At 41.2% G+C, this 57671-nt stretch carries 46 protein-coding genes, 1 pseudogene and 2 other annotated features (2 of these 49 running past the window's edge); of the genes and pseudogenes, 16 read left to right on the forward strand and 31 right to left on the reverse strand.

The window, feature by feature from the left end; translation table 11 throughout:
- Nucleotides 1-1253 carry the 3' portion of a DNA gyrase/topoisomerase IV subunit B gene (locus tag ABVZ64_RS00575; RefSeq protein WP_352399115.1) on the forward strand. The gene continues 724 nt to the left of window position 1, outside the view, so the window shows 1253 of its 1977 coding nt (coding positions 725-1977); its start codon lies beyond the left edge, outside the window; the stop codon is at nt 1251-1253.
- A 17-nt stretch (nt 1254-1270) separates the two neighbouring features.
- Complete coding sequence (locus ABVZ64_RS00580) at nt 1271-3502, forward strand: DNA gyrase subunit A (protein WP_352399116.1); 2232 nt, start codon at nt 1271-1273, stop codon at nt 3500-3502.
- Between the two features lie 145 nt (nt 3503-3647).
- Here ABVZ64_RS00580 and ABVZ64_RS00585 read toward each other — a convergent pair whose 3' ends face one another.
- On the reverse strand, nt 3648-4274 hold the full coding sequence (locus ABVZ64_RS00585; protein ID WP_352399117.1) for a Crp/Fnr family transcriptional regulator: 627 nt from the start codon (nt 4272-4274) through the stop codon (nt 3648-3650).
- Nucleotides 4275-4385: 111 nt separating this feature from the next.
- Here ABVZ64_RS00585 and ABVZ64_RS00590 point away from each other — a divergent pair, with 111 nt between their 5' ends.
- Nucleotides 4386-5339 carry a nucleoside hydrolase gene (locus ABVZ64_RS00590; protein ID WP_352399118.1) on the forward strand — a complete coding sequence of 318 codons (954 nt, stop codon included), beginning with the start codon at nt 4386-4388 and terminating at the stop codon, nt 5337-5339.
- Nucleotides 5340-5614: 275 nt separating this feature from the next.
- Here ABVZ64_RS00590 and ABVZ64_RS00595 read toward each other — a convergent pair whose 3' ends face one another.
- Both ABVZ64_RS00595 and ABVZ64_RS00600 read right to left on the reverse strand, forming a co-directional pair.
- On the reverse strand, nt 5615-6889 hold the full coding sequence (locus ABVZ64_RS00595) for an L-cysteine desulfidase family protein (protein WP_352399119.1): 1275 nt from the start codon (nt 6887-6889) through the stop codon (nt 5615-5617).
- Nucleotides 6890-7181: 292 nt separating this feature from the next.
- On the reverse strand, nt 7182-8717 hold the full coding sequence (locus ABVZ64_RS00600; RefSeq protein WP_352399120.1) for a sigma 54-interacting transcriptional regulator: 1536 nt from the start codon (nt 8715-8717) through the stop codon (nt 7182-7184).
- Between the two features lie 387 nt (nt 8718-9104).
- Here ABVZ64_RS00600 and lplA point away from each other — a divergent pair, with 387 nt between their 5' ends.
- Both lplA and lipA read left to right on the forward strand, forming a co-directional pair.
- On the forward strand, nt 9105-10100 hold the full coding sequence (gene lplA / locus ABVZ64_RS00605) for a lipoate--protein ligase (protein WP_352399121.1): 996 nt from the start codon (nt 9105-9107) through the stop codon (nt 10098-10100).
- Between the two features lie 83 nt (nt 10101-10183).
- Nucleotides 10184-11038 (forward strand): lipoyl synthase, encoded by an 855-nt coding sequence (lipA, locus tag ABVZ64_RS00610; RefSeq protein WP_352399122.1) that lies wholly within the window; start codon nt 10184-10186, stop codon nt 11036-11038.
- A 351-nt stretch (nt 11039-11389) separates the two neighbouring features.
- On the opposite strand, the gene ABVZ64_RS00615 is transcribed toward lipA, so the two are convergent.
- The 6 genes from ABVZ64_RS00615 to ABVZ64_RS00640 all read right to left on the reverse strand — a co-directional run bounded on the left by ABVZ64_RS00615 (nt 11390) and on the right by ABVZ64_RS00640 (nt 19686).
- Entirely contained in the window at nt 11390-12724 is a 1335-nt protein-coding gene (locus ABVZ64_RS00615; protein ID WP_352399123.1) for a TolC family protein, read from the reverse strand.
- Nucleotides 12725-12746: 22 nt separating this feature from the next.
- Nucleotides 12747-13952 (reverse strand): ABC transporter permease, encoded by a 1206-nt coding sequence (locus ABVZ64_RS00620; RefSeq protein ID WP_352399124.1) that lies wholly within the window; start codon nt 13950-13952, stop codon nt 12747-12749.
- Nucleotides 13949-15151: an ABC transporter permease gene (locus tag ABVZ64_RS00625; RefSeq protein WP_352399125.1), complete on the reverse strand. Its 1203-nt coding sequence runs from the start codon at nt 15149-15151 to the stop codon at nt 13949-13951. The genes ABVZ64_RS00620 and ABVZ64_RS00625 overlap by 4 nt, the downstream gene beginning before the upstream one ends.
- Nucleotides 15148-16047: an HlyD family secretion protein gene (locus tag ABVZ64_RS00630; protein ID WP_352399126.1), complete on the reverse strand. Its 900-nt coding sequence runs from the start codon at nt 16045-16047 to the stop codon at nt 15148-15150. The genes ABVZ64_RS00625 and ABVZ64_RS00630 overlap by 4 nt, the downstream gene beginning before the upstream one ends.
- Nucleotides 16048-16089: 42 nt before the next feature.
- Entirely contained in the window at nt 16090-16668 is a 579-nt protein-coding gene (locus tag ABVZ64_RS00635; protein WP_352399127.1) for a TetR/AcrR family transcriptional regulator, read from the reverse strand.
- A 255-nt stretch (nt 16669-16923) separates the two neighbouring features.
- The gene (locus tag ABVZ64_RS00640) at nt 16924-19686 is read right to left on the reverse strand and encodes a transporter substrate-binding domain-containing protein (RefSeq protein ID WP_352399128.1); all 2763 of its coding nucleotides are present in this window, start codon (nt 19684-19686) and stop codon (nt 16924-16926) included.
- 548 nt (nt 19687-20234) lie between these two features.
- On the opposite strand from ABVZ64_RS00640, the gene ABVZ64_RS00645 reads away from it, so the two are divergent.
- A complete protein-coding gene (locus ABVZ64_RS00645; protein ID WP_352399129.1) occupies nt 20235-20792 on the forward strand; it encodes an N-acetylmuramoyl-L-alanine amidase family protein in 558 nt (185 codons plus the stop codon).
- 178 nt (nt 20793-20970) lie between these two features.
- On the forward strand, nt 20971-21996 hold the full coding sequence (locus tag ABVZ64_RS00650) for a hypothetical protein (protein WP_352399130.1): 1026 nt from the start codon (nt 20971-20973) through the stop codon (nt 21994-21996).
- Nucleotides 21997-22066: 70 nt separating this feature from the next.
- On the opposite strand, the gene ABVZ64_RS00655 is transcribed toward ABVZ64_RS00650, so the two are convergent.
- The 4 genes from ABVZ64_RS00655 to ilvD form a co-directional block, all read right to left on the reverse strand.
- On the reverse strand, nt 22067-23329 hold the full coding sequence (locus tag ABVZ64_RS00655) for a TRAP transporter large permease (RefSeq protein ID WP_352399131.1): 1263 nt from the start codon (nt 23327-23329) through the stop codon (nt 22067-22069).
- Nucleotides 23326-23820, reverse strand: a complete 495-nt coding sequence (locus tag ABVZ64_RS00660) for a TRAP transporter small permease (protein ID WP_352399132.1) — start codon at nt 23818-23820, stop codon at nt 23326-23328. The genes ABVZ64_RS00655 and ABVZ64_RS00660 overlap by 4 nt, the downstream gene beginning before the upstream one ends.
- Before the next feature lie 29 nt (nt 23821-23849).
- Entirely contained in the window at nt 23850-24875 is a 1026-nt protein-coding gene (locus ABVZ64_RS00665; RefSeq protein WP_352399133.1) for a TRAP transporter substrate-binding protein, read from the reverse strand.
- 312 nt (nt 24876-25187) lie between these two features.
- Complete coding sequence (gene ilvD / locus ABVZ64_RS00670; RefSeq protein WP_352399134.1) at nt 25188-26849, reverse strand: dihydroxy-acid dehydratase; 1662 nt, start codon at nt 26847-26849, stop codon at nt 25188-25190.
- A gap of 617 nt (nt 26850-27466) precedes the next feature.
- On the opposite strand from ilvD, the gene ABVZ64_RS00675 reads away from it, so the two are divergent.
- From ABVZ64_RS00675 to leuB, 5 genes are all read left to right on the forward strand, one after another.
- Nucleotides 27467-28174 (forward strand): FadR/GntR family transcriptional regulator, encoded by a 708-nt coding sequence (locus tag ABVZ64_RS00675; protein WP_352399135.1) that lies wholly within the window; start codon nt 27467-27469, stop codon nt 28172-28174.
- 116 nt (nt 28175-28290) lie between these two features.
- Nucleotides 28291-28538, forward strand: a binding site (T-box leader).
- Nucleotides 28539-28706: 168 nt separating this feature from the next.
- Nucleotides 28707-30371 carry a 2-isopropylmalate synthase gene (gene leuA, locus ABVZ64_RS00680; protein ID WP_352399136.1) on the forward strand — a complete coding sequence of 555 codons (1665 nt, stop codon included), beginning with the start codon at nt 28707-28709 and terminating at the stop codon, nt 30369-30371.
- Nucleotides 30372-30669: 298 nt separating this feature from the next.
- Entirely contained in the window at nt 30670-31944 is a 1275-nt protein-coding gene (gene leuC / locus ABVZ64_RS00685) for a 3-isopropylmalate dehydratase large subunit (RefSeq protein ID WP_352399137.1), read from the forward strand.
- On the forward strand, nt 31941-32435 hold the full coding sequence (gene leuD, locus ABVZ64_RS00690) for a 3-isopropylmalate dehydratase small subunit (RefSeq protein WP_352399138.1): 495 nt from the start codon (nt 31941-31943) through the stop codon (nt 32433-32435). Before leuC ends, leuD begins: the two co-directional genes overlap by 4 nt.
- A 5-nt stretch (nt 32436-32440) precedes the next feature.
- Nucleotides 32441-33514, forward strand: coding sequence for a 3-isopropylmalate dehydrogenase (gene leuB, locus ABVZ64_RS00695; protein WP_352399139.1), 1074 nt, complete (start codon nt 32441-32443; stop codon nt 33512-33514).
- A 289-nt stretch (nt 33515-33803) separates the two neighbouring features.
- Here the strand turns inward: leuB and ABVZ64_RS00700 are convergent, their stop codons facing one another.
- The 4 genes from ABVZ64_RS00700 to ABVZ64_RS00715 all read right to left on the reverse strand — a co-directional run bounded on the left by ABVZ64_RS00700 (nt 33804) and on the right by ABVZ64_RS00715 (nt 38608).
- The gene (locus ABVZ64_RS00700) at nt 33804-34625 is read right to left on the reverse strand and encodes a hypothetical protein (protein WP_352399140.1); all 822 of its coding nucleotides are present in this window, start codon (nt 34623-34625) and stop codon (nt 33804-33806) included.
- 215 nt (nt 34626-34840) lie between these two features.
- A complete protein-coding gene (locus tag ABVZ64_RS00705; RefSeq protein WP_352399141.1) occupies nt 34841-35797 on the reverse strand; it encodes a cation efflux transmembrane domain-containing protein in 957 nt (318 codons plus the stop codon).
- A 315-nt stretch (nt 35798-36112) separates the two neighbouring features.
- The gene (locus tag ABVZ64_RS00710) at nt 36113-37708 is read right to left on the reverse strand and encodes a potassium/proton antiporter (RefSeq protein ID WP_352399142.1); all 1596 of its coding nucleotides are present in this window, start codon (nt 37706-37708) and stop codon (nt 36113-36115) included.
- A 522-nt stretch (nt 37709-38230) separates the two neighbouring features.
- Nucleotides 38231-38608 (reverse strand): hypothetical protein, encoded by a 378-nt coding sequence (locus ABVZ64_RS00715; protein ID WP_352399143.1) that lies wholly within the window; start codon nt 38606-38608, stop codon nt 38231-38233.
- A 317-nt stretch (nt 38609-38925) separates the two neighbouring features.
- On the opposite strand from ABVZ64_RS00715, the gene ABVZ64_RS00720 reads away from it, so the two are divergent.
- On the forward strand, nt 38926-39204 hold the full coding sequence (locus ABVZ64_RS00720) for an alpha-helical endospore appendage domain-containing protein (RefSeq protein ID WP_502892573.1): 279 nt from the start codon (nt 38926-38928) through the stop codon (nt 39202-39204).
- Between the two features lie 8 nt (nt 39205-39212).
- Here the strand turns inward: ABVZ64_RS00720 and ABVZ64_RS00725 are convergent, their stop codons facing one another.
- The 6 genes and pseudogenes from ABVZ64_RS00725 to ABVZ64_RS00750 form a co-directional block, all read right to left on the reverse strand.
- Nucleotides 39213-39599 carry a hypothetical protein gene (locus tag ABVZ64_RS00725; protein WP_352399145.1) on the reverse strand — a complete coding sequence of 129 codons (387 nt, stop codon included), beginning with the start codon at nt 39597-39599 and terminating at the stop codon, nt 39213-39215.
- Between the two features lie 5 nt (nt 39600-39604).
- Nucleotides 39605-39784, reverse strand: coding sequence for a hypothetical protein (locus ABVZ64_RS00730; protein WP_352399146.1), 180 nt, complete (start codon nt 39782-39784; stop codon nt 39605-39607).
- Between the two features lie 234 nt (nt 39785-40018).
- Complete coding sequence (locus tag ABVZ64_RS00735; RefSeq protein WP_352399147.1) at nt 40019-40783, reverse strand: replicative helicase loader/inhibitor; 765 nt, start codon at nt 40781-40783, stop codon at nt 40019-40021.
- A 478-nt stretch (nt 40784-41261) separates the two neighbouring features.
- Nucleotides 41262-41510 (reverse strand): annotated as a pseudogene (locus ABVZ64_RS00740) (DUF6291 domain-containing protein); the annotation flags it as partial.
- Nucleotides 41511-41707: 197 nt separating this feature from the next.
- Complete coding sequence (locus ABVZ64_RS00745; protein WP_352399148.1) at nt 41708-42082, reverse strand: hypothetical protein; 375 nt, start codon at nt 42080-42082, stop codon at nt 41708-41710.
- 50 nt (nt 42083-42132) lie between these two features.
- Entirely contained in the window at nt 42133-42339 is a 207-nt protein-coding gene (locus ABVZ64_RS00750) for a hypothetical protein (RefSeq protein WP_352399149.1), read from the reverse strand.
- Nucleotides 42340-42524: 185 nt separating this feature from the next.
- Here ABVZ64_RS00750 and ABVZ64_RS00755 point away from each other — a divergent pair, with 185 nt between their 5' ends.
- Nucleotides 42525-42890 (forward strand): helix-turn-helix domain-containing protein, encoded by a 366-nt coding sequence (locus ABVZ64_RS00755; protein WP_352399150.1) that lies wholly within the window; start codon nt 42525-42527, stop codon nt 42888-42890.
- Nucleotides 42891-43843: 953 nt separating this feature from the next.
- Here ABVZ64_RS00755 and ABVZ64_RS00760 read toward each other — a convergent pair.
- Nucleotides 43844-45664, reverse strand: coding sequence for a methyl-accepting chemotaxis protein (locus ABVZ64_RS00760; protein WP_352399356.1), 1821 nt, complete (start codon nt 45662-45664; stop codon nt 43844-43846).
- Between the two features lie 522 nt (nt 45665-46186).
- On the opposite strand from ABVZ64_RS00760, the gene ABVZ64_RS00765 reads away from it, so the two are divergent.
- Nucleotides 46187-46678 carry a hypothetical protein gene (locus ABVZ64_RS00765; protein ID WP_352399151.1) on the forward strand — a complete coding sequence of 164 codons (492 nt, stop codon included), beginning with the start codon at nt 46187-46189 and terminating at the stop codon, nt 46676-46678.
- A gap of 263 nt (nt 46679-46941) precedes the next feature.
- On the opposite strand, the gene panC is transcribed toward ABVZ64_RS00765, so the two are convergent.
- The 6 genes from panC to ABVZ64_RS00795 all read right to left on the reverse strand — a co-directional run bounded on the left by panC (nt 46942) and on the right by ABVZ64_RS00795 (nt 54669).
- The gene (panC, locus tag ABVZ64_RS00770) at nt 46942-47790 is read right to left on the reverse strand and encodes a pantoate--beta-alanine ligase (protein ID WP_352399357.1); all 849 of its coding nucleotides are present in this window, start codon (nt 47788-47790) and stop codon (nt 46942-46944) included.
- A 26-nt stretch (nt 47791-47816) separates the two neighbouring features.
- Nucleotides 47817-48644, reverse strand: a complete 828-nt coding sequence (panB, locus tag ABVZ64_RS00775) for a 3-methyl-2-oxobutanoate hydroxymethyltransferase (protein WP_352399152.1) — start codon at nt 48642-48644, stop codon at nt 47817-47819.
- Nucleotides 48641-49603, reverse strand: a complete 963-nt coding sequence (locus tag ABVZ64_RS00780) for a Rossmann-like and DUF2520 domain-containing protein (RefSeq protein ID WP_352399153.1) — start codon at nt 49601-49603, stop codon at nt 48641-48643. Before ABVZ64_RS00780 ends, panB begins: the two co-directional genes overlap by 4 nt.
- 555 nt (nt 49604-50158) lie before the next feature.
- Complete coding sequence (locus ABVZ64_RS00785) at nt 50159-51862, reverse strand: GGDEF domain-containing protein (protein WP_352399154.1); 1704 nt, start codon at nt 51860-51862, stop codon at nt 50159-50161.
- A 378-nt stretch (nt 51863-52240) separates the two neighbouring features.
- Nucleotides 52241-52486: a hypothetical protein gene (locus ABVZ64_RS00790; protein WP_352399155.1), complete on the reverse strand. Its 246-nt coding sequence runs from the start codon at nt 52484-52486 to the stop codon at nt 52241-52243.
- An 86-nt stretch (nt 52487-52572) separates the two neighbouring features.
- Nucleotides 52573-54669, reverse strand: a complete 2097-nt coding sequence (locus ABVZ64_RS00795) for a glutamine synthetase III family protein (RefSeq protein ID WP_352399156.1) — start codon at nt 54667-54669, stop codon at nt 52573-52575.
- A gap of 448 nt (nt 54670-55117) precedes the next feature.
- Nucleotides 55118-55358 (forward strand) — a binding site (T-box leader).
- A 53-nt stretch (nt 55359-55411) separates the two neighbouring features.
- Between ABVZ64_RS00795 and asnB the strand changes: the two genes are divergently transcribed.
- Entirely contained in the window at nt 55412-56986 is a 1575-nt protein-coding gene (asnB, locus tag ABVZ64_RS00800; RefSeq protein WP_352399157.1) for an asparagine synthase B, read from the forward strand.
- Nucleotides 56987-57338: 352 nt separating this feature from the next.
- Here asnB and ABVZ64_RS00805 read toward each other — a convergent pair whose 3' ends face one another.
- Nucleotides 57339-57671: the 3' portion of a flavodoxin family protein gene (locus ABVZ64_RS00805; protein WP_352399158.1), read on the reverse strand. 735 nt of this gene lie beyond the right edge of the window; 333 of the gene's 1068 nt are visible here — the last part of the coding sequence; its start codon lies beyond the right edge, outside the window; the stop codon is at nt 57339-57341.

Raw genomic sequence — 57671 nt, forward strand, 5'->3', positions numbered from 1 at the left:
CCGATGTGCATTACTTACAAACAGAAACAAAGGGCAAAGATCGGGAGGACAAGCCCGAGTATAAGCTTAAGTTTGAGGCGGCTTTTTGCTTTAACAATCAGGTGAATGCTTTGGAATATTACCATAATTCCAGCTTTTTGGAATATGGCGGTTCCCCTGACAAAGCAGTGAAAAACGCCTTTGTTTTTGCCATCGACAAATACTTAAAAACCAATAATCTCTATAAAAAAGATGAAAAGAAAATCACATTTGCAGATATTGAGGATAGTTTGATTTTGGTCATCAATTCCTTCTCCACCGTTACCAGCTACGAAAACCAAACAAAAAAATCCATCACCAATAAGTTCATACAAGATGCTATGACGGACTTTTTCCGTGAGCAATTAGAAATTTATTTTATTGAAAATAAAATAGATGCAGAAAAAATTGCCGCCCAGGTTTTGGCAAACAAACGAAGCCGTGAAACAGCGGAAAAAACACGAATTTCCATCCGTAAAAAGCTCACAGGCACATTGGATATGAACAATCGTGTTGAAAAATTCGTCAACTGCCGAACCAAGGATACCAACCGCCGGGAAATTTACATCGTTGAAGGTGACTCTGCATTGGGTGCCTGTAAGCTGGGCAGAGATGCAGAATTCCAGGCAATCATCCCCATCCGAGGGAAGATTTTAAATTGCCTAAAAGCAGACTACAATAAAATTTTTGCTAACGACATCATTACCGACCTTTTAAAGGTTTTAGGCTGTGGCGTAGAAATCAAGTCAAAGCACACATCAGACCTAAACTCCTTTGATTTGAGCCAGTTGCGCTGGAACAAAATTATCCTGTGCACCGATGCCGATGTGGACGGATTCCAGATTCGCACCCTGCTTTTGACCATGCTGTATCGGTTGGTGCCAACCCTAATCCATGAGAAAAAGGTTTATATCGCCGAGTCCCCTCTTTATGAGATTATCAACGGCAAGCAAACCTATTTTGCATATTCTGAAACAGAAAAAGCTGAAATTTTAAGCAAACTAAAAGGGAAAACGAAAATCAACCGCTCCAAGGGGCTTGGTGAAAACCAACCAGAAATGATGTGGGAAACCACCATGAACCCTGCTTCCAGGCGGTTGATCTTAGTGACTCCCGATGATGCCGCCCGTACCCAGAAAATGTTCGAACTTTTACTGGGGGAAAACTTGGCAGGCAGAAAAGAATTTATCGCCGAAGAAGGCCACAAATATCTGGATTTGACAGACATTAGTTAGAAAGACGGTGTACCAACATGGCAAAAAAGAAAAATACAACCACAGAGGTAAACGACATTTTCATTCATGAGCAGGCAATTACCCAAACTTTGGAGCTCAACTATATGCCCTATGCCATGAGTGTGATTGTTTCCCGTGCAATTCCCGAAATTGACGGGTTCAAGCCCTCCCACAGAAAGCTTTTGTACACCATGTACCTGATGAACTTACTCAAAGGTGACAGAACAAAATCTTCCAATGTGGTCGGGCAAACCATGAAGCTTAACCCCCATGGTGACGGGGCAATTTACGAAACCCTGGTGCGTTTGACAGAAGGTAACGGTGCCCTTTTGGTTCCCTTTGTGGATTCCAAGGGGAACTTTGGCAAGCAATACTCCAGAGATATGGCTTATGCAGCACCCCGTTATACAGAGGTAAAACTGGGAACCATTTGTAATGAGCTTTTTGGGGATATTGAAAAAAATACAGTGGATTTTATAGATAACTACGATGGCACAATCAAAGAGCCTACCCTTCTGCCTACCACCTTCCCAAATATTTTGGCTAATCCAAATTTAGGAATCGCCGTAGGTATGGCCAGTTCCATTTGCAGCTTCAACTTATCAGAGCTTTGCGAAGCAACCATTCAATACATCAAGAACGACTCCATCGACCTTTGCGACCATCTCCCCGCCCCTGATTTTTCAACTGGAGGCGAGTTGATTTATAACCGTAAGGATCTGGAACAGATTTATAAAACAGGCCGTGGTAGCTTCAAACTAAGGGCAAAATACCGCTTTGATAAGGCCAATAGCTGCATTGAAATATACGAAATCCCATACACCACAAATATCGAAAGCATTATTGATAAGATTTTGACTTTGGTCAAGAGTGGAAAAATCAGAGATATTACTGACGTCAGAGACGAAACGGACTTAAACGGCTTAAAAATCACCTTAGATGTGAAGCGAAATACGGATCCTCAGCTTTTGATGCACAAGCTGTTCCGCTTAACCCCCCTTTCTGATAGCTTTAGCTGCAACTTCAACGTGTTGATCCACGGCAAACCAATGACTTTGGGTGTTGGGGATATTTTAAAGCATTGGGTGGATTTTCGCATGGATTCGATCCGCCGTCAGCTTGCCTTTGATATCAATAAAAAAGAAGAAAAGTATCATTTGTTACAGGGTCTTTCCAAAATTCTTATGGATATCGACAAGGCCATTTCCATCATACGAAATACGGAGCAGGAAAGCATGGTTGTGCCAAATTTAATGGGTGGGTTTGATATTGACCAAATCCAAGGGGAGTATATTGCTGAAATTAAGCTGAGAAATATCAATAAAGAATATATTTTACGACGTATTGAAGAACGAAAAACCTTGGCAGAGGAAATACAAGATTTAAAAGATACCCTAAAAAGTGAAACAAAAATACGAAATATCATTTGCAAACAGCTTAAAACTGTGCAGAAAAAATTCGGTAAGCCAAGAAAAACCGAAATTGTACAGGAAGAGGAGATTGTCACCATCACCAAAGACGACCTAATTGAGGATTACGGCATCCGCCTTTTCCTAACGGAAGAAAATTATTTCAAAAAAATACCCCTGGCTTCCTTGCGCTCTGCTGGGGAACAAAAACTGAAGGATGAAGATAAAATCCTATACGAATTGGAAAGCACCAACCGTACAGACATCCTTTTCTTCTCTGATCAATACAATGTGTACAAAATGAAAGCCAGTGATATTGCCGACACCAAAGCCAGCATTTTAGGGGACTACTTGCCAAACCTTTTGGGCATGGATCCAGATGAAAAAATCATCTATATGACTGCCACCTCGGACTATACAGGCTTTATGGTTTTTTTCTTTGAAAATGGTAAGGCGGCTAAAGTGCAGCTTTCGGCATATGCCACCAAGATGAACCGACGCAAGCTGGTGAATGCATATTCCTCTCGGGCAAAGCTGATTTTTATGGAAAAACTGGACGCCGAGGTGGATTATCTCCTAATGCGTAACAGCGACAAAGCCACCTTGTTAAACACCGAAATGATTCCCATGAATGCTTCCAAGAGTGCATCTGGTATACAAGTTTACACATTGAAGAAAAACAGTACCGTTTCTAACGTATTCAAGCCCCAGCAGTTCGCCTCCCTAGACTTGGAATACTACCGCACAAAGAAAATACCCTCCACAGGGCATTTTATCCAGGAAAAAGATAAAGCGGCAAACGGGTTACTATCCCAAATTCAATTGGAAGATACCTTATAACGCAAACTTTATAAAAAAAGCGGTAATTACAATAAATGTAGCTACCGCTTTTTAAAATGCTTTTATAATTTTATAATAAGTAATACTTCCATATCTTTTTGTTTTATCAACCCAATTTGTCTTGAAATTGGAATTTTCTATTTCCTTAAAATAAACTACTACAGCGTTCTTCTAACTTTTCAAAGGATAGCACATAAAACCTGTTTTTTACATATTCTAAATATCCTTCTTTACTGCATTCAGCAATGGCTCTGTTTAAACTACGTAAAGGAATAAAAGTATCTGCACACACACGGGCTTTTGTTAACATTTTTAAATCCCCAAATTTATAGTGGGAGTAAATATAATACATTAGCCTATCCTTCACACTAAGCAATGAAACCGCTGTAAGTTTTTTGGAATTTATCAATATTTTTTCAGATAACTCCTCCATTAGGCGCAGTGTAAATTGAAAATCAGCCTTCATCCAATCGATGACAAATTTCTTATGCAAAATAATTAAATCGCAATCAGAATTGCTTACCACCGTTGCAGTTTTTGCCCTGGAATGAAACAACTCCAACTCACCAAAGCAGCTATTGGTTTCAAAGGAATATAAAATCAGCCCTACCCCTGCTGTATTTTGGGCTACCACACTGGCACTGCCTTTCGTAATAATATATAAATAATTATTTTCTTCCCCAGCATGAATGATTATGCTTCCCTTGGGATAGCTTCGATAAATAAAAGCATCTTTTATATTTTTGGGTGCATTTTGAACATAGTGTTCCATTATTTAGCACCACCCCCCCTATTCCTTCATTTCTTGGTCATTTGACCTATTTTTAGTTTAGCACTTATTTTATAATAAATTCAACATTTTTCTCACAGATAGGAGGACTTTATGAGACGAATTATCATTGATACAGATTGTGGGAGTGATGATGCTGTAGCACTAATGATGGCCCTAAAGTCAAAAAAAATTCATATTGAAGCCATCACAACAGTATGCGGCAATGTTCCCGTTGAGCTGGCAACCAAAAACACCCTAATGACCATTGAAGTGGTCAACAAACAACAGCCCCCCGTCTATGTTGGTGCGGCGAATCCTCTCATGAGGAAACTGGTTACAGCTGGCAATGTGCACGGTGAGGATGGAATGGGAGATTTGGATTTGATCCATCCCACAATTTCCGAAGAACATGGGTATGCCGTTGATGCAATTTTAAAGGTTGTGAATGGGCACCCCAACGAAGTTGAAATCGTAGCCTTAGGCCCTGTAACAAATATAGCTCTGGCAATTCTAAAAGACCCGAAAATTATGCAAAAAGTAAAGCATATTTATTCCATGGGGACGGCAGGCTTTGGTCGCGGCAACGCCAGCCCTGTTGCTGAATATAACGTTTTTGTAGATGCAGAAGCCTATGACATTATGCTAAAATCTGGAATACCCATCACAATTATCGGGTTTGATGTGTGCCTTGGGGATGCTGCACTTAACAGTGAGGACATGGATATGCTCCTGGCCAGTGAAAAAAAAGAGGCCATTTTTGCCGTTGAATGCAACCGCTCTTTATTTCAGTTTAACTTAAAGCAAAGTGGAGGCCATTTTGTTGACCTGCCCGATGCCATTGCCATGGGAGTTGCCCTTTGGCCAGATATTCTTTTAGAGTCGGTGTCTTGTTTTTGCCATACCTGCATCATGGACCCCTTTACCTATGGCCAAGTCATTATAAATGATAAACAACTTTGTTCCATTCAAGATGCGCACTGGAACAAAAAAGGAAACGCAACCCTATGTAAAAAAATTGACACAAAAGCCTTCAAATCCAAGCTGTTTCAGGTTTTGACAAATTAGTACGCCTTTTGAAAAATACCTATGGAAAAAGCCCCTCAGAATAATTATGAGGGGCTTTTTAGGGGATATTACAAAGGAAAATTGGCATACCATTTTGTCCTCTTTTACCACGCCATTGTGGCAAAAACAAGGACATTTTTAAAACTCCAATAGACAACTTGCAAGCTTACTTGGGCTTTTCCATTAACCTTATTTGGCTATATACATAGGAAATCCCTTTTGTTATTGTTTATGATAACGCTACTTTTTTTGAAACAAGGGGGATATAGATATTTTTATTTTCCTTGCATAATCTCAATCACTTTCATATCTACATCGGCTAGGCCTTCATGGGAAAGCTTTGCTAAGCTCTTTGCCGTCTCTTCTGCCTTTTCGCTGATAATACCATCTGTGGGCTGAATAATGCTATTATCCATTGCAAAAAGCGCTGAGTACACTGCCTCCCCGGCACAAATGGAAAGCTTTAATGCACATCCACCTTTGGCACCATCGCAGAACATACCTGCAACACCGCCTATCATGTTTTGGACAGCTCCAGAAATCTGTTCCAAATTTCCATCCATCATATAAACCATGCCCGCCGCACTGCCGGCCCCGGCCAAGGTTGCACCACAAATGGGGGATAATCTGCCCACATGATATTTCATGTACATAATAATCAGCATACCCAAAAACTCGGCCCGCAAAAGCTTTTCTTCCGGAACATTCATATGCTTTGCAAAAACTGCCATAGGCACCATAGTTTCAATCCCCTGGTTGCCACTACCCAGAAATGTCATAACGGAGCCATTCCCACCACTCATACGAAAATCACTGGCTGCTGCAGTAAGCTGCTTAATATCCATAAGCATATCATTGGAAAGCTTTCCGCTTTCTGCAAGTTTTTTTAAGGTTGGCCCAACGCCGATGGCATATTTTTTCTTCATGCCTAATTCTGCAATGGAAAGGTTCATTTCTATGCCCTCTTTGATGAAAGCCAAGTCTGACCCATCCACTGCATTTGCCCATTCATAAAAGTCAGCAAAGGTATATTTTGTGATATCAAAAGTATTCTCCGTCTTTTCTTGGCTGTTAGTATTTTTCTTGTTTACGGTTACATTGCCGTCTTTTTCAGCAAAAATCATGTTATCATGGGCTTTTTCTGTAATGGTTTGGGCTTTTTCCTGGGCATTGGTAGCCACACACTCGATATAAAATTCACTGCTAGGAAGCACTTTGACAGAAACAAAGCCCTCCTTTACCAACCTTTTTGCCTCTGTTACCTGATTGGGATGGATTTGTGCAAAAATCTCCATGGTGTTACCTGGCTTGCTTAAGATATACCCCAAGGCACAGGACAGCTCAATGCCGTTGGTGCCAGCATTTGGGATTTGAACGCTATACGCATTTTTAAAAATATTGGAGCTAATAACCATATCTAAGTGGGTTGCAGGCTTTGTTAAAAGCTCGCAGGTTCTGGATACTGCCAAACCAATGGCAACTGGCTCTGTACAGCCCATGCTCGGTTTCATTTCACTTTTTATGGCATCAAAGATGATATTCATATTCATAAAAGATTCCTCCTTGTTGATAAACTTCCCTTTTCCTCTTATCTCTATGAATCTATATAAAGCAATTTTGATGCCAAAATAAAAATCCCCTTTTTTAAGGCATATTATATTTTAGAATTCTCAATTTTGAGAAAACAAAAAAGAAACAATTTTAATATCATTCCAATAAAAAATAAAAACCTCTTAACAAACACAAAAAAATTATGTTTCGTTAAAAGGTTTTCCCCATTCTTCCTTGAAAAAGACTTAATTTTTAACTTCTCAATAATGAGATGATTTCTCAAAAATGAGATTAAAGTAAGTTGTATTTTTTTAGTTTTCGATATAAAGTGGCACGGCTAATCTGCAATGACTCCGCCATTTGCTCCTTGTCTTCCACGGTGGACTCCCCACGAATCATATTGGTCAGCACACGCTTTTCGTATTCCTCCATAATTTTATCCAGGGACCAGGTTTCGTAACCCTTTGCCGAGCGTAAAACGATATGATCGGGTAAATCCGAAAGCTGCACTTCCTCTCCCTCTACAATATTGGCAAAATATTCAATGATATTTTTCAACTCCCGCACATTTCCTGGCCAATGGTAATTCACTAAGGTTTCCATGCCTTGGGCAGAAACCCCGCGGATCTGCTTGCCCAACTTTTGATTATAATATGCGATGTAATACTTCACCAAGGAGGGGATATCCTCCTTACGCTTGCGTAGGGGCGGCAATTCGATGGGGATAATATTCAGACGGTAATACAAGTCCTCACGGAAAGTTCCTTCCTCCACCATGTGCTGAATGTCCTTGTTGGTGGCACAAATCACCCGAATGTCGATGGGGATGGTTTTCTGCCCACCAATACGCTCCAGCTTGCTCTCTTGTAGCACCCGAAGAAGCTTGGTTTGCACAGGAAGGGGCATATCGCCGATTTCATCCAGAAAAATGGTGCTTTTATCCGCCAGTTCAAACTTTCCGATGGCACCCTTTTTCTTTGCCCCCGTAAAAGCCCCCTCCTCGTAGCCAAACAATTCACTTTCCACCAAATTTTCAGGGATTGCCGCACAGTTGATTGAAATCATCAGTTTATCTCGCCTATGACTTAAATCATGAATCATTTTTGCCATAATCTCTTTTCCAGTACCACTTTCCCCTCGTAAAAAAACAGTGGAATCGGACTTGGCCACCTTCTGCCCAATGGCAATTGCTTCCTGCATCTTTTGGCTTTTGCCCACAAAAGACCACACCTTGTTATCATCATGCACCACCTGCAACTGCTGCTCTAAGCGGTCTTTTGCCTCCGAGGTATAAAGCTTGCTTTCCAAAAGCATTGTCATATATTTCAAAAATTCTTCTAACTGGGGGCGGTTTTTCAGTAGGTTTTCTCTCTGCTTTTCTTGGAAAGCGATGATGGAAATAACACCCACCACAACCCCATTTTTGAAAATGGGGTATGCTAAGTTGGCCAATTCCTTGCAATAGGAACGTTTTTCACAGCCAATACAATTTGGGTCTTCCGCCACATTTGTAATGATGCCGCTCTCCCCTGACCTTAGAATACCGTCAAAAAAGTTGGCATGGGCAATGGTGTTACCAATTTCAACGGCATAGTTACCCGTTCCTGCGACTCGAATCAGCTCGTTATCCACCACCGTTACGTCAGACTCCAAAATGGAGGAAATTGCTTGGGCATAGGCCTGTATAAAGGTTTGAATCTTCATCAAAGCAGTCACATCTCTCACCTCTTCTTTTTTCAGTATAGCGGAAATTTTTAAAACACACAACAAAAAATCCCCAAAGCTTTTTTCATTTCTACCCATAACCACAGGACTTTCTCCCACCATACCAAAAACTCCTTCCCAATGCTGGATTTCTACTGCATAATGTATTCCCTGGAAATACAATTTTAAATAAGCTTAAATCTGTTGAATTTTTTTATGATTTTTTCCCCCCTACCCAACAAATAAAAAAGCATATTGAATCCCGAAAAGACTGTAAGCCTTGGTTTCATCTTTTTCAACAAATATGTTTTATGTTGTTTTTTGTTTTCCAAAACAGTCTAAAATATATGTACAAAAAGAAATAAATATTTTTTTCTTTGTAAAACTATCCCAAAAAATCAACCTTTTTCCCCTTTTTCCTCGCCTTTTACCAAAGCTAGCTCCCTTGCCATAGGCCCATATATTTAGTATACTTAAATTGTATTTTACAAATGATAAGGAGGGCTTAATATGATTTTTTTTCAGCCAAAAGAAACTGACGCTGCACTGCATTTTGCATCCGAAGAATACTGCATGACTGCCTTGGGTCAATCCCAAGATATTTTCATGCTTTGGCAAACGGACAACTGCGCTATGCTTGGCAGCAATCAAATCGCCCAAGACGAAATTGATCTTGACCTTGCAAAGGAGCATGGTGTGCAAATCGTTCGCCGTTCTAGTGGTGGCGGAACAATTTATACCGACCATGGCACTTTATTGTGCACCCTAATCACCCCATTTACCCCTGGGGACGACGCAAAGGCTATGGGGCGTACCCGTTTGGCAGAACCCATTATTGAGGCTTTGCAAAAAATGGGCATCCATGCTGAAGTCAAAGGGAGAAACGATATGCTTTTAGACGGAAAAAAGATTTCTGGCTTAGCACAGCGTTTGGGGAAAAACTACCTTTGCAGCCACTGTTCCCTTTTATTTGACGCAGAACTTTCAGTTTTGGAAAAAATCCTCACTGTGGATGAATCTAAGATGAAAAACAAGGGCATTTCCTCTGTGCGTAGTCGTGTGACAAATATCAGCGAACATCTTCCAGAAAAATATACAACACAGGAATTTAAGGCTCTTTTTATTCAGGCTTTACAAGAAATTATGCCTATGGAAAGCTACCAATTTACCCAAGAGGATATGAACGGCATTGCAAAAATCCGTGATGAAAAATATGCAAATCCCCTTTGGACATACCGCACCAACACCAACTTTACCCACCATAGCGACACACGTCTGCCTTTAGGTAAGGTTGAGACTTATTTGGAAGTACAAGAAGGTATGATTGCAGCTTGCTCCATCCGTGGGGACTTTCTTTCCATGAAACCCATAGAGGAATTAGAGACTATTTTAACCAACAAAGCATTTCATAAAGATGCCCTGTTGGCCTACCTTAAGGAAATTGACTTATTCCCCTATCTGGGCGGCATTACGGCAGAAGAGTTTGTTGCCGTACTATTTTCTTAAGCCTTTTTGAAATAGCAAATCAGGCTTTATTTCTATGCCTTGTGTTTCAATTTCTAAGTATATGATAAATGGAGGAACCAAACATGTTAGAAAAACCCGAATGGTTAAAAAGAACTTATAGAGAAGATCCCAACTTAAAATATGTACGCCAAATGTTAAGCACGCTCCACCTCAACACCATTTGCGATGAAGCCATGTGTCCAAACTTTGTGGATTGCTTTTCCAAAAAAACTGCAACTTTTATGATTTTGGGGGTAAATTGCACCCGTAACTGCCGTTTTTGCAACGTAACCAACAGCGAACCCCAAAAAATTGATGTAGATGAACCAAAACGAGTTGCAGAGGCAGTATCCAAACTAGGGCTGAAATACGTTGTCATCACCTCTGTAACCAGAGATGACCTGCCCGATGGTGGTGCCGCCCACTTTGCAGCAACCATCCGTGCAATTCATAAATCAAACCCCGACACAGCCGTTGAGGTTTTGATCCCCGATTTCCTGGGAAATCGAGATGCTTTAAAAGTTGTTGCTGATGCAAACCCCGAAGTGATTAGCCATAACATGGAAACTGTGAAAGAATTATACGACCAAGTTCGCCCTCAGGCAATCTATGGAAGATCCTTGGAAGTGCTGAAATCCATCAAGGAATTGGCACCCAAAATTCGTTCCAAAACAGGCATTATGTTGGGTCTTGGGGAGACACCAGAGCAGGTTTATGAAGTGATGGACGATTTAAGAGCCGTTGGCTGTGAATTCTTAACCATTGGTCAATATCTGGCGCCTTCCACTGCTCATTACCCCGTTCAGGAATATATCACCCCCGAACAGTTTGACCTGTATGGCAAAGTTGCAGAGGACAAGGGCTTTGCTTTTGTTGCTTCCGCCCCCTTTGTCCGTAGTTCCTACAATGCGGCTGAAGCATTGGAGGCACAGGTATAACAAATACATAAAAAAAAGGCAAGCATTCGTTTGAATACTTGCCTTTTTATTTTGCTGCAAAGGATATACCCCTTTTTATTTGGTTTTTTTTGCCTAAAACAAAAGAGGAGACAATTGCTAGGCACTGAAAATAACTTCTGTTCAAATAAGCCAAGCCTGTAAGCCAAATCCCACAACAGTTAAACGAGAAAATACCCTGCCCATCCCCTATCCTCCCTAATCGGAAAACAACAACTGATTTTTAATAAAACAAAAGGCCGCCAAATCCATTGGCAACCCTTTGCTCCTTTGTCGAGTTTTCCGTTAAGTCATTCGAGGTACTTATCAGAATATTCAATCCATCTGTCTTGCTTACGCACCTACCTGCGCTTTATAGGTGTCATAAATATCTAGTGAAGTACCGCTCATCAAAAGACGGTATTCTTCCCAAGCCAAATCATAATCGTATGCAGCCGCCATTAACGCCAGCTCATTTTGCTTGAACTGAAGTTCTAATGCCTGAATTTCAACAGAGGATAGCATCCCCACTTCAGCTGTTTTTTGCTGTTGTTCTAATTGGGTTTTTGCCTTCTCATAAGTATCTTTTTGAATTTGATAAGCGGATGCCGCTTTGTTAATGCTATCCAGCTTCTTTTTCAAATCATTGGCAATAGCAATTTCCTGATTTTCCATGGAAACTTTGGCAATATCCATATCTAACTGATGGGCTTTAATTTGGCCTGAATATAGTGTGTTATCTTTGGTTTTTTGTTCTGCCTGCTGATAGTCTCTACGCAAGGTTTTCAGCTGATAGTTCTTATCCTTTGCCTCTTTCAGCAGTTCTTCGCTATATTCTGGGGCATATTCGATTACTCTTGCCATATCAGGCGCAACGATTTCTAATTCACCATCAATCGGCTTACCCATCAAATCGTTAATTTGGCGTTTCAACAGTGTCAGACCATCCTTTGCATCTTGAACATCCTTGCTATTTTCTGACACGGTTAATTTTGCCTGCTTTAGGTCTGTTTTGATGCTTAATCCCAAGGATTCCTTCTTTTCTTCAATGGTATAAAGGCGTTCCATCAAATCCTGCTTTTCCTCCAGCAAGCCGATACCCTTTTCCACCTGGGCTGTTTTTACAACCAAGAGCTGGGAAACCAAGAGAGCTTGATTATTCCAATCTTCCTGGGTTTTGTTTAAATCCTGCTTTGTGTTTTTTAAGCTCTGCTGTTGGTTTTCCAGTTCATCACGTTTTTGGTCTACTATGCTGTCCGTCATATCCTCCATGGCACTTGCTGTTTTGGCACTGCCGGAAAGAAGGCCAATACTAACCTTGCCTAAATTGGGATCAATTGCTCCCCCCAAAATCCCACCGGTAATTTGAGATGAGGTGCTTGATGCAATCTCCCCAGCCTGCCTTCTAGCATGGGCAGCGCTATCCTGAGTATCCTTCAAATCACTTAAGCCCTCATCAATGGCATCCAACCCCGACAGAACTTTTTTATAATTCAAATTCAATGTTGTTTTCAGCCGATTGCTTTTCAATACCTGCTTTTGTATTTCTTCCAAAGTCATTGGCCCATCTATGTTTTCTTCCGCCGCTGTTGCAACTACAGTCTTTGCAAAAACGGGTGTTGTCATGCCAAAGGTTAGCAGACCTGTCAAACAAAAGGCACTCCATTTTTTATATTTTAACCTTCCCATACCATTGCTCTCCTTTCAACCTTCACTGAGCCATTGCTTCTGCCCCTTCATCCACCACAGGCATTTGCAGCTTCTGTTCTTTCTTCTCAATACTTTTTAACCTTACCGTCCAAATGATGCAGCTTAAAACAAAGCATCCCCCACTGATGCAAGCTAAACTTACCATCTGTTGATGAATAGCCTCAAAACCACAGCCCATAAGAGCCACATTTCTGTAACCCAAAGCAAAATGTGTTAAGGGAAATACTTGTGCCAATTTCTGATAAAAACCCGTCAACGCCATGGTTGGCCATGTGTATCCACTCAAAACCAAGGAGGGAGAGGTGAATACCAAAGAAAAAGACGTAGCAAAAACGGGGTTTGGCAATATGGAGGAAAATAGCTGTCCCAAGGTAACAATGGATAAGATAAATAAAGAGCTGTATGCAAGCCACACATCAGGGCTACCCTTCATGGGAATGCCAAATTTATTTACCATAATCCAACAGCAAGCCATCCAAGTTGCCATGGCTATGATAAAATAAACCAAACATTTTATCACAACCTGAAAAATGGGATGAACCCCTTTTAGCTCCCCTAATTTGCCGCTTTCCTTTTCTCGAATCAAAGAAATCGCCGCAAAATAGATCAAAACCTGCTGCACCGTTGCAATGATAAAACCAAAGGAGAGGAAATAGCTAAAGTTATTGGTTGGGTTATACCATTGCCGGGTATAAAAGCCAACAGGGTTCATTTTTGCCAAAGCATCATCTACGGTAGAACCCTTTGCCACCAAGCTTTTTACTGCCATTTGGGTGGAAACCGTACCCAAAACCTCGGAACCCTTTACGTTTATGGTACTGCCATAGCTCATATTGACTGCATTGGAGCCCAGCAAAACCTCGGCCTGACGCCCCTGCTGCAAGTTTTTAGTAAAATCCGTAGGGAAAATCAAACAACCTACAATTTCACCGTTTTTCATTGCTGTTTCCAGCAATTCTTCATTTTCATAATACCCCACGATTTCAAAATAGGGAGATTGCTGAAAAGCCTCAACAACCTCTCTGGTTTGGGCACTATAACTATAGTCCACCACGCCCATTTTCAAATCTGAAAAGTACCCTTTTTCATAACTGGTGCCACAAAGAAGGGTTACAAAAATAGGCACCAAAACCATCAAAACCAAACTACGAGGACGCTTCAACAGATAAAGCCATTCCCGAAAAAACATACGAAAGCCTGCTATCATGCCTGAACGACCTCCTTTTCTGCCGCCTTAGGGTGCATCCGCTTCTTTGCTTCATAGGCTTTCCCCGCAAAAACAAGAACACTCAGCACAAATGCCCCAAGTGCCAACAATAGAAGCATTTCCTTGCCATGGGCAACGGTTTTTGTTTCAAACCCCACCCCCATGAGAACAATTTCTCGTACGGGGGAAAGAAAATGGGTGGAGGGCAAAAACTGTGCCCCGTCCACCAAGGCTTTTGGCATTTCACTATGAGGCCAAGAAAAGCCCGATAGAATAAATAGCGGGTATGTCAATGCCATAAGCCACTGAATGGCGTGAATTGTGTTTTTGCAAAGGGTGCCCAAAAGGGCTCCCACCCCAAGGAGACTCAGAATAAAACAGCCACACAAAATGGCCAAATCCTGCTGATTTCCCCGCATGGGAAAATGAAATACTTTTAAAATGGCATAGTAGTTGAATAAAATATTGGCATAGCCCAATCCACCATAAAAAATAAATTTATTCACAAAATGAATGGCACTTTCCATGGCTGTCATTTTGCCAGAAAGAATGCCTTCTTTTTTTTCCTCGGCAAAAGCGGTGGCCACAGTCATCAAAAACAGCTGATGAAAAATCAAGCCCGTTAAGCCCAAGCCCAAATAAGTCAAATAGCTAAACTGGGGGTTAAACCAAGGGCGTAACACCGTAGAAATGGGCATAACCTTTGCAGTGCCATCCCCAAGGGTGCTCCCCCCTGCCACAAAGCTTTTGACTGCAATCTGGGAAGAAACGGTTTTAACCACCTGCATGATGGAAACCACTGCACTGTTGCCCACAATGTTATTGGCACTATTAACCCCAACCAAAACTTCAGCCTGCTGACCAATCTGCAACGCACGGGTATAATCGGCAGGAATGACAATGACGCCCAACACCTCCCCTGATTCCATAAGGCTTAGGGCCTCCTCCTGATCCGTAACCACATAAGGCACGTAAAAACGGTCAGATTGGTCAAAAGCATCAATTAACGCCCTTGTTTTGGCTGATGAGTTGCTGTCAACTGCCGCCAATGGAATGTTATTGACTATGCCGCCGCTAAAAGCTCCGCAAACCACAATGCTTAAAGCAACAGGGGCAACGAGAAACATAAAAAGCATTCGCTTATCATGCCAGAGCATTTTGATTTCTCTACCGAAGCCCTTTAAAAATATTCTAATCATTCAGTCTCACCCACTTCATCCAGGTTAACGCTTACAAGCATACCCGGGTAAAGCATGATGTCATCTTCCCCGGAAAGGGCGATTTTCACTTTATATGTAACCACGTCTTGGTCATTCAGCTCATTTGTAGATTTTTTCACCGCAAAGTCTGGATTTTTGCTTACATTTACAATGGTGCCATGGAAAACCGTGTTGGGATAAGCCTTGCTTGTTAAAGGGAGAGTCTGTCCGATTTGTAATTTACCAATTTCATACTCATCCACATTTGCATTTATCCAACGATCATCATAATCTGTCAAGGTAATAATGGTTGTACCACTGCCCACCAATTCGCCAACGGAAGAGGAAACCAAGGTTACAGTGCCATTGCAAGGTGCATATTGGGCAGTTTGGCTCAAATTCAGGTTTACCTCAGACAAAACCCCCTGAGCCGCCTCATACTGAGAGGTTGCAGCTTGCACATCCAACCTTGCCGCTTCCAACTGAGTGGTCAGCTTATCCATGGTATCAGGGGCAACTGCTTCAATTTCATACAGCTCTTGGTATTTTGCATACTGCTCCTCCAAAAGGGCAACATTGGCCTGGGCCTTTTCCATCACAGCTTTAGCACCATTGACAGTGGCAGACGCCTGGGTTTGTTTTACCTGCACATCTCTCTTGTCCGACGAAAAAAGCAAGTCCCCCTTGGCCACTTCCTGTCCTTCGATAACAGGGATTTCTGTAAGATACCCAGGAATTTTTGCACGAATATATACCTCTTTACATTCAACCGTACCTGTAACGATATTGGGTTCAACCACCGGCGCAGACACCTGTGCAGCGTCGGTTGTGCATCCGCTTGTTGCAAAGCAACCTGCCACCAGCAACGCAAGTAATGTTCTTTTTTTGTTCAGCATACTCTTTCATACTCCTTTTCTCATTTTGCTCTTTGAAAATTGTTAGGGTAATAAAATATTAAAAATGGGACGAATTAATGTCATAGCCAAATCCGTCATTTCTTCCTTAGACATGGGCATCCCCTCTAAGAGCCACTGCTTCACCATCCCCATGGCGCCGCAAGCAATAAATTGGTGAATATACTCCTCTTTGTTGGGATCAAACTCCAACCCCATTTCCTCCTTTACCTGCATCCCCTTTCCCTTCATGATTTCTGTCAACTTTCTGGCGAAGCGATCGCTTCTTGGGTTTAGCAAGAGGCAACGGCATAACCTTTGGTTTTCCACAATATAATCACAAATTTGCCCAATCATAGGGTACTCCCAATCTTCCCCCAATTTTACCTCTACCTTATATAACATCTGGGAAAAATCTCCCGCAACCTCATTTTCAAGCTCATCCAAAAGCTCAAACACATTGTTATAATGCAAATAAAAAGTTGCTCGGTTTAAATCCGCCCGACTGGTAATATCCTTTGCTGTGATTTCTCCAAAAGACATTTCATCCATCAAATCCATCAATGCATCACGCATCATATTTTTTGTTCTTTTTATTCTTCGATCCACCTTTTCTTCTTTCATGGTGTCCTTCCTTTCCTCTGGGTTGCCTCGCTAACCAAGATCATCTCCTTTGCTTCCATGCTTTTCCTTTGAAGGCATTATATCACTACAAAAAAAGATAATCAACAATTTTCGTTTAATTAAAAAAATTTTATTTACAGCTTGTTGTTTATAAAGCAACAACTTCTTTCTAGCTAGGAATTGTTATTTTTCTCATTTTCACCATTTTCAAACAAAAAAAGCCGTTGGTAAAAGAATACCAACGACTTCCACTTTTTATTTTGATTTATCTCCCATTATTTGAATCAGGGTTTGAAAAAGTTCTTTGGCATCAATGGGTTTTGATAGGTGAGCATCCATTCCCGCTTCAAAACTCATACGAATATCCTCATCAAAAGCATTCGCCGTCATGGCAATGATAGGCACAGTTTTTGCATCCTCCCGCTGCAACGAACGAATAAACCTGGTTGCGTCAAACCCATTTATCAGAGGCATTCTGATATCCATCAAAACAGCATCATAATACTGACTAGGTGATTTTTCAAACATTTCTATGGCGATTCGCCCATTTTCACCATGTTCCACAATACAGCCTTTTTTCTCTAAAAGGGTTTGGGCAATCATGGTATTTAAAGGATGATCTTCGCATAATAAGATTCGCTTTCCTTTTAATACGTTATCATCAAATAATTCCATTTCTGAAGGGATCTGCTTGCTCCCTTGTAAAATATCCGCATTTATTTCAACGATAAACTCCGTCCCTACACCAGCCTGGCTGTTACACTGAATGCTACCGCCCATCAAATCCACCAACTGCTTCACAATGGACAAGCCCAAACCTGTACCCCCATCTACGCCAAGATTTACCCCTTGTTCCTGCTCAAAAGGCTGAAACATCTTTTTTTGAAACTCTGGGCTCATGCCGATACCCGTGTCTCGAATGGTAAATACAGCCTTGATCTGTTCCGGGCTAATGGGAATCACATCTGTAAAAAATGTAACCTTCCCCCCTGGCGGTGTAAATTTGATGGCATTATTGATGAGGTTAATAAAGATTTGTTGCAGACGAAGCTTATCAAACATTGCAGCCTGCTGGAAGTTTGTGCAAAGATGGGTCTCCAATGTAACACCCTTTTCCATAGCACTATCGTGCATAATGGTTTCTATGGCCAATATAAATTCATTGTAATTATAGGGTTCTGGGTTTAATTTCATTTTATTATTTTCTATGGTACTCATATCTAAGGTATCGTTGATCAGCGTTAGAAGGTATTGGCTTGTATGATTTACTTTTTCATGGTATTCCTTGGATAGTTCAATGTCATGACAGCTCTTGCCCAGGGTAGACATACCAACAATTGCATTCATGGGGGTACGCATATCGTGGCTCATATGGGACAAAAAATCAGACTTTGCTTTGTTGGCGATTTGCAAAATTTCATTCTGTTTGTTTTTAATAGAATAAAGGATATAGATGGTAAAATACGCCACCAAAACAAAAAAAATGAACAGCAAAAGCACAACAAACTGCACAGGATTGGTATACATCATATCCAACAAGCTGCTTTCCTGAGGGTGATTGATATGTAATCGCACCATATTGCGCAGTTCCTCCTGGGAAACAGTTCCTAAGCCTTTGGCCATGATTGAAAGTAAGATAGGGTCTGCATTTTTGGATACACCTACGCTAATTTGCTCAGACAGACCCTGCACAGTGCTATACTGCAAAACCCGATACTTGGGAATAGACATATAAAACTCGGCTTCATATGCATTGGCATAAGTAAAATCCGCCTCACCATTGCTCACCGCTTCCATACACTCCTCCACCGTGTCAAAAAAGGTGATGGACTTCCCTTCATACAACTTTTTTTCCACCAATTCAGAAACATAAAACCCCTTGGGCAAAGCAAGGCGATGGTTTTTCTCATCGCTACTGCGGTAAACCATCATATAGTCAATATCAATATATGGTTGGGTGATATAAGCATTCAAACGATTTGCCCATTGGTAAGAATACACCATGGTAGAAACAAGGTCATATTCCCCTGTTTGAAACATAGCCGCTTTTTCTTGCTGGTTATGTGTGGGTGTATATTCAAAATCAATGCCAATGGCCTTAGAAATCTCCTCAAGCACATCAATAGATATTCCGTGTGCCTCCCCCTTTTCATCTACCCTTTCAAAGGGGGCCCAACTGGCATCATACAACACACGAATGGTTGGGTGTTCCTTTATATATTCCATTTCCTCCTTGGTTAAAACCGCAGATTGGTCAACGGCAAAACTGAAATATTTCTCCCTCAAAGTACTATCAAAATTTGGCGTTGCCAATTTGATTCTTTCCAAGGCGTCGTTTAACCCCTTTAATATTTTTGTATTTCCCTTTGTGGTTGCATAATAAACGTTGCTTACATCAAACCTTGCAATGACTCGAAAATCAGGTGAATTTTGGTTGGTGCTAATTAACCCTGCATCCACCTTACCCTTACGAATGGCCTCAATCAACTCAGCATTGGTGTCATAAGTAATGGTCTCTACCGAAAAATCATTTTTCTGGCAATACTGTAATAAGCCTTCGTTTCTGACAAAGCCCTTTTGAATGCCAACGGTTATGCCATCAAATGCCTGAAAGTCCTCATATAAAAGCCTATCGTCATCCTCATTTGTAACCAAAAGAGACATACTAAGCCCTGATGAAAAACTGGGGTAATCGTAAATTTCCTCTCGCTGGGGTGTTTTTTGCAATACCCCCATGATATCGATCTCCCCTTTTTTCAGCATTTCCAGGCACTCATAAAAAGAGACCCCTGTTACATATTCATACTCCCACCCTGTATATTGGGCTATGGCTTGCAAATAATCATAGCTATAACCGGAATATGTACCATCCACCTCAATATTTTGATATATGGGTATTTCAAAAAAACCGACCCTAACTTTTTCTGTATCTTCATCTGCCCTAATAGGGATACTCCATACAAAAAAAAGTGCCAAAGAAAGGAAAGCCGTAATTAGTCTTTTCCCTTTGGACCTCATCCTGGTATCTCCACCTTTCCTCATTTTTCCTTGTGCCATGGAAAATCCACAAAGCCTTGGGAACAACCTCTTAAAAAATATAGTTCAAGGCTTTATTCACCTTGCTGACTCATTAGAAACTGAACCACCCTAAAAAAGCTATAAAAGCCCTGTGGTTTTTTCATTCCTTTTACAATGTTTCCTCATGGTTTATTCCTATGAAAATCTGTAGTCAATTTCCTCCATTGTTGTATCAAATGATTGAAAAAGAGTTACTTTTTATACAAAATAACTCCTATGGTATGTTGCATAAAATGTCGAAAAACCACAAAAAAAATATCTATATTTATAATATTCTTTTTTTGCCTAAAAAGCAATAAATTATCCCATCTCCATGATAAAGATGCGCAAAGTTAGCAAAATATACGAATCCATTCAAAGTGGCCCAACTTCTATTCATGTTGTCATGTATATTCTTCGGAAAACCTGTACTATTTTTGCATTTTATTCACTATCATTTACCTTCCTTATATTATGTAATATACAAACAATAATAAGGTGGTGCTTTTATGGCAATTAGAATTTATATAGATCAAGGTCATAGCCGAGGCGTAAATGCCGGTGCCGAGGGCTTTGGACTTGTGGAGCAGGATGTTGTTTTTCAGGTAGGCCTTTATTTGGCAACTCTTTTGAATAATACCCCTGGCTATGAGGCCAGACTTTCTCGCCCAGATATCGATACCGTTTTAGGGTTTAACAACAGCACAAGCCTTGCAGCCAGAGTGGCCGATGCAAACAATTGGGGTGCCGACTACTTCATGAGTATTCATACCAATGCCTCCGTCGATCCTAACTATAACGGCACAGAAGTTTATATTTATAATGAGCTTTCCCAGTCCTACCCCTTAGCCTTGTCCATACTCAATCAGATTGTTGCAGAGGTTGGCACGAGGGACAATGGCGTGCGGGTAAACCCTAGACTTTATGTGCTTAGAAGGACAACTATGCCCTCCCTACTAATCGAATTGGCCTATATCACAAACCCTCAGGATGCAGAAAAGCTACGGAACAACCAGTTTGAATTTGCTCAGGCAATTTACGATGGCATTCGAATTGAGTTAGGTTAATTTTACCCCTCCAAAAAATAACCTCTTTCATCATAGCAATAATCACTTTTAGGTGGTTATTGCTTTTGTTTTTCCCAAGCCTTGAAGATTACACCTTTCCTCAATGGCATAGCCCATTGGGCATATATCACCCTAGAGCTTGAATATAATAAGGTAAACCAATAAAGTGAGAATGCAAATGAAACCATTATCTTTCAAAACCAATAAAATTTCCATACTGCCAAAAAGAAAATTTCTGTTTTTCCTTCTTTTATGCATCATCTTTGGTGTAGCTTACTCTTTTATCGCCTATCAAAGGCAGGAAACTGCCATTATGGTTATGGGTGGCTCATTACAGGCGCAGTGCATAGAATGTGAAGATCCTATGGAGTTTTATCAAAGGGATTTAGAAACCTTCTACCGCCCATCCAACCTACCCATTTTAAACAATAAAATCCCCTCTGCCAATTTTTTCGACCCCTACTTTGGGAAAAAACCTGAAGATATTACTTTACCTAACACTCTGGCAGATACACCAGAAAATACGATTTTAAACTACTTCAGCATTTTGCGTGAAGCCGCCAACCCTGTTAAAGGCAAAGGGGCAGGCTGTGGCACAATTGGCAATGCAACGATTCCATACCCCATTTCCTATGAATTTTTATCCTCCCAGTACCAAAAAAATATGCCCTATGAAAAGTATTTGAAAACCTATGAAAATATACTACATATTAATCTAATCAAATATCATCAGGTGCCCGGGAAAACAGAAAACACCTATCGCTATTTTGTGGAACTGGAAACCATTGAGGGCACCGACAAAGAAACAGGGGCATTTACTTATTATTATGGCTTTGTAGACCTGGAAAAAGTGGGCAATCAGTATAAAATAACGGACCTTCATTACTTCGGTGAAAACTTTCTTTGTGCCCCTTATCATGGCTGGCAGTGGGATGCACAAGGCAACGTAGAAGTTCGCTATGGTGAGTGGTGCAAACTCATAAAAGGCGAACTGAAAAAAACCCAAAATGATTATATCATCCGCATTTATTTCCAAGGTAGTGATGGATACGAATACTGCATTGTTTTTTTCCAGCTCACCAACGGCACAGACCTGGAGGTTGCCCAATACCGCAAGACCCTAGGGGGTAACTGGATCCCAATCTATATGAACCTAGAGGATTGCCTTGAAAATAGCATTCGCGCCTTTTATATCAAAACATAAATAAGCGCAAAAAGGACCCGACCATGGCAAAACCAGTATCGGATCCTTTTTTTATCTTTTGTTTTAGACTTTAAAAAATAACACCTGGCAAGAACACAGGAACATAAACAATCAAGAAGAAAATGGTAATCAAACCAATCAAAAACGGTATTACTGCCTTTGAAATCTTCTCAATTGGCATACCCGTTATGCTGGATGCAACAAATAAGTTGATTGCAACAGGTGGTGTAATCATACCAATGGCAATGCCCACGGTAAAGAGAATGCCAAAGTGAATTAAATTCACTTCCAAGGCCTTCATCAAAGGTAAAAATACGGGGGTCAAAATGATAACTGCAGAAGATGTTTCCATAAACACCCCGGCAATCAAAATAATCACAGAAACCAAGAACAAAATCACAAACTTGTCGCTAGAAACAGATAACACGGCTGTTGCAATGGTTTCGGGGATTTTCCAGTTTGCCAAAACCCAACCAAAAACACCACTGCAAGCAATGATAATCATGATGATTGCTGATGTTTTTACACTGCCTACCATAATGTTATAAAGAGATTTCAACGTCAAATCCCTATAAACAAAGGCAGATACAATCAGTGCATATACAACGGCAACAACCGCTGCCTCAGACGGTGTGAAATATCCAGAGAAGATACCGCCTAAAATAATCAAAGGCATCAATAAGCCCCAAATTGATCTCTTTAATGTTTCCCATACATTTTTGAAAGAAAAAGGTGTTCCCTTTGGATAGTCAAACTTATATGCCTGCCACAGGGAAATGATGATAAGACAAAGACCCATCAAACACCCAGGCAAAAAGCCGTTTTGAAACAGCTTTGTTACGCTCTGCTCTGCAACTACGGCATACAAAACCATAGGTACCGAAGGAGGAATAACAACGCCGATTGTTCCTGCTGAGGCGATCAAAGCCGCCGATGACTCAGGACGGTAACCCCTTTCCTCCAATTCGGGAATCAAGGTTGCACCAACAGCCGCTGTGGTTGCCGCACCAGAGCCAGAAATAGCGGCAAAGAACATACCAGCAACAACGGAAACGATGGAAAGCCCACCTCGGATGCTACCCACCAAGGATTCTGCAAAAGCAACCAGACGCTTGCTAATTGCCCCACTTGCCAGCAAATCGCCGGCAAAGATGAAAAAGGGAATGGCAATCAGTGAAAACGAATCTGAGGCGGCAAACATTCTTTGCACAACGACCAATCGGTCAACACCGCCAACAAAAAGCACAGACACCGCTGCTAGGCCGATGGAGAATGCAACTGGCACTCCGATGATTAAGCATAAAAAAAACACACCAAATAATACAAAGGTCATTGCGCATCAGCCTCCTTCCCAAATATCTCGCCCAAAATGGCATCTAGCGCATGGAATTCCATAATGCCGCAACCAAGGGGCACAGCAAGGTACATATATTTCATTGGGATATGTAATGCTGCCGATTTTTGTGTGCCCATCAAACCCATATAGCGAATGCCATGATAGATTGCAAGGGCAAAAAATACACCGCAAAGAATATACACCAATATTTTTGCAATTTTCTTCAGGTTTTCCGGCAACAAATTTTGTACAAACAAAACGGCAATATTACTGCCAGATTTGTAAACACAACCTGCCCCCAACAAAGATGACCAAATCAAAAGATATCTTGCCAATTCTTCGCTCCACGACAGAGCAGTGAAGAATACTCGACAAATAATTTGTACAAACGTAATTACTACCATTGCGCCCAGAAGGGCTACACAAATCGCCAAACACACTTTGTTCATGGTATCACTTACTTTTCTAAAAAATGTTACGACTGACATAAGTAGCCCTCCCCTAGCTCAAGCAAAAATTATTCGCTTAATGCGTCTTCAATCTGCGCGATCAAATCTGCATACTGAGTACCAAATTTATCATAGGTAGGCTGAACAGCAGCTTTAAACGATTCCACATCTGGGTTCTCAACTACTTCTACGCCATTTGCTTTGATGTCTTCCAACTGGCTTGCTTCGTTATCAGCAACCCACTGGCGTTCATATTCAGCAGCACCCTGGGCAGCCTCTTTGAAAGCAACCTGCACATCCTCAGGCAATGCATTGAATTTCTGCAGGCTCATGGTGATGATAGCAGAAGCATATGCATGACGAGTCATGGTTAAGTGCTTCTGGGATTCCCACAGCTTGAAGGAATGGATAACGTTTACAGGGTTTTCCTGACCATCAATGGTTTGCTGCTGCAAAGCGGTTAAAGCTTCAGACCAAGCCATAGGCACGGCATTTACACCCAAAGATTCAAAAGTGGAGATATAAACTTCGTTTTCCATAACACGAACTTTTAAGCCCTTTACATCTGCTGCGGATGTAACTGCTTTTTTATTGTTTGTTAAGTTTCTGAAGCCTCTTTCAGCATAGGCCAAACCTTTTAAGTTTGCACTTTCAAATTTGTCCAACAAAGACTGGCCAATTTCGCCGTCCAATACCTTATATGCCGATGCATTGTCAGGGAACAAGAAAGGCATATCCAACACGCCCATTTCAGGCACGAAGTTTACGAAAGGTCCGCTGGTGATGATACCCATATCCAGAGTGCCCATCTGCATACTTTCCAACATGGTTCTTTCATCGCCCAAAGAGCCATTGGGATAAATTTCGATGACATAAGCACCGTCTGTTTTTTCCTCTACCAATTCTTTGAACTTTTCAGCTGCAATCTGGAAGCTGTCCTGCTCATTTACTGTGGTACCCAATTTAATTACTGTAGGTTCTGCTGATGCTGCATCATTATTTGCAGCAGGTTGATTGCTTTCACCGCCACCACAAGCGCTCAAAGCTACAACAAGTGCGGTTGTCATGGCAACCGTAGACAAGAATCGTTTCATACTACTACCCCTTCCTAGATATGTAATGTTTATGTTTTCAACCTTTCCCGTTTCACCCCATAGAAAGAACCTAAAATTCTTTTAAGAAGCAAAATATGAGGCTTTCACCGAAAGGCTTGTAGCCCTAAAGCTTTTTTACAAGAAACCCACCAAGGGAGGATGAAAGGTTTTACCAGCTGAAACCAAAAGTTTCCTCTCTCACCCTTACACCCCAAGGAAAAAAATCCACTTCCCCACCCTAAAGTGGGGAGAATTTCTATTGTTTTTTCTAAAGCCAATTCATCAACGCCTCTGATGAATACTCTTTTGTCATTATTTGAATACAGCACCGGTATTTGCACTGGTTACCAAATCTCTGTATCTTCTCAAATAGCCCTCGGGAACTTCTTTTACCACTGGTTTAAAGTCGGCTTTTCTTCTTTCCAATTCGCCATCGTCTACCTTCAATTCCAATTTGTTATTGGGAATATCGATGCTGATGATGTCGCCATCCTGAATCAAACCAATCACGCCGCCCGCAGCCGCCTCGGGGGAAATATGACCAATGGATGCACCTTTAGATGCACCGGAGAATCTACCATCTGTAATCAAAGCAACGCTGTTATCCAATCCTTTTCCTGCCAAAGACGCAGTGGGTGCCAGCATTTCTCTCATACCAGGGCCACCTTTCGGGCCTTCGTAACGAATAACCACAACATCTCCTGCAACAACCTCATCGGATAAGATTGCTTCGATAGATTCTTCCTCACTGTTATAAACCTTTGCTGGGCCTTCATGCACCAACATTTCAGGCAGAACTGCGCCTTTTTTGACAACGGCTCCGTCGGGGCCAATATTTCCCCACAGAATTGCCAAACCACCATCGGGTGAGTATGCAGTTTCCTTAGAGCGAATCACGTTGGGATTCAAAACTTTGGCATTGGCAATGTTTTCGCCAACGGTTTTGCCAGTGCAGGTAATCAAATCCGTATCAAACAGGCCATATTCAGCCAATTCTTTCAAAACTGCACTGATGCCCCCTGCATCGTTTAGGTCAACCAAGCAGTCCACACCGGCAGGGCTTAGCTTAACCAAATGAGGTGTTTCTTTGCTGATTTTATTGATTTCTTCAAAATCCACCTGAATTCCTGCTGCATGGGCGATAGCAGGCAAATGCAAAATTGTGTTGGTGGAACAGCCCAAAGCCATATCTGCGTGTAATGCGTTACGCAGGGATTTTTCGGTCACGATGTCTCTAGGGCAGATATTTTTTTCTAAAATTTCCATAATCTTCATGCCAGCTTCTTTTGCTAGACGGATACGAGCCGCACTAATGGCAGGGATTGTACCGTTTCCAGGCAAGCCTAAACCGATGACCTCAGTCATGCAGTTCATGGAGTTTGCTGTAAACATACCTGCGCAAGAGCCACACCCAGGACAAGCATTGTCCTCCACATCTTTCAGATGTTCCTCTGTAACACCCTCTTTACCAACGGCACCAACCACTTCAAATGCATTGGAAAGAGTGATTTTTGAGCCATCCATGGTTCTACCGGGCATCATAGGGCCACCACTTACGAAAATGCTGGGGATATTCAGTCTTAATGCTGCCATAATCATACCTGGTACGATTTTATCGCAGTTTGGGATGAACACCAAAGCGTCAAAAGGATGAGCCATAGCCATAATTTCAACGGAGTCGGCAATATGCTCTCTGCTGATGAGGGAGTATCTCATGCCTGTGTGTCCCATGGCAATTCCATCACAAACGCCAATTGCAGGGAACACAAAGGGTGTACCCCCTGCCATACGAATGCCTGCCTGAACAGCTTCGGCAATCTTATCCAAATGGGAATGACCGGGAATGATATCATTCTTAGCACAAACCACACCAATCATCGGTCTTCTAATTTCCTCATCAGTCAAGCCCAAAGCCTTAAATAATGATCTGTGGGGAATTTTGGTTGATCCTGTTTTCATTGCGTCACTTCTCATTTTGCAATCCTCCTCTATGTATAAAATTTTTACAATTCCACTTTATTTCATACAGTCTGCGCCCCATAAGCGGTCAGACATCTTTTATTCGTTATCAAAAATTATATGCTTTTTTCCTGGCTTGTCAATAAAAAATTTGCCTTTTATTCACTTTTGTGCAAACAGTCATAGACACATGGTAAAAACCGGTGCTATAATTGGTCATACAACTTATGATGTAGAATATGTCTTACGGGTTCCGATTATGATTTTTTTCAAACAAATTTTAAGAATAAATGTGATAGGGGCTTTTTCTAAAAATCTCTTTTTGTTTTAGCAGAAAAAGGTAAATTGAAATAGAACCAGACTCTTGGTATAATCTTCCTATCTGCATCACTTTTCCCAAGGGTGATGTCAGCAAGTGGGTAGGGGTTGGGCATAGCCTTATGGAAAATCCCCCCTGATCCATGGCACAAAAGAGAATGCCCATGTCTGGATTCATGCTTCAGATTGTCCTGCTGTCTTTTGCCAGAACACTCAAAAGTCCTTTTTGTCCCTAGGGGTTTTTTACATAGACAAATGATAGATTCTATTTCGTATATCTTTTTCTGCATTTCAATCAAAAAGGAGGAGCAATTATGAAAAACGAGTTTATTCCCGCCTCTCAGGTTGTAGCAAATGAACTGAGCGACATGATTTTTTTACAAAAGCTATATCAGCCCAACGAAAAGCTACCCAACGAGCATGAGCTTTCTGCCCAATTGGGGGTTAGCCGTGCAACCTTGCGAGAGGCAATTAAGCTTTTGGCAGCAAAGGGCGTTTTAACCATCAAACGTGGCAGTGGAACCTTTGTGACTGCACCCGAGGATCAAGCCTCCGATATGTTTGGGCTCACTTATTTAAAAGATAAAGTAAAGCTCATTAACAGTTGGTTTGAATTTCGCCTAATTTTGGAGCCCCCTTGTATCCGCCTTGCCATTGAAAACGGCACCCCAGAGGAGCTTCAGGCAATCATTGATTCGGCAAACCGCATGACCAACTGTGGGGCGGTGGAAAAAGAAGCAATCATCAAAGAGGATCAAATTTTTCATATTGCCATTGCCACTGCTACCCATAACGACATTATCCAGTTGATTATGCCCTCCCTTGCCACCGCAGTTAGAGATTCTATCATCACTGCAACCCAAATTGGCACAGACATAAAATCCATCGATAATGCCATGACCTATCATGCAAAGATTGCCGAGTTTATAGAAATGAGAGACGCCGATGGTGCTGCTTTGGCCATGCGCTATCACCTCTCCAAGGGCATCAAAGATTTAAACAACCCAGAGAAGAAGTTCTAATCCCCACAAAAAAACAAAACTGTATTTCCTTGTTAAAAGCAGAATTATATTTTTTTAGAAAAAAGTATTGACATCCATACACTTTTCTGTTAGAGTACTCCTTAAATTGTATTAAAATAAATGCAAAGAAAAGGAATAGTAAACTATTTTATACTTACAGAGAGCTGCCGGGTGGTGCGAGGCAGTGGTAGGAAATAAGTTGAACTCGCCTTGGAGCAGGACACTGAAAAGACTTTTTTTGTCGGTAGGTGTTCCCGGAATTTCCGCCGTTACACGGAAAAGGATATGCTAGTATCCTGACAAGTGCGTCTTTTTCTAGACGAATAAGAGTGGTACCGTGGAAGCTAAACCTTTCACCTCTTTGCAAAATTCTGCAAATTGGTGAAAGGTTTTTTTGTTTTCTGATAAACAATTTAGGTACCACCACTTATTTACACCGCTTTCTATGGGGCGAAAAGCGAGGCAAATTTCATTTTCTTGTTGCAGGCAACGGGAAAAATTATGGAGAAGAAGAGATTTAGGAGGAAGAAAAATGAAAAATTTTCAAAAGTATAAAGCTTATGAAACAGTGGAAATGCCAGATAGAACTTGGCCTAGTAACCGTCTGACCAAAGCACCCCACTGGTGCAGTGTTGACCTGCGTGATGGCAATCAGGCCTTGGAAACTCCCATGGGCTTGGAACAAAAGCTGGAATTTTTTGATTTTCTTGTAAAAATGGGTTTTAAGGAAATCGAGATTGGGTTTCCTGCCGCATCGGACACAGAATATGAATTTACAAGAGCTTTGATTGAAAACAACCTAATCCCCGATGATGTGACCATTCAAGTATTGACCCAATCCCGTGGGCACATCATTCAAAAAACCTTTGAAGCGTTAAAGGGTGCTAAAAATGCTATTGTGCATTTGTATAATTCCACATCCACATTGCAAAGAGATGTGGTTTTTAGAAATTCCCAAAAAGAAACCATTGATTTGGCAATTTATGGTGCAAAACTGATTGACCAAATTGCCCAAGACTATCCGGAAACAAATTTCCGTTTCGAATATTCCCCAGAAAGCTTTACGGGGACAGAAATGGATTTTGCCGCTGAAATCTGTAATGCTGTTATTCACGTTTGGCAGCCCACAGCGGCTAAAAAAGTGATTATCAACCTGCCTGCAACGGTAGAAATGGCGACCCCCAACCTGTATGCAGACCAGATTGAGTATATGTGTGGCCATTTGAACAACAGGGAAAACATCATCGTTAGCCTTCATGCCCATAATGACCGTGGCACCGCCGTTGCAGCAACGGAGCTGGGTATGCTTGCTGGGGCTGACCGTGTGGAAGGTACCTTATTTGGTAATGGGGAGCGCACAGGCAATGCCGACATTATGACCGTTGCCATGAACCTGTTTACCCAGGGCATCGACCCTATGCTAGACTTCACAAAGATTGATGAGGTTGTTGAAATTTATGAAACAGCGACAAAAATGAGCGTTCACCCTCGCCATCCTTACGCCGGCCAATTGGTATACACCGCTTTCTCCGGCAGCCATCAGGATGCCATCCGCAAGGGTATGGAAGGCATGAAAAAGCACCCCGACCACTGGGAGGTGCCCTATCTGCCCATCGATCCTATGGATGTGGGCAGAAATTACGACCCCATCATCCGTATCAACAGCCAGTCGGGCAAAGGCGGCGTAACCTTTATCTTGGAGCAATATTACTCCCTGCATATGCCTAAGTCCTTCCAAAAGGATGTGGGTGCAGTCATTACCCGAGTCTCCGACGAGATGCAGTGTGAATTAAGCCCAGAAAAGATATACGAGATTTTCAATCAGGAGTTTGTTGATATCCGCACACCTTTGAAGCTGATTCAATACCGCACAGAAACGGTGGATCCGGAAAGAGATGTACTCACCATTGAGGCAGAAATTGAGTTTAAAGGGGAGAAGCATTTCATTCATGGCGAGGGTAACGGTGTGGTTTCTGCATTCTGCCACGCTGTGGATGATTTCATACAAATGCCCATTGATATTATCGACTATCGTGGACATTCCATGGAGCTTGGCACAAACTCAAAGGCTATCTCCTATATCGAAACGAAGGATGCCACAGGTAAGCGTTACTATGGCGCAGGCACCTCCTCCAGTGTTGGCAAGTCGTCCCTGCGGGCAGTGGTAAGTACCATAAACAAAATGCTGATGATTTAACCTAACCCTTGCGGCTTTGCCTTAAGGCCTTGGGGCTTTGCCCCAATCTATGCATACAAGTCTTGGAAAAGGCTTGACCTAAACTTTATTTTTGGAGATGGGGATGAAAAATGGAATTCTTCTATAAGCAATCCCTCCCAACCCCTTGAAGTTTTCTCCCCACGGGACAGGGTATAGACAACGTCTGTACCACAATCATAGGTCTAGGGAGGAACTCCCTTGCTGGGTGTTAGGGACAGCGTCCCTAAGGTCTTAGGTCTTACTATCAAAATATTTATTGAAAGGATGATTTTATTATATGGGAATGACAATGACACAAAAAATACTGGCAAAACACGCTGGCTTAGACTCCGTGGTGGCAGGCCAACTGATCCAAGCAAAATTAGACATCGTCATGGGAAATGACATCACCACCGCAGTTGCCCTAAAAGAATTTGCAAAAACAGGAGCAAACGAGGTTTTTGATCAGGAGAAAGTGGTTATCGTTTTGGACCACTTCACACCCAATAAGGATATTAAAGCGGCAGAACAGTGTAAGAGCTGTCGTACCTTTGCCTATGATATGAACATCAAAAACTTCTTCGATGTTGGTAAAGCTGGCATCGAACACGCACTTTTACCCGAACAGGGCATTGTCGTGCCTGGTCAGGTTATCATCGGCGCCGATAGTCACACCTGCACCTATGGTGCATTGGGCGCCTTCTCCACTGGCATCGGCTCAACGGATATGGCAATCGGAATGGCAACAGGAGAATGTTGGTTTAAAGTCCCTTCTGCCATCAAGTTTAACATCATTGGCAAAAAATCGCCCCATGTGAGTGGCAAAGATGTCATTTTACATATCATCGGGATGATTGGCGTGGATGGCGCATTATACCGCTCCATGGAGTTTGTGGGGGAAGGCATCAAAGAACTGACCATGGATGATCGTTTCACCATCGCTAATATGGCCATCGAAGCAGGGGCAAAGAATGGTATCTTCCCCATTGACGAGGCTTGCATCGCCTATGCAAAGGAGCATTCAACAAAGCCTTTTGATATTTATGAAGGGGATGAGGATGCGGAATATGATGAGGAAATCACCATAGATCTTTCCACCCTTCAGCCAACCATTTCCTTCCCTCACCTGCCCGATAACACACGCACCATTGGTGAAGTTGGCGATGTGAAAATTGACCAGGTTGTAATCGGCTCTTGCACCAACGGCAGAATCGACGATATGCAAATCGCCGCCGATATTCTCCGAGGCAATAAGGTTTCTGACCGTGTGCGTACCATTATCATCCCTGCCACCCAAGAAATTTATCTGGAATGCATCCGCCGTGGCTATGTGACAGATTTTATCCAGGCTGGCGCCATCTTCTCCATGCCCACTTGTGGCCCTTGCTTAGGGGGACACATGGGAATTCTGGCATCGGGAGAGCGTTGCGTTTCCACCACAAACAGAAACTTCGTTGGTCGTATGGGTCATGTGGAAAGCGAGGTTTATTTGGCTAGCCCTGCTGTTGCGGCGGCATCGGCCATTGCAGGTAAAATTGCTGACCCAAGAAAGATTGGAGGTAGTGCACAATGAATGCAAAAGGAACTGTTTTAAAATATGGCGACAACGTGGATACTGACGTAATTATCCCGGCTAGATACCTAAACGTATCCAATGGTGACGAATTGGCAAAGTATTGCATGATTGATATTGACCCAGATTTCACCACCAAAGTAAAAGAAGGAGATATTATGGTTGCATTAAAGAACTTCGGCTGTGGCTCCTCCAGAGAACACGCCCCCCTTGCCATCAAGTGTGCAGGCATCACCTGTGTCATTGCCAGCACCTTCGCCCGCATCTTCTATCGCAATGCCATCAATATCGGGTTGCCCATTTTGGAATGCGACGAAGCGGCAAATGACATCGACAGCGGCAACGAGGTAAGCATTGACTTTGACAGTGGCATCATCACCAACCACACCAAACATCGCACCTATCAGGCACAGCCCTTCCCTCCTTTTATAAAGGAAATTATGGCGGCAGGCGGCTTGGTTGAGCAGACAAAAGAGAAAATAAAGGGGTAATGATTATGGGAAAATATAAAATTGCGGTCATTCCCGGGGACGGTATCGGCCCCGAGGTTACACAGGAAGCTGTAAATGTATTAAAAGCCATTGGCGAAAAATTTCAGCATACCTTTACATTTGAATATGCATTGGCAGGTGGCTGTGCCATTGATGCCTGCGGTGAGTGCTTGCCCGAGGAAACCCTTGAAATTTGCAAGCATTCCAACAGCGTTATGTTGGGTGCCGTTGGTGGCCCCAAGTGGGACAATGTGCCCAATGCCCAGCGTCCCGAAAAAGCCCTTTTGGGTCTGCGGGCAGAATTGGGATTATTTTCAAACCTGCGCCCTGCAAAAATTTATGATGCCTTAGCAGAGGCCTGCCCTTTAAAGGCAGAAATTGTGAAAGGCGGGTTGGATATTTTGATTGTACGGGAACTGACAGGGGGTATTTACTTTGGCGAGCGTGGTTACCGTCAAGGCAAATATGGGGAAGAAGCTTACGACGTGGAAACTTATAGCGAAGTGGAAATCAAACGTATTCTCAAAAATGCCTTGGAAATTGCCATGCAAAGAGATAAAAAAGTCTGTTGTGTTGACAAGGCAAATGTTTTGGAAACCTCCCGCCTTTGGAGAAAGGTTGCCCAAGAGGTGAAAAACGACTACCCTGAGGTTGAACTTACCTATATGTATGTGGATAATGCGGCAATGCAGTTGGTGCGTAACCCCAAGCAGTTTGACGTTATGGTTACCTCCAATATGTTTGGAGATATTTTATCCGACGAGGCTAGCATGATCACAGGCTCCATCGGTCTGCTGCCCTCTGCCAGCTTGGGTGAAGGGACTTTTGGTATGTATGAGCCCATCCATGGCTCCGCCCCCGACATCGCCAGGGAAAACAAAGCAAACCCCATCGCGGCTATCTTATCCGTAGCCATGATGTTAAAATATTCTTTCCATTTGACAAAAGAAGCTGATGCAATAGAGGCTGCCGTAAAAACTGTTTTAGAAAAAGGGCTGCGCACCCCCGATATTTTCTCTCAAGGTACAACCCTTCTGGGAACAAAGGAAATGGGTGAGGCAATTCAAAATTGTATTTAATTATGTAGAAACAGCTTATAAAACTTTTATTCCCTTTTTATCTTCATCATAAAAAATCCCCTATTAAAAGGGTTTTTTCCATGTCAAAGACTGGTGCTAAGCTTTTAGCATCCTAAAAAAAAAACAGCTAGGGTATCATCTCCATAAAAAGATAGTACCCTAGCTATTTTTAAACCCCTTTTCTCCCAAAAAGGTATTACGAGATGCCATGTTCTATGGCAAATTTTTTTAATAGAGTTGCCGGAATCAAACCAGCAAGGATTTATATTCTATTTACCCCTTTGGTGAATCAATAATCACCATTAGAAATCTGTCTAGGCCAAGAAAGCAGTAAATGCTTAGAAATTTTCAAACCCTTTTCCTTAGGAAAATATAAATCACAGAAAAAATTATGATAGTTGGCTGTCCAAACATACTTATCCCATACAAAGATGTTCTCTTGATGTTTTAATAACATTTCCTCAAGTTTTTCTTTGTGTTTTTCCAACAACTTAATTTGAACGATATCAAACTCGTATTCGTTATTGCACACTTTATAATATTTAAAAATGGTGTTTAAGTAGCTGATAAACCATTTACCATCGGTGTCAATTAAAATAATATGATCATCTGGCATCCTATTGTAGTTTTGGATATACTTTTGCAACTGCCCCACGGTTTTATCATCCAGCACAATTCTTGGGTAGCAAGCGATTTGGCTTTCTTGAAAATGGGCATCCAACAATGCGGGTCCAAACACAATGTCATCGTTGATATAGAATTTGCCAATACTAATCCCCCCACGGACAAATAAACCCTCCAACGCCAAATTAAATTGATACTCGGCAACATTGCCCAAAACCTCATTTAACTCTGCCTCTCCATCCTGATTGATTGGGTATGCAACAACCATATTATCGGTAAATATTTTTATTTTCCCTTGACTAAATTTATTAGGAACAATACATTTTTTGTTTTTTTCTATCAGATGATTGATTTCATTTAGCAGCTTGTTACCCAAATCGTTCTGGCAAGAATCCAGTATCATCTGAGAAAACCCTAATATATCTATTGCACATACAATAGAATTGATCAATTTAGGAGAATTTTCATCATATCGTATTTTATCCATAGCTATATTTCCTTTCCTATCAGATTTTTATTCCCATTGGTTATAAAACAATTCATCTGTATTACAACTATAACACGTCATAGTGGTATCCACAACCAAAGAACCCATTTGATTGAACCAAGATTGGCTAATCCTAGAAAAGAGACAACCACATAATTTCGTAGTTGCCTCCTCTCAAATCACGCCCAGCCGTCATGTACTTTTGCCAAATACCTTTATGGATTGGCCAAAAGTTCGTGTTCCTTGCGCTCTTGCTCTCTGGTTGTGACAATCAGCTCACAGTAGCAATTTTCAAACTGTTGTCCTAAGGCCTGATTCACCTGAAATGTCACTTCCTCCAACTTTATGATGGGCAAACTTTCTTCAAAAATCTCAAAATACACGGCAATCCAAAGCCTCCGCCCCGTTCTGGTAATGTCATAAAACACAGGGACAAAACCATTGGGCAGTAAAACTTCATTGGAAATTTCCTTTATTTCATTGACTGTGCTCTCCTCAGGGGAAAATAAAAACACATCCTGCATGGCCCCCCAAAGCATTTTTATATTCTCAGGAAGCATAAAAACCACAATGCCAATGGCAACCAAAGAATCAAAATAAGGCACAATGAAGGAAACGGGGGTTTTATCTAAAAAAGTGGAAACAAAAAATGCCCCCGACATCCCAATGCTATACGCCGTATCCAGCTTCCAGCCCAAAAGCTCCCCATCTACCGTGGGGGATGAAACAGAGCGGTTTAGGTGGCGCATCACCATGTAAATACCGATGCTAATAAACCCTAATATTAATTGGAACAAAGAGATTTGAGCCCCATTTACATGGTTGCCACCTGTCAATGCCGATTGAATCACATTCATAGAAAGCCCCAGAGTTACGGAAAGCATCATAAACCCTTTGATAATCAAAAACATGGACTCAATTTGAAAAAAGCCGAAAGGCCGCTTTTCAGATATGGGCTTGTGAAACAAGGGGGTGAGAAACAAGATCAAAATAATAAAAATCAATTCCGATGCATCATAGGCTGCATCCATCAAAACCGATTGGGAGTGGGTGTAAATTGCAAATACAAACTCCGCAATTGCAAATAACAACCCAGCGATAAATGAGATCAATAAAATTTTCTTTTCTTTCTTTTCCGAAGTCATGTTAACCTTTCTTTCTTTTTTTATCATACTTTTCGCTACACCAAAATGCAGACTACTTTGGGCGTATGCCCCCTTGTTTTTTTGCTGCGGCTCATGTTTTGTTCCAAAAAAACCTCAAAGTTTAACAGAAAAAATCCTTTCTCATTCGAAATGATCCGAATCTTCTTTGGAAAAAACCAAAAACAAGATATTGTCTCCTCCCTTATTTTAAAGATGGTTTCCTGTCAAAAAAAATCCATCTTCCCTTTCTTCATTCCCAAAAAACGTTTCACTATCATCAAGGGCATCATAGATGTAACCCATGATGCCCAGGCTTATCTCAAGCTTACCTTGTTTTAACCATTATATTACTTCTGTAAAAACAAGAATATCATTTTCTTGCAACACCGTACCTCCATTTGGAATGACAACGCTCTCACCCCGTTTAATCAAAACGATGCGCTCATCCCCCAAAGTGACATCGGCAATTTTTTTATCGTACCAACGGGTTTCTTTCTTCACCTTGGTTTCGTATAAGGATAGGCCATTGATTTTTTTGGGAGATTTCCCACTTAAAATCAGTATATCCTCCCCAAGGATTTCTGTTTCACCATTGGGAATAATATTTTCCGCTCCTCGCACAATCAAAAGCAAAAAAGAATCCGGGGGCAACAAAATATCTTTTACCCTTTGGTGCACCCAGGGATAATCACCAGGGATTGATAATTGCAAAAACTGCACGGGCAGTTCATCCATATAGTCGTTAAAGGTGCTCATAACGTCAATATCATTATCCGTCATATCCAATTTTTTTGCAACATAAGGCAGTAAAGTTCCTTGAATCAAAATGGAGAACAGGACAATAAAGAACACAATATGAAAAATATCATGGTTCATGGTGATGGGGTGAATGACTGCCATAATGGCAAATACAATGGATGCCGCCCCCCTCATTCCTGCCCAAGAAACCAGTAGTTTCTGTCCTTTCGTGCTATGAAATGGCGTTAAAATAGCAAACACCACCAAAGGACGGGCAACAAAAGTTAAAAAGAGGGAGATTGCCAAGGCCAACAGGGCAACTTGAGGTAAGTGGGATGGAAAAGATAGTAACCCCAGCAAGAAAAACAGCAAAATCTGCATCAACCCTGTGATACCATCAAAAAAGTGAACCAATTCAGCTTTATCCTGAATTTTGCTATTGCCCAGGATAATCCCTGTGATATAGGCGCTCAAATATCCATTCCCATCCATTAGACTTGGGCCTGCATAGGAAATAAGGGCAATCGCCAGCACAAAAATAGAATAAAAACCCGAAGATGTCAATCTGATTTTTTTGAAAAAATGCACCGTCACAACGGCAAGAACAATGCCAAACACTGCCCCATATACGATTTGAGAAAAGATTAAATAAGCAAATTCAGAAAAAGAACTGCCCCCACCCATAAGAGAAAGCACAATGATGGTAAGCATATAAGCAAAGGGGTCATTGCTACCACTTTCAATTTCCAACAAGGATGCGGTGTTATCCCGTAGGTTTAACCGCTTGGAACGTAAGATGGAGAAGACCGAGGCAGCATCGGTGGAGCTTACCACTGCCCCAATCAGTAGCCCCTCTAAAAAAGAAATTCCCAAAACTAGATTGCAAAAAATGCCAACAAGTCCTGCTGTCATGATGGTGCCCAAGGAAGACAGAAGCATTGCTTTGTTGGCAACAGGCTTTGCTTCCTCCCACTTTGTGCCAAATCCACCATAAAACATGATAAAAATCAATGCAATGGAGCAAACCTGCTCCGCAAACACATAATCATCAAAATAGATTTGTATAGGTCCGTCAGAACCAAAAAACATCCCTAGTAAAATAAATGCGAAAAGCACCGGCATACCGATTTTGTTTGATACTTTGTTGCTAACGACACAAATGATAATGACAACTGCTGTTACAAGTAAATTTACAACCATTATTTCCTCCTTTCAAACCCAATGGGATGGGGAAAGACCATTGGTGTTTTTGCTACGCCATAATACCTATAACCAACAGCATTTTAAATTGCCTACCCATTCCCCAGGCTCTCTATGATATGCTGCACCAAATAGATTGGTGGGTATCCACCGTCAAAACGGGGCTACCTATGTTGGTTAATTTCCAATGATTCCGTAAGGCAGTAACCCATCTAACCCTTGAAAATACTGGCTTCCCAATTCAACTTATAGGTTTAGTATAACAAAAATAGGTTTTTATGTAAATTTAAGTTTTCGCTAAGATTTTATTATGGTTGTTTTTTTCCCCTTTCATTCAGCTTATGCTAACCTCATCCGATTAACTCCCCCATTTTTATTCCCTTTTTATTTGCTACTATTTATGGGTCACAATCAGTTACCCTTAGGCATAAAAATAGGCTAATATGAAGTAACATCAAAATTATATTCTTTGATTCTGTTTTTCATGAAATAAAAAAACACCACCCCACCGATGATGTTATTTTATGCACCAACCTCTGTACGAAGCCTATTCAACCTTGCTCTCAATTTTTCTTCATTTTTCTGAGTTTTATAAACAATTTTCGCTATGCCCACAAGAAAGGTTAGGCTTGTTGCCAAAAAAGGATTCACAAATTGGAAATAGCGGAAAATATAAAAACCCAAAAATGAAACCCCACCAAGAACAAGGAATTGCAAAGCAAAAAGCTGACCAATCAATTTCTTTTCGGAAAAAACATTGAAATACGCTTTCCAATCACTCTCGGTATATTTACCTACTTTTTGCTTTAAAATGACACCAACTAAAAATACTCCAGCACTGATTAGCCCCGATAGAAAAACAAGCCCCATAACCAAGGCAAGTAAACCGATAAGCCGCAAACTACCACCTCTTTTCTCTATATTGTCATTATATCAAAGCAAAAAAAAGTTGCAATAAATTGCAATATATTTTAGATAGATTAGAAAAATTTTATCTACTTTCTTTCCCCTTGTCTATACAGATTTCGCTATCTTTTTGCTACCCATTTTAAAATTAAAAACACTTTCAAAAGACTCACATATGATTTAGTACCTTATACCCGTCCATAAGGTTTCCACTAAAATAGGTTTGCCTCAAATGAAACTTTTCCCACAAAGACCGGACTTTATGGTTCTAAGAAAAAGCCTTTTTCACAAGGCGAAGCTGGATTGTGTCTATGAAATGCCAATCTCAACCACTTCCAGGAGCTGTTTTGCTCCTTTTAGGAAAAGCCGAAAATCATGGGCAGATGAAAACAAGAAAACAGGCCATTACATATCTCATGGAATCTATCCCTTTGGATCAAGCCTCCTTAGCTCATATTTTGAATGCAGAGGGCGAAAAACCGCAAAAGGCTTTTAAACTTCATTCTTTTTTCGCCCATTGCATACAGAACCCAAAAACTGTGTGCAATGGGCTTTTTCATCCCAATGGTAGGAGGCATGATATGGTTTAATTTTTTCCTTATCTCCTTTGATCCAATATGTAAAAAAATCTTCTTCGAAGGGCATAAAAGCCTGATCTACTAGTGGGGATATCCAAATATTCATAGGGTATTCCATCGGTTACACTTTCCAAAATATATCCGTATAAGTCACCGTCGGTTTCCATTGCCGCCTGCTCGATCAGCCTCAGCTCATCGCTCAATCGGGCTTTTTTTATGGCGATATTAGCGGTTCTGTCAGAAATGACGCCTCCTCTTTTCATGCCCAGTGGGGCAGATGAGAGCTCTGTAATGGAGGAAAGCTTTTCTTTTTTTTCCCTATATTGTCTGCAAAAATATTTCAACTCACGATAACGGTTATCGGAAATATCATAATTCAAGAGTTTCAAATCCTTCTCTTTTGCCAACGGCGTCACCTCTTAACTCTGTTTATCCTCTGTCGCTTGTATAACTCAACCTCATCGTTATTGACAGTGCGTGCCTCTCTTAGTTTGTCCAGTTTTTCCCGCTCCTCCTTATAACGAAAGCAGCTGGCATGACAAAGTGGGTATCGCTCTTGGCAGTGGTAGCAGCAAGTAATTTTATAACACATTCAAACCCCTCCCTATTGCAAAAATACGCCCCAACTCTGCTGCATATACCTTGGAAACTAGCCAAAAGCAACGACCGTCAATTTGCATGAAAAACAGCTTGAAATTTTTTCATTTTTCTCCTCATATTTGGTGGTAGCCACCCCTCATAGTTGGTTTCAAAAAATAGCCTTAACCCATAGAAAAACTTCTTGTGAATATTCTTTGAGGGAGCCAATGCAATGGTGTGATGCCCATCAGGCCAATGTATCACCACCCTCTGCTTTTTCTGGAAACTTGGTCACATCTTCACAAAACCGGACCAAATCTTTATCTTCCACCAACCGAGAAATCCCTTCTTTCACTTCCGGCGGTATCATTGCCACCTGCCTATCCTTGCTTTGTTTGCCTTCAAAAAGCTTAATAAAATGGGCTCTGTCGGCAATGGCATTTTCGCTCTTACACAAATCCAGCCAACCAAGGCGTCGCACAACTTCTGCTGTGGCAGGATGCATACTGGAAAGGGCTTCTTCCCCGCGGGTGTAGCCAAATCGGCGTATGGCATCTTGCACCTGCCCCCACGCCATGATACTGTCTAATCCTTGGCCGTTTTTTGCCTCCACCAACACACCACGAACCTCAGCGATGGTGGGTGGAAATACGTTGGTGGCAATGAGTTGCTTTACCGCATAACTCACCATCCGCCCGTCCTCCTGGGCAAACATAGATGCCCAAAGGTTGATGGTGTTTTCTGCATCTTGCTTTGAAAGCTTGGAAAAATGACTGGGATATGCCGTTTTCAAAATACTTAAAATCCCGATGATACCTTCTCTGGTCAAAATAACCCCTCCTCCACGCCGATATGATAAAATACATTTCCTCCGTCGTTGCCTTGGGTGGTAAAGCCAAAGTCCCTGCTTTGATCTTTCTCCCATCGGCAATTGCCGCTTTCCAATCCTGCATTTTGTTGACACCAACCATCCAGCCCTTGCTCTCGTAAAAGTCAACAAAACGTTGGGCATCCACTTGGTTTTTTCGCTCTAGGCAATACTGACGCACCGATGCAACACTAGGTGGGCAAAAGGTGGGTGGGGGATCTTTTTCTTTTTTTTCTTTTTCTCTCCCCCCATTTACATTCCCATTGGCATTTTCATTTTCATTTACATTTTCATTTACATTAGGTTTTTGTTTTGTCCCATTTTCATAAACCATTGGTTTTTCTGTTTTCCCATTTTCATAAACCATTGGTTTTTCTGTTTTCCCATTTTCACAAACCATTGGTTTTTCTGTTTTCCCATTTTCATAAACCATTGGTTTTTCTGTTTTCTCATTTTCACAAACCATTGGTTTTTCTGTTTTCTCATTTTCTTGAACCGCTGGTTCTTCATTAAACTCAATTTCAATAACTTTGCCCTTTTCTAAAGGGATGGTTGTTTTTTTCCTCTTTCGCCCCTTTTCATCTTCATCCAAAAAATCCTTTGGGCGTCCCCCAACACTGCCGTTCCTAGCCCTTTGCATATTGGCAGAAATCTGGGGCTTTGCCATTGCCAAAACAATCCCCGCCAAACCATCAACCTGCTGTTCCTGGCTATTTAACGCAAACTCCATAATAGCTTCGTATGCCTTCACCTTGTCCTCTGCCGATGGCAAAAGGGCTATGCCTTCAAAAAATGATCGATAAAAAATAAAACTATCCCTCTCCATTCTTGTTCTCCTCTCCCCATTATTTTTATGGATATTACAGCCCATTCCCCAGTTTTATAACTACTCTCACGCCTCTCCTGTTCATGGAACGGGAGCTTTATCGTTAACTATAAAGGACAACCTTTCATCAATGGAAAATCTTTTTGAGGCAAACCCCATTTCAATAAGACCCCTTTCCTCCCATTGATAGCAATGTTTCTTAAACCCCACAGCTATAGCGTTTCCTTGCCAGCCACCAAGCCCTATATATATCTTCTATCCATGCATTCATCGCAACCAATCCATTCATTTCCCAGGAAATATCGTGCCTCATAGCCCAGGCTTCCACAGTTTGGACAAAGTTCTGTTTCATCCTGGCAATCGCCACAACCATCACAATCCTTTTCTACAAATCTGCATTGATAAGACACCCTTACACCTCCTTTCCCCATGGAAAGCACATGGATTTCCCCCTTTAATCCAAGGAAAGACAACCCCTTCTGTTTCTCCTTACTGTCACCTAAAACAAACTTAAAATGAATCCTGTTGTATAAAATTTTTATCAAAAATCCTTTCAGTGATACAATTGTTCCATTTTGTTGCGTCAATTCCACACTTTTTCTTTGCACTTTTGTCATCCCCTCCTAACGAATGGGACAATAAATGTTTAGTCGCATTTATGCGACAATCATGCAAAAAAAATTTTCACTGCATCCGTCCCTTCCATTTCCAAAATCCTTACCATTGCTTGGACCTCTTTAATGGTGAAACAATCTTCACTGCCTTCTAGTTTTTTAAATAAAATATCCTGTTCCAATTTTAACTTTTCGGCAATTTGTTCCGTGGTAAAACCTCTTTCCCAAATCATATTCATAAGTAAATTCTTATTAATCATAGACTCCCCTCCTTAAGTCGCATATTATGCGACACCTTAATACTAACGAAATTTTGTCGAAAAGTCAACCATTTTTGTAAAATTTTTCAAATTATCGCATTTTGCGCAACATTTTTTCTCATATCTATTGCATATATGCGATTTTGTGCTATACTAATTTTATAGTCGAAAGGAGGTCGGACAAAATGGATGTTGGACAAAGAATGAAAGAATGTAGAATGAAAAAAGGTCTCACCGTGGATGAGCTAGCAGAAAAGTTGAAAAAAAATCGTGCCACGGTGTACCGTTACGAAAATGGTGATATTGAAAATCTACCCATCACTATACTAGAACCCATTGCAAAGGCTTTAGACACAACCCCTGCTTTTTTAATGGGCTGGGCAGAAAACAGGGAAAACGCATCACAAGCTACGAGGAACAGTGAGATTATGGAAACCAAAAAAGCTTATTATCTCACAGAACATGAGCTGGCAGTTTTAACTGCTTACCGTAATCAACCCCCAATGCAACCTGCCGTTGATCGTATTTTAGGAGTTTCTCAAAAGTCTTAAACGCGTTGAAAGGGGAAAGTAGCCGCCAGAGGGTTCAAAGTAACCATAGCAAAAGACAGTTTGAATTCTACAGCTGATGACATAAAAAGCAACTGGATCGATCTACCTAGAAATTATTTCTAGTATTGAAAATTATGGAAACCCCATAAATTTTTTTTGTCAAATCATTGAATAACCCAATTTTTTTTTGATTTCAACCATTTTATTTTGATACAATACCCATAAAAAAGAGGGGTGTCATTTAAGTTTGGTTTCTATGAACAGGCAAGAAATCTTTCTTGGGTCTTAAACATACATTATAAAATCATTTGCTTTCCTATAGACCTGGGCACCATTTGTTGGGAATACAAACACTCCCTATTCTAAATTTAGCCTTTGGGATAAGATGGATCCACCGAAAAAAGGGGGAAGGGTTTTCACTAGAATTTGAAGATCAGTATTACATCATTTTTTATAATTATATAAACAATTTAAGACGTATCCCATGTATCGTAGCCCATGAAACAGGTCATATCTTATTAGGTCATGTTGAAATAATCACTTTCCACCAAAATAGCGAAATAGTCTCCTAAACAAAAAAAGAGGACGGGCTCATATCTTTCCATGAGATCTTCTTATTGTCCTGGCCTATGCTTTGTTCCCTTGATGTACATATGCAACTTTAGCAATTTGCAATTTCACCATGGAATCTACGGATATTGGAGCCCAAAGATTGGCCATGCTGATTCAAATGGGTGTTTTCCAATACATCTCCTTCCACCCTGGGTGACACAGCAGTTTTCCATTATATTGAAAACAAAATAGCAGGAATAAATAGTCCCCTGAGGTTAAACAACGACCTCAGGGGACTATTTCCCTAATTATAATGAAGCATTTTTTGTTTTTTGCCCAAAGCCCAGCTACAACCAATGGACTTTTTAGGGCCAAATGAAACCCTTTCACTTAGTGTGTTATCAATACTTGCCATCATAATTGGAAAAATTCATATCCGAATATCCGCCACTATTGGATTCCATTGAATTCAAACTCGCTTCTTGATTGCCCTTCAGCTTAAACTGACCAATCAATTCCTTCAACATCATAGACTGACCGGAAAGCTCCTCACTAGCTGCCGCACTCTCCTCAGCTGTAGCAGAGTTTGTTTGCACAACTGCAGCAATCTGCTCAACCCCAAGGTTTACTTGCTCAATAGAGGTTGCCTGCTCCTCACTGGCATCGGCAATGAATTGAATGATGCGGGTAGATTTGTCTGCACTGTTCACTACATCATCCAGAGATTTGGCAGTTTCATTTACAATATTTACCCCTTGTTCTACAGCATAAACAGATTTTTCAATCAATGCAGCTGTGTTCTTTGCACTTTCAGCAGATTTTCCTGCCAAGTTACGCACTTCATCAGCAACAACTGCAAAGCCTTTTCCTGCTTCCCCTGCCCTGGCAGCTTCCACAGCGGCATTTAACGCTAAAATATTGGTCTGGAATGCAATGTCCTCGATTGCCTTAATGATTTTACCAATTTCATTGGATGTGTTACTGATTTCCTCCATGGATTTTACCATCAGATTCATTTGATCCTTGCCACGGTGAATGACGTTGGTTGTTTCAATGGCAATTGCCTTTGCTTCTTCTGCATTCTTTGCCGTTTTCTCACTATGGGCAGAAACTTCGTTCATAGAAGCAGACAACTCCTGAATGGCACTTGCCTGTTCTGTTGCCCCCTGGGAAAGACCCTGTGCCCCTGCTGCAACCTGTTCAGAGCCACTTGCCACCTGCTCCGCCGCAATATTGATCTGAGTGAGGGTATCATTCAGCATATCAGCTGTGGTGGTCAATGCCTGCTTTACTTTAGCAAAGTCTCCATCATATGTATTTTGGAAAGCAAGACTTAAATTTCCATGGCCCATTTCCTCTAATAAATAGGAAATCTCATCGATATATTTGATATATGTTTTTAATCTTTCTGTCAAAATGCCCATTGATGCGGCCAGTTGACCCACTTCATCCCCACTGTTTATGCCAATTTCTGTGTCCAAATTGCCTTCAGCAAGAGCCCGAGTGACCTTATTCAACTTGCCAATTGGCCTTACGATGCTTATCACGATGTACAGACCAAGTGAACATGAAACGGCAACGCACACTAGGATAATCACAATCAAATCAAAAATGGATTTCTGAATCCCTGCCTCAACAATTCCACTTTGCTCAGCAATATAGTTATCTATAAAGTCTGTGTAATTTCCTGTGCCTAAAACCCAATCAAAGGGTTCAAAATAAACAGAATATCCTCTTTTGGGTGATGCATCTGTTTCTCCTGCTTTTGGGAAGGCAAAATCCGTAAATCCGCCACCCTGTAATGCCTGATTTTTAATTTCCTGAATAAAAGGGAAGCCGTTGGCATCCTTTGCGTCAGCACGATTGGTACCTTCTGTGTCCTTACCCAATAAAACAACACAAGTTCCATCTTTCTTGTCAGCCCAGAAATATCCATCTGTGCCATATCTCATGTTTCTTAGTAAATTTGCGCCAATTTTTTCTGCTTCTTCCTTGGTGTAAACACCTGCCAAATGGTCATCATAAACCCTTTGCAAAACAGAAACAGCATTATCCACCTGTTCCTTTATTTTTTGGTCAAAGTCTGCCCTAATTTGCAACTCCATGGTTTCCATGACAATTTCTTTTTGATCCTGCATTTTAAAGATTGCCATACCTGCCACACTAATCCCAGAAAGTACAACAAGCAGCATCAAAATAGCCATTTTTGTTTTGATTTTCATCGATTTCACATAACTCCTCCATTCATCATCACACCATTAAAATTTCAAGCGTTTCTGAAATTTTATTCCTCCATTGTTCCTTTCCCTCTTAGAAATATTAAAAATATCCTGTATGGAAAATTATAGCATGAATTTGACAATTTGCAACATTTTTCTTGTTGTTATATGCAAAAATAGAATTAATTCATCAAAATCATTGTGTATTTTGCATACAAATTTTTAAAAAAAGTTGTAACCCAGTCTCATTCCTGTCTACTTGCAACTTTTTTGTAAAAAAAATCCATGATACTTTGCTGTTTATTTTCTATGACCCAACCCATCTCTGTTTTTTTATAATTGCCTTGGTTTTTAACCCCTCACTATGTTATAATTAAAAAAAGCAACATAATTTACAATTTGATGGGAGAAAGTTCGACTCAAAACTTTCCACAAAAACCATTGGTTATTTCGTGGTAAAGCCAATAATGAGATGTAATTGGGTCCCGTAAATAACAGGGTACTACTTTGAAAAGAGGTGTCATTATGCTTAACGATTATATCGGTATCATCGGTGCTGTTGCTGGTTCTGTCAGCACACTCCTAGCAATGGAGGGCATCCATCGCCTAGGCGGCGTCAAGGTTTACCCTAGAGAAGTGCGAATCAAATATCACATGAACAGCAGTTTTAAAAACTCCATGTATGAAGAAGTCAAGCAGCCTTTTCGCCTTGGCTATGATTTGGATATCTTTAATAGCGCAAACATCCCCAATGTTTTGCATGGCTTTTCTTTGGCATTTTATAAAGGCAATACCTTAGTTTTGGAGGATCGCCCCAAGTGCGACGGCAGTGTTTTGAACGTCAACCCAAGGCAGATTGTTCCTGTCACCCAGGTTTTTGATATGGACGACTTGGACGATGTCCTAGTTGGAATCACAAAAATTGTCTTAAAATATAGAACCTCTAAAAGAGGTACCCGCAAGTTTGTGCTGTATGACGGTCAACCTTTATACCCCGATACAGGCAAAAAAATCTGATTCCTCCCCCTGATCCCCAAATGAAAAAACCATCCTCTAGGATGTTGTTTTAATGATTACCAAAATAAAAAAAACCGAAAATCATTATGTTTTCGGCTTTTTTTATTTGCTTCCTCGTGACAAATGCACTCTTTTTTGCCTCACACCACAAAAAAGCCCTCCTGGGAAAATGGCCTTAGCAATTTTTCCCAAAAGGGATCTTTTCTTCCTAATCAACCTTCTTACCCAGGAGATCCAATTGTTTCAAACCAAAGTCTGTGTTTTTACACCTCAAAAGTGATATTATCAATCAATCTGGTCTTGCCGATATATACCGCAATGGGAATTAACACATTGTTCTTAATTTCTCCATTGATGCTTTCAAGGTTTTCCTTGTCAACCACTTCCACATAATCGATTTTTGCCATAGGCTCTTGAATGATGCAAGAAAGAATGGCTGCCTTCAATATAGGAGCGTTTCGCTCACCCTGTTCCAACACGCTTTTTGCCATTTTCAGACTTCTGTTCAACACCTGTGCCGCCTTGCGCTCCTCCTCAGATAAATACACATTTCTGGAGCTAATGGCTAAGCCATCTTCCTCACGCACAATGGGGCAAGATATAATTTCCACCTCAAAATTCATATCCCGCACCAATCTTTTCATTACGGCAACCTGCTGGGCATCTTTCTGTCCAAAGTATGCCTTGTCTGGCCCAATGATGTTAAAAAATTTGGATACCACCAAACAAACACCATCAAAGTGACCTGGCCTTTTGCTGCCACAAAGAACATCCGTCAAACCGGAAATATGCACCGTTGTGCATTTGTCAGACAAATATAATTCCTGGGCATCGGGAGCAAACACTGCATGGACACCAACCTGGTCGCACAATGCCCCATCCTTGGCCAAATCTCTGGGGTAAGCCTCAAAGTCCTCGTCGGGGCCAAATTGGGTGGGGTTTACAAAAATGCTGGTAATCACCCTATCATTTTCTGCCATCGCTCGCTCCATCAGGCTTTTATGCCCTTCGTGCAAAGCGCCCATGGTTGGCACAAAGCCCACAGAAAACCCTTCGTCTCTCCATCCTTTCACTAAATCTCGAATTTCTCCAATGGTTTTTACAATCATGATTTTATCTCCTGTTATCTCATCTTTTCTTAATATAGCTTCTTTAATTGCTCCTCATCTATTTTAAAAGTATGTTTCTCCTGGGGAAAGAGTCCCTTTTCCACCTCTTGGATATACATACCAATTGCCTCTTTCATAGTCTTGCCCAAATTGGCATATTGCTTAACAAACTTTGGAACAAAATCATCAAACATACCCAACATATCTTGATAAACCAAAATTTGCCCATCACATTCTTTACCGGCACCGATACCGATGGTAGGAATGGAAACTGCCTTTGTGATTAACTCTGCAACCTTGGCGGGAATCCCCTCCAAAACAATGGCAAAAGCCCCTGCTTCTTCCAGAGCAACTCCATCCGCAATCAACTGTTTTGCCGTTTCTTCCTTTTTTCCCTGCACCTTAAAGCCCCCAAAAGCATTGACCGATTGGGGGGTTAACCCCAAATGCCCCATAACAGGAATTTGCGCATCCACAATTGCCTTTACCTGCGGCAATACATTTGCGCCACCCTCAAGTTTAACTGCATGGGCGCCACCCTCTTTTACCATACGCCCCGCATGATAAATGGCATCTTCAATGGAAGTATGATAGGACAAAAAAGGCATATCACTGACGATGAGAGCGTTTTTAGCCCCTCTTTTTACTGCCTTGGTGTGATAGATTATTTCATCCACCGTAACCGAAAGGGTGTTTTCCTCCCCTTTTATTACCATTCCTAAAGAATCTCCAATCAAAATACCGTTAATTCCGCTTTCATCAATGATTTTTGCCATGGAATAGTCGTATGCTGTTAGCATAGTCAACTTATTTCCTTTTGCCTTTGCCTCTTTAAATGTTAAAACCGTATTCTTCATTTTTCCAATCCTTTCAAACAAAGCTCTACCTTTTTGTAGCTGTTTTCCTTATCTATGCTTCCCATTTTCCGTGATAACCTTAAAAGATGAAGGGAAAGAGCTTGATAAATTTCTTTATCCTCCTCCTTGATCACGAAAAGGTGGCGTTGCACCGTTTTCCAGTCCCCCCTGGGAACAGGCCCAGTGAGAGAAGAAAGGAACCCCTTTTCCTCTATATTTCTGATATTGCCTTTGACCAAAGGCATTATCGCAGAAATTGCTTCCTGCTCAGAAAGTCCCATTTCTCGGAAATAGGAAACACCTATATCCAATAGGGCCAAGGTAAGGTTGGATACAAACACATTGGCAAGGTGATACGTTGCCGAGGTTTTTGCATTTCGAATGAAATAAAAGTTGCCTATTTTATCCATCAATTGCAACACCAAATCATCATTTTCCCGCAAAAAGTCACCCTCTAAGGAGAACCTCACAGTTTGTAGTTCCTTTAAATCCACAGTTTTATGAGAAAATGCATAGATGGGATGGATTGAATATACGGCTGCACCTGCATTTTTTGAAAATTGCAAAGCCGTTGAAGAAAGTGAGCCACTGGCGTGGCAAATTGATTTGCCTTTTACGTTCAACTTTGAAATTTCTTTTTCTATCGTTGGAATCGTGTCATCGGGAGTTGTAATCCATAAAACATCATTTTCGTCAACAATTTTATTTAAACTGTTGTATTTTTTTGTTCCTGTTTTTTGGCAAGCCTCTTGGGTGTGTTCCAAGGTTCTGCCATAAAAACCACTTACGTTTATTCCATGTTGAATAAAGTAGCGGGCGAGATTCACCCCTACTTTGCCTGGTCCAATAAAGCCAATTTTGATATAATACCACCTCCGAGAGCATGGTACAACATCGGTGTCAATCTCATTCCCGATAGATATGAGTTGCCAAAAGGTAAATCCTAAGCGTTTCCTCACAAAAAATCTGCCATGTGATGACGTCTTTCCTTTCCAAAACTAGATAAAGTGACGCCCCTATGCAGGATGCAAAAAAACGAAAAACACTTTGGTGCAGTTTTTTCAATACCACCCGCAGACAGGATACCACCAAACCTTTCATAACTCAACCTTTTTTTACACGCAACAGAAATTTAGTTAATTTTTCATAACACTATAGGATAAATTATTATGCTTTTTTGCCCCATCATCTTTGCATAATTATGATATTTATACATAGTTTCTAGGTGGTTTGAATGACTATTTCGGGGGTTTTAGTCAATGTAAATAGAAAAACCACCCTTCGGCAATGCCATATATTTACAACTTTTGCAAACATATTACCCTATCCCATAAAAAAATGCCCATAGTGCTGAACCATAGGCATTTGAAACCAATCGTTATTTAAAAGCCAAACTTTTTTTCCAAATAGATTTGCTACCTGTGCCTGGTTTGAAAGTTTTTTTGAAAAAGCCATACCCATCATTCCAAGGGAGGGACTATACACCTAGCGCACATCGTTTCCATATAATTTATTTAATCCCGAAATCGACTTGACCTGTTGATACCCATTCCCCTGACATAACCTTGCCCCTGTTTTTTATTTTCTTTATCCTGATACATCAAAGCATCTGCCATTTTGAAGGCTTCTTGAATACTATTTTGGCTGGTTTCTGATTGAAAAGCCATGCCCCAAGAGGCACTCAGGTTGTACTGGCTTTCCTTGTTATTTAAAAGAATGGCATCTCTAAGTTTATTGGAATAACTTAATAGTTCTTCCCTCTGCCCCCTAAGGACTACAGCAAATTCATCGCCTCCAATGCGAAAACACTTGCCCTCCTGACAAAAAACTGAAGTCAGGCATTCCGCCATATAACAAATTAACTGATCTCCCATCCAATGGCCATAGGTGTCATTTGCAAATTTTAATCCATCCACATCAATCACGAAAATAGCATTGTCAATATCTCCAACTGGCTCCTTTTGTGCCATTTCTTCCAATATCTGATCAAAGGCATATCGGTTGCCTACTTGGGTTAACGCATCTGTAAATGCGGCTTTTTTCAATGCACTAGCCTCAAATCCAATTTTTATGAGCTCCAAGTTTTTATTAAACTCTCCTCTTGCAATAATGCCTAAAGAAAGCAGGGTTCCCACTTGTAATAACACGGTGTTATCACTATTATTGGTAGTGTAAAATAGGAAAATGTCTGTGATGCCAAATAGGATAAACACGCTAACCCCAACAAACAAAAACTTTGCCCGACGATAGGAGTAGTCTCGGTTAAAGGTTACTAGGGTGTGAATCACCAGCAGCATACTTAAAATGATAAACAAATGGCAAAGGGGTAACCACTGGTAAAAATCAATGAGACCCAAAGTTTGCGCTACTACCATCAAAAAGAAATTAATAATTATTCCGGAGCATAAATGCTCATAGACACGTTGGTTTTCAGGCTGCAGGGCACTGCTAAAAAATAATAGTGCCGGAATCGGTATTAATGCGGTGGATAGAAAAACCATTTGATATGGCAATAGTATCTTCCCCGTAAAAAATTGGGAAAACTTGGACTCTCCGAAAAACCAAACCCCTAAAAGAAGGGCAAATAAACCAAGGTATATAAAATTGGCCGAATGCCTCACTTTATATATGTAAAGACCATAAATAACCAGTATAAACCCTAGAATAAAAACCAATGTACTGCTACATAATGCAGGGAAATATTGGATAGCAATATGAAACAAAATTGCACTTTTGCTCCCCAACATTATTTCATTTATCATCCCTTGAAAAAAGCCATAAGGCGATAAGGAAGAAATTTTTATCACTTGTCCGGGGTTGATTGGTGGTAAGGCAATAATATGCCATGCACTGCCTGGTGAGCTTGGCATAGTTGGCACACTCTCTGCCTTGCCATAGAAATATATCACCTCATCATCAACAGAAACGGACACCTCCTGCTGAGAAGATCGAAACCCCAAACAAATTCCTTCAGGAATCCTTTGATTTATGGTTTGATAAATTTCAAAGGGCTTGCCCCTGGCAGTAGGCACCTTTCCAGGAGGTACAAATGCTTGGCTTTGTCCGTCTTGCCTTTGATAAAACCATCCATCCGTTAAAATCTGAACTTCTTCTTGATTAAAGCCAACATCTCTTGGGTCAAAAGCAACGGAAATTCCGCAGATGATCATACAAACGATCATCCCTAGGGAAAAAAGTGAAATCATTATCTTTCTCATAAATCACCTCCCACTTTCACCAACATCCTTTTATCATGCATTTTCTTTTCGTCTATAACACATACTTATTTTAACATAAATTATTTTAAATGAAAGTAAAGTTCATGTTAAATGGAAATTTTTCCGCTTTTAAAAAAAAAGGATTTGATAGGTTTTTTCTCATAAAAAAGCTATGTAATATTAATTCTGGACGCAAGTGTTTTTCTAATCTTTCCTATTTTCCTCACCCCTTAAAAATTATATTTTCATACTATCTATTGCCAAATATAAAAAACGGAACTCCTTTTAAACTTTTCTCCAATGAAAAAAATGCCACAGAATTAAACTCTGTGACACCCTTTTTCTTTCACTTTTACCAAATTTTCTAACCAATAAAACTCAAAGCCCTTTTAAATAAGCTTTTCCTTTTTCGGTCAAACCGCAAATAATGTAATCTGCCCCACAGCACATATCAATTTCAATGACCTCAATAAAGCCCTCATTCTCTAAAAGGGGAATTGCCTCCTGCACCTCTTTCATCGTGAAAGAAGATCCAAGCCTGACCATATCCGTAGGATCCAACTCCTTGCCGTTGACACAATTGCTTTGAATGAGCTGTAGCATCTCTATGTGTTTTTCCTTCATGTGTTTTCCCTCCTAATGCCTTTAGTTTATCATAAAAAGTCGGAAAAACCCATGCATATCTAATGTATTTTTTACATTCTTATTTTTTACAGCACGCTGAATAATAATTCGGCGTATGTAGGAAATGGCCAATATTTTTCGCCAACTTCTTCTTCCATCTTATCAGCAATTCTACGCAAATCTGCCATAGCTGGAATAACAGCATCCCTGTAATACTCCCCTTCTTTTTGCCCATCGGCAATGTCATGGGCTTTGGCCAAACATTCTTTTAGGTCGGATATTTTATCCACAAAATCTGCGCACAATTGGGACAATTCCAAAGCCAGGATTTCTTCGCTACGGCAGTTAATGGAAGGGGAAATTTGTCTTTTGAACGAAATGGTTTCCGCCAATTCCTTTACATAGGCACTAACCGCAGGTAAAATACTCTTTTTTGCAAGCTCTAACATGGTCAAAGCTTCAATATGAACAACTTTAATATAGTTCTCTGCCAATATTTCATAACGAGAATGAATTTCTTCTTCTGTCAAAACGCCATGCTTTGTAAATGTGGCAATGTTTTTCTCCGTCACATAATAAGGCAGTGCATCTACCGTTGTCTTTAGGTTCAAAAGGCCTCTTTTTTCAGCTTCCACAACCCACTCATCAGAATAATTGTTGCCGTTAAAGATGATGCGTTTGTGTTCTGTCACAGTCTTGCGAATCAGCTCATTTACCGCCGTTAGGAAGTTTTCAGCAGCTTCCAGTTGATCCGCAAACTGAGCCAGTTCTTCCGCCACAATGGTATTTAAAATAAAGTTAGGGCAAGCAATGGAAACTGCACTGCCTAACATACGGAACTCAAATTTATTGCCCGTAAAAGCAAAGGGAGAGGTTCTGTTTCTATCTGTTGTATCTTTGAAAAATCTTGGCAAAACGTGCACGCCAACCTTCATCATTTCTCTGTCCCTGCCTGCATACTCAGCACCACTTTCAATGCTATTTAATACTTCCTGCAAATCTTCCCCAACAAACATGGATACGATGGCAGGAGGTGCTTCATTGGCACCCAAGCGGTGGTCATTGCCTGCGGAAGCAACAGAAATACGCAACATATCCTGATATTCATCTACGGCCTTAATCAGAGCCACCAAAAACAGCAAAAATCTTGTGTTTTCCACAGGCGAATCCCCAGGTTCCAGTAGGTTTACCCCCTTATCCGTAGAGATGGACCAGTTGTTGTGTTTCCCACTGCCGTTCACCCCATCGAAGGGCTTTTCGTGGAGCAAGCAAACCAAACCGTGTTTATCTGCCACTTTTTTCATGACTTCCATGGTCACCTGGTTGTGATCACAAGCAATATTAACTGTTGTAAACACAGGGGCCAATTCGTGCTGGGCAGGGGCAACTTCGTTATGCTCTGTTTTTGCCAGAATGCCCAATTTCCAAAGCTCAATATTCAAGTCGCTCATGAATGCCTTCACCCTAGGCTTGATTGCCCCAAAATAGTGGTCATCCAGTTCCTGGCCTTTGGGAGGTTTTGCGCCAAACAAAGTTCTTCCGCAATAAACCAGGTCCTTGCGCTGCAAGTATACAGCCTTATCAATCAAAAAGTATTCCTGTTCAGAGCCGACGGTTGTGTTCACACGGCTTGTTTCTGTGTCACCAAACACCCTCATGATGCGCATTGCTTGCTTATTGAAGGCTTCCATCGAGCGCAGCAAAGGAGTTTTCTTATCCAACGCCTGACCGCCATAGGAATAGAACGCAGTGGGAATGCACAATGTATTATCTTTAATAAATGCAAAAGAAGTAGGATCCCAAGCAGTGTAGCCCCTTGCCTCAAATGTAGCACGCAAGCCACCATTGGGGAAACTGGAGGCATCAGGCTCTCCTTGAATCAGCTCTTTGCCGGAAAACTCCATAATTATCTGTCCGTCACCTGCAGGTGCAATAAAGCTGTCGTGCTTTTCTGCTGTAATGCCTGTCATAGGCTGGAACCAGTGTGTAAAGTGAGTTGCTCCTTTTTCAACGGCCCAGTCCTTCATGGCATTGGCCACAATGTCCGCCACTTCCTTGTCCAAGCGTTTGCCTTCTTGCATTACCTTGCACATTGTTTTATAAGTACTTTTTGGTAATCTTTCCTTCATCACATGCTCATGAAAAACCATCGAACCAAATAATTCGGGAACCCTATTTTCCATATTTTCCAGCCTCCTTTGTGGTGTTTAATTATACCGACTTGAAATGCCAAGGGGGCTGCAGATAGACCTATGACCATAAGAAAGTTACAAATAACTCTTCTCTTATGGGAACACGTCTAGCCGCAGCCCCTTCGCTGTATACCACGTCATTATATGGGCTGCCTTGTTGACTGTCAACAAAAATATTTCCCTGCAAAAAACAAAAAGGAAAGATAAATTCACAGGATTGAATAAGGAATTCTGGCAATTTCAAATTTCAACTGTGCATATTTCAGCCATTGGCTGTGGACATTTGTATTTTATATCACCATTTACGTTGTACAAAAGGGAATACAATGGAAATTATTTGGTGAAAATATATGGTGATGTATTTTCCCCTCTATTTTTACTCCTAAAAATTAACTATTGACAACGAAATAAAAGAGGAGTAGAATACAACACAAAATTGAAAACGGCGTTGAGGAAGACAAGTAATATAAAAAAACCGCCCCAGTGAGCAAAGGATAGTGAGAACTTTGTGTAGGCTTTTATATGAATAACACTTCTTAGCTTCGATCTGAACCTCCTTTGGAGCAGTAGGTAAGACGGTTTGTTCCCCGTTACGGAACACGGGTTTATTTGAACCCAGAAAGAGACTGTTTTAACAGTAATTTAGGTGGCACCGCGGATGGCAGCTATTCGTCCTAATTTTAAAAAAATTTAGGATAACTAGCTGCATAATTACATTCGGAGGTGTTTTTTTATGTGTTCAATTATGGGTTTTACAAAACAGCAGGATTTTGAAAAAATGATGGAGTGCTTCCGCCGCACCATTTCCAGAGGGCCTGATCTATCCCGCACCTTAAAAGCGGGAGATGGTATGCTCTGTTTTCACCGCCTTGCCATCATGGGTTTAGATGAAAGGGGAATGCAACCTTTTTGCTATGAGGGCGACGCTGTGGTTTGCAATGGGGAGCTTTATGGCTTCCGTTCCATCAAAGAAAAACTGACTGAGAAGTATACCTTCGTCAGTGAATCCGACTGCGAAATTATTCTTCCTATGTACCACGAATATGGCCTTGATATGTTTCAAATGTTGGATGCGGAGTTTGCCCTAATTCTCTATGATAGCAAAAAAGATTCCTTGATTGCCGCCAGAGACCCCCTGGGCATCCGCCCTTTGTTCTATGGTTATTGTCAAGATGGCTCCATGGTGTTTGCCAGCGAAGCCAAAAACCTAATTGGCCTTTGTAAGGAAATCACGCCCTTCCCTCCCGGCCATTACTATGCTGACGGCCAGTTTGTACGCTACTGCGATTTAACAACAGTAGACACCTTTTCTACCGATGATTTAGAGACCACCTGTAGCAAAATCCGTGATTTATTGGTAAAGGGTATCAAAAAAAGATTGGACGCTGACGCACCTTTGGGCTTTTTGCTCAGCGGCGGCCTAGACAGCAGCTTGGTTTGTTCTGTTGCCACAAAGATTTTGAAAAAACCAATCCGTACCTTTGCAATTGGTATGGCAACGGATGCCATTGACTTACGCTATGCAAAAGAAGTTGCCGATTATCTACACTGTGACCATACAGAAATCATCATTTCCCGTGAGGATGTTTTGGAAGCTTTGGATTATGTTATCTATACCCTAGGCACCTATGATATTACGACCATCCGTGCCAGCATGGGTATGTACCTCATTTGCAAGGCAATCCATGAGCAGACAGATATCCGTGTATTGCTGACAGGAGAAATCTCCGATGAGCTTTTCGGCTACAAATATACAGACTTTGCACCTAGCCCCCAAGCTTTCCAGGCAGAGGCAAAAAAACGAGTGGATGAACTTTATATGTATGATGTTTTACGAGCTGACCGTTGCATTTCCGTTAACTCTTTGGAGGCCAGGGTTCCCTTTGGGGATTTAGACTTTGTGCGTTATGTTATGTCCATCCATCCTGCCATGAAAATGAACACTTATGGCATGGGTAAATACCTTCTGCGCCACGCCTTTGAAGGGGATTGGTTGCCTCATTCAATTTTATATCGTGAAAAAGCTGCTTTCAGTGATGCCGTTGGGCACTCTATGGTGGATGACCTAAAAGAATATGCCCAAGGCAAATATAGCGATGCAGAATTTGAAGCAAAGTGCAAACAGTATGAATTTGCCACTCCTTTCACCAAGGAAAGCCTAATGTATCGTGAAATTTTTGAAAAGCATTATCCAGGTCAGGCAAGAATGGTGAAAGCCTTCTGGATGCCTAACAAAGAGTGGAAGGGCTGTGATGTTAACGACCCCTCTGCCCGTGTTTTATCTAACTATGGCGCAAGCGGAAAATAATATTTCGTTGGCAGTATCCCCTTTTTTACCTTCCAATTTGTAAGGGGATACTGCACCCTTCCTTTTTTCGAGAACATTCAATTAAAAATTTTGGAGGATGTTTTTAGCCCTATCTCCCCCAGCTTCATAAAAAGTGTTTGCTTCTGCCTTGGGTACCCTCTTTTTATTTACAAAATGAAAAGGGGGTTCTTTTTCTTTGATTTTTCCTTTTAGGGCTTTATGAAATTTAATTTCTCCTTTTTGGGAGAGGTACTCCATTCATAATGTAGAAATTTTTTCTAAAGCTCCTACCTCAATGAAAAAACGCCGATGAGAAAGGGCATCAGCGTTTGAAAATTTGTTTTATTATTTTTCATGCCTTCTCCACCAATGTATTCATCATCCCTTGGGCAAAGGCAGTGGCTCTTTCTCCGATCCCCTCAACTTTTAAAATGCTTGCAGGATCGTTTGCAGTTTCTACCATTGCATACCGAGGGGGCAAACGGAAGGTTTTATTCATGCTAAGGGCGCTGATTAGCTGCTCTGCAACAATATCCCCACCGCTATAGCCAGAAACCACAATGGCGTATAAATGCTTATCGTAAAATTGGTTTTTTCGAAATAATGCTGTCAAACGATTGATAAATGCCGTAATATTGGCACTCACGGCATCGTTATAGTTGGGCGCAAGAATAACCAGTGCGTC

Origin of the sequence: Anaerotignum sp., assembly GCF_040307045.1 — a bacterium.
Classification (GTDB): Bacteria; Bacillota; Clostridia; order Lachnospirales; family Anaerotignaceae; genus Chakrabartyella.

Bases quoted from the DNA above. Each gene is read 5' to 3' on its own strand.
- ABVZ64_RS00580 (WP_352399116.1), top strand. From the start codon at position 1,271: ATGGCAAAAAAGAAAAATACAACCACAGAGGTAAACGACATTTTCATT.
- ABVZ64_RS00585 (WP_352399117.1), bottom strand. From the start codon at position 4,274: ATGGAACACTATGTTCAAAATGCACCCAAAAATATAAAAGATGCTTTT.
- ABVZ64_RS00590 (WP_352399118.1), top strand. From the start codon at position 4,386: ATGAGACGAATTATCATTGATACAGATTGTGGGAGTGATGATGCTGTA.
- ABVZ64_RS00595 (WP_352399119.1), bottom strand. From the start codon at position 6,889: ATGAATATGAATATCATCTTTGATGCCATAAAAAGTGAAATGAAACCG.
- ABVZ64_RS00600 (WP_352399120.1), bottom strand. From the start codon at position 8,717: ATGGTGGGAGAAAGTCCTGTGGTTATGGGTAGAAATGAAAAAAGCTTT.
- lplA (WP_352399121.1), top strand. From the start codon at position 9,105: ATGATTTTTTTTCAGCCAAAAGAAACTGACGCTGCACTGCATTTTGCA.
- lipA (WP_352399122.1), top strand. From the start codon at position 10,184: ATGTTAGAAAAACCCGAATGGTTAAAAAGAACTTATAGAGAAGATCCC.
- ABVZ64_RS00615 (WP_352399123.1), bottom strand. From the start codon at position 12,724: ATGGGAAGGTTAAAATATAAAAAATGGAGTGCCTTTTGTTTGACAGGT.
- ABVZ64_RS00620 (WP_352399124.1), bottom strand. From the start codon at position 13,952: ATGATAGCAGGCTTTCGTATGTTTTTTCGGGAATGGCTTTATCTGTTG.
- ABVZ64_RS00625 (WP_352399125.1), bottom strand. From the start codon at position 15,151: ATGATTAGAATATTTTTAAAGGGCTTCGGTAGAGAAATCAAAATGCTC.
- ABVZ64_RS00630 (WP_352399126.1), bottom strand. From the start codon at position 16,047: ATGCTGAACAAAAAAAGAACATTACTTGCGTTGCTGGTGGCAGGTTGC.
- ABVZ64_RS00635 (WP_352399127.1), bottom strand. From the start codon at position 16,668: ATGAAAGAAGAAAAGGTGGATCGAAGAATAAAAAGAACAAAAAATATG.
- ABVZ64_RS00640 (WP_352399128.1), bottom strand. From the start codon at position 19,686: ATGAGGTCCAAAGGGAAAAGACTAATTACGGCTTTCCTTTCTTTGGCA.
- ABVZ64_RS00645 (WP_352399129.1), top strand. From the start codon at position 20,235: ATGGCAATTAGAATTTATATAGATCAAGGTCATAGCCGAGGCGTAAAT.
- ABVZ64_RS00650 (WP_352399130.1), top strand. From the start codon at position 20,971: ATGAAACCATTATCTTTCAAAACCAATAAAATTTCCATACTGCCAAAA.
- ABVZ64_RS00655 (WP_352399131.1), bottom strand. From the start codon at position 23,329: ATGACCTTTGTATTATTTGGTGTGTTTTTTTTATGCTTAATCATCGGA.
- ABVZ64_RS00660 (WP_352399132.1), bottom strand. From the start codon at position 23,820: ATGTCAGTCGTAACATTTTTTAGAAAAGTAAGTGATACCATGAACAAA.
- ABVZ64_RS00665 (WP_352399133.1), bottom strand. From the start codon at position 24,875: ATGAAACGATTCTTGTCTACGGTTGCCATGACAACCGCACTTGTTGTA.
- ilvD (WP_352399134.1), bottom strand. From the start codon at position 26,849: ATGAGAAGTGACGCAATGAAAACAGGATCAACCAAAATTCCCCACAGA.
- ABVZ64_RS00675 (WP_352399135.1), top strand. From the start codon at position 27,467: ATGAAAAACGAGTTTATTCCCGCCTCTCAGGTTGTAGCAAATGAACTG.
- leuA (WP_352399136.1), top strand. From the start codon at position 28,707: ATGAAAAATTTTCAAAAGTATAAAGCTTATGAAACAGTGGAAATGCCA.
- leuC (WP_352399137.1), top strand. From the start codon at position 30,670: ATGGGAATGACAATGACACAAAAAATACTGGCAAAACACGCTGGCTTA.
- leuD (WP_352399138.1), top strand. From the start codon at position 31,941: ATGAATGCAAAAGGAACTGTTTTAAAATATGGCGACAACGTGGATACT.
- leuB (WP_352399139.1), top strand. From the start codon at position 32,441: ATGGGAAAATATAAAATTGCGGTCATTCCCGGGGACGGTATCGGCCCC.
- ABVZ64_RS00700 (WP_352399140.1), bottom strand. From the start codon at position 34,625: ATGGATAAAATACGATATGATGAAAATTCTCCTAAATTGATCAATTCT.
- ABVZ64_RS00705 (WP_352399141.1), bottom strand. From the start codon at position 35,797: ATGATAAAAAAAGAAAGAAAGGTTAACATGACTTCGGAAAAGAAAGAA.
- ABVZ64_RS00710 (WP_352399142.1), bottom strand. From the start codon at position 37,708: ATGGTTGTAAATTTACTTGTAACAGCAGTTGTCATTATCATTTGTGTC.
- ABVZ64_RS00720 (WP_502892573.1), top strand. From the start codon at position 38,926: ATGAAATGCCAATCTCAACCACTTCCAGGAGCTGTTTTGCTCCTTTTA.
- ABVZ64_RS00730 (WP_352399146.1), bottom strand. From the start codon at position 39,784: ATGTGTTATAAAATTACTTGCTGCTACCACTGCCAAGAGCGATACCCA.
- ABVZ64_RS00735 (WP_352399147.1), bottom strand. From the start codon at position 40,783: ATGCCCAACGTTTTGTTGACTTTTACGAGAGCAAGGGCTGGATGGTTG.
- ABVZ64_RS00745 (WP_352399148.1), bottom strand. From the start codon at position 42,082: ATGACAAAAGTGCAAAGAAAAAGTGTGGAATTGACGCAACAAAATGGA.
- ABVZ64_RS00750 (WP_352399149.1), bottom strand. From the start codon at position 42,339: ATGATTAATAAGAATTTACTTATGAATATGATTTGGGAAAGAGGTTTT.
- ABVZ64_RS00755 (WP_352399150.1), top strand. From the start codon at position 42,525: ATGGATGTTGGACAAAGAATGAAAGAATGTAGAATGAAAAAAGGTCTC.
- ABVZ64_RS00760 (WP_352399356.1), bottom strand. From the start codon at position 45,664: ATGAAAATCAAAACAAAAATGGCTATTTTGATGCTGCTTGTTGTACTT.
- ABVZ64_RS00765 (WP_352399151.1), top strand. From the start codon at position 46,187: ATGCTTAACGATTATATCGGTATCATCGGTGCTGTTGCTGGTTCTGTC.
- panB (WP_352399152.1), bottom strand. From the start codon at position 48,644: ATGAAGAATACGGTTTTAACATTTAAAGAGGCAAAGGCAAAAGGAAAT.
- ABVZ64_RS00785 (WP_352399154.1), bottom strand. From the start codon at position 51,862: ATGAGAAAGATAATGATTTCACTTTTTTCCCTAGGGATGATCGTTTGT.
- ABVZ64_RS00790 (WP_352399155.1), bottom strand. From the start codon at position 52,486: ATGAAGGAAAAACACATAGAGATGCTACAGCTCATTCAAAGCAATTGT.
- ABVZ64_RS00795 (WP_352399156.1), bottom strand. From the start codon at position 54,669: ATGGAAAATAGGGTTCCCGAATTATTTGGTTCGATGGTTTTTCATGAG.
- asnB (WP_352399157.1), top strand. From the start codon at position 55,412: ATGTGTTCAATTATGGGTTTTACAAAACAGCAGGATTTTGAAAAAATG.